51 protein-coding genes and 1 pseudogene (1 of these 52 running past the window's edge) are annotated in these 57,671 nt (G+C 27.1%); 18 read left to right on the plus strand and 34 right to left on the minus strand.

Annotated elements, in window-relative coordinates:
- Positions 1 to 76 precede the first annotated feature (76 nt).
- The 7 genes and pseudogenes from NSA50_RS12450 to NSA50_RS12480 form a co-directional block, all read right to left on the minus strand.
- Positions 77 to 421, minus strand: a complete 345-nt coding sequence (locus tag NSA50_RS12450) for an SGNH/GDSL hydrolase family protein (protein ID WP_257445467.1) — start codon at positions 419 to 421, stop codon at positions 77 to 79.
- Between the two features lie 365 nt (positions 422 to 786).
- Positions 787 to 2,217: an LPXTG cell wall anchor domain-containing protein gene (locus NSA50_RS12455; RefSeq protein ID WP_257445469.1), complete on the minus strand. Its 1,431-nt coding sequence runs from the start codon at positions 2,215 to 2,217 to the stop codon at positions 787 to 789.
- Positions 2,208 to 4,070, minus strand: coding sequence for a discoidin domain-containing protein (locus tag NSA50_RS12460; RefSeq protein WP_306813940.1), 1,863 nt, complete (start codon positions 4,068 to 4,070; stop codon positions 2,208 to 2,210). Before NSA50_RS12460 ends, NSA50_RS12455 begins: the two co-directional genes overlap by 10 nt.
- A gap of 9 nt (positions 4,071 to 4,079) precedes the next feature.
- A pseudogene (locus tag NSA50_RS12465) lies at positions 4,080 to 6,776 on the minus strand (alpha-N-acetylglucosaminidase TIM-barrel domain-containing protein); the annotation flags it as partial.
- Positions 6,777 to 7,324: 548 nt separating this feature from the next.
- Positions 7,325 to 8,011 (minus strand): metallophosphoesterase, encoded by a 687-nt coding sequence (locus NSA50_RS12470; protein WP_195263804.1) that lies wholly within the window; start codon positions 8,009 to 8,011, stop codon positions 7,325 to 7,327.
- A 132-nt stretch (positions 8,012 to 8,143) separates the two neighbouring features.
- The gene (locus NSA50_RS12475) at positions 8,144 to 8,398 is read right to left on the minus strand and encodes an EscU/YscU/HrcU family type III secretion system export apparatus switch protein (protein WP_195263803.1); all 255 of its coding nucleotides are present in this window, start codon (positions 8,396 to 8,398) and stop codon (positions 8,144 to 8,146) included.
- 66 nt (positions 8,399 to 8,464) lie between these two features.
- Positions 8,465 to 10,510, minus strand: coding sequence for a hypothetical protein (locus tag NSA50_RS12480; RefSeq protein WP_257445479.1), 2,046 nt, complete (start codon positions 10,508 to 10,510; stop codon positions 8,465 to 8,467).
- A gap of 188 nt (positions 10,511 to 10,698) precedes the next feature.
- On the opposite strand from NSA50_RS12480, the gene NSA50_RS12485 reads away from it, so the two are divergent.
- From NSA50_RS12485 to NSA50_RS12505, 5 genes are all read left to right on the plus strand, one after another.
- On the plus strand, positions 10,699 to 11,721 hold the full coding sequence (locus tag NSA50_RS12485; protein ID WP_257445481.1) for an Ig-like domain-containing protein: 1,023 nt from the start codon (positions 10,699 to 10,701) through the stop codon (positions 11,719 to 11,721).
- Positions 11,722 to 11,746: 25 nt separating this feature from the next.
- Positions 11,747 to 12,826 (plus strand): tetratricopeptide repeat protein, encoded by a 1,080-nt coding sequence (locus tag NSA50_RS12490; protein ID WP_257445482.1) that lies wholly within the window; start codon positions 11,747 to 11,749, stop codon positions 12,824 to 12,826.
- Between the two features lie 66 nt (positions 12,827 to 12,892).
- A complete protein-coding gene (locus NSA50_RS12495) occupies positions 12,893 to 13,237 on the plus strand; it encodes a hypothetical protein (RefSeq protein WP_195266824.1) in 345 nt (114 codons plus the stop codon).
- A 111-nt stretch (positions 13,238 to 13,348) separates the two neighbouring features.
- Positions 13,349 to 14,032 (plus strand): response regulator transcription factor, encoded by a 684-nt coding sequence (locus NSA50_RS12500; RefSeq protein WP_257445484.1) that lies wholly within the window; start codon positions 13,349 to 13,351, stop codon positions 14,030 to 14,032.
- A 2-nt stretch (positions 14,033 to 14,034) separates the two neighbouring features.
- Positions 14,035 to 15,477, plus strand: coding sequence for a sensor histidine kinase (locus NSA50_RS12505; protein ID WP_257445486.1), 1,443 nt, complete (start codon positions 14,035 to 14,037; stop codon positions 15,475 to 15,477).
- A 172-nt stretch (positions 15,478 to 15,649) separates the two neighbouring features.
- Here the strand turns inward: NSA50_RS12505 and tyrS are convergent, their stop codons facing one another.
- The 5 genes from tyrS to NSA50_RS12530 form a co-directional block, all read right to left on the minus strand.
- Complete coding sequence (gene tyrS / locus NSA50_RS12510; RefSeq protein WP_195263797.1) at positions 15,650 to 16,870, minus strand: tyrosine--tRNA ligase; 1,221 nt, start codon at positions 16,868 to 16,870, stop codon at positions 15,650 to 15,652.
- An 855-nt stretch (positions 16,871 to 17,725) separates the two neighbouring features.
- Positions 17,726 to 18,139 carry a hypothetical protein gene (locus tag NSA50_RS12515; protein WP_195263796.1) on the minus strand — a complete coding sequence of 138 codons (414 nt, stop codon included), beginning with the start codon at positions 18,137 to 18,139 and terminating at the stop codon, positions 17,726 to 17,728.
- Between the two features lie 126 nt (positions 18,140 to 18,265).
- On the minus strand, positions 18,266 to 19,345 hold the full coding sequence (locus NSA50_RS12520; protein ID WP_257445488.1) for a sensor domain-containing diguanylate cyclase: 1,080 nt from the start codon (positions 19,343 to 19,345) through the stop codon (positions 18,266 to 18,268).
- A 127-nt stretch (positions 19,346 to 19,472) separates the two neighbouring features.
- On the minus strand, positions 19,473 to 20,591 hold the full coding sequence (locus tag NSA50_RS12525; protein WP_257445489.1) for a Ger(x)C family spore germination protein: 1,119 nt from the start codon (positions 20,589 to 20,591) through the stop codon (positions 19,473 to 19,475).
- Positions 20,588 to 22,003, minus strand: coding sequence for a spore germination protein (locus NSA50_RS12530; RefSeq protein ID WP_257445491.1), 1,416 nt, complete (start codon positions 22,001 to 22,003; stop codon positions 20,588 to 20,590). Before NSA50_RS12530 ends, NSA50_RS12525 begins: the two co-directional genes overlap by 4 nt.
- A 234-nt stretch (positions 22,004 to 22,237) precedes the next feature.
- Between NSA50_RS12530 and NSA50_RS12535 the strand changes: the two genes are divergently transcribed.
- The 3 genes from NSA50_RS12535 to NSA50_RS12545 all read left to right on the plus strand — a co-directional run bounded on the left by NSA50_RS12535 (position 22,238) and on the right by NSA50_RS12545 (position 23,945).
- Positions 22,238 to 23,332, plus strand: a complete 1,095-nt coding sequence (locus tag NSA50_RS12535; protein ID WP_257445493.1) for an endospore germination permease — start codon at positions 22,238 to 22,240, stop codon at positions 23,330 to 23,332.
- 171 nt (positions 23,333 to 23,503) lie between these two features.
- Positions 23,504 to 23,659: a zinc-ribbon domain-containing protein gene (locus NSA50_RS12540; protein WP_195263791.1), complete on the plus strand. Its 156-nt coding sequence runs from the start codon at positions 23,504 to 23,506 to the stop codon at positions 23,657 to 23,659.
- A 139-nt stretch (positions 23,660 to 23,798) separates the two neighbouring features.
- Entirely contained in the window at positions 23,799 to 23,945 is a 147-nt protein-coding gene (locus tag NSA50_RS12545) for a hypothetical protein (protein ID WP_195263790.1), read from the plus strand.
- A gap of 19 nt (positions 23,946 to 23,964) precedes the next feature.
- Here NSA50_RS12545 and NSA50_RS12550 read toward each other — a convergent pair whose 3' ends face one another.
- From NSA50_RS12550 to NSA50_RS12575, 6 genes are all read right to left on the minus strand, one after another.
- Positions 23,965 to 24,795 carry an ABC transporter substrate-binding protein gene (locus NSA50_RS12550; RefSeq protein ID WP_257445497.1) on the minus strand — a complete coding sequence of 277 codons (831 nt, stop codon included), beginning with the start codon at positions 24,793 to 24,795 and terminating at the stop codon, positions 23,965 to 23,967.
- A gap of 555 nt (positions 24,796 to 25,350) precedes the next feature.
- The gene (locus tag NSA50_RS12555) at positions 25,351 to 26,280 is read right to left on the minus strand and encodes a prenyltransferase (protein WP_195263788.1); all 930 of its coding nucleotides are present in this window, start codon (positions 26,278 to 26,280) and stop codon (positions 25,351 to 25,353) included.
- Positions 26,281 to 27,120, minus strand: a complete 840-nt coding sequence (locus NSA50_RS12560; protein WP_243249584.1) for a carbohydrate ABC transporter permease — start codon at positions 27,118 to 27,120, stop codon at positions 26,281 to 26,283.
- Positions 27,101 to 27,982 (minus strand): carbohydrate ABC transporter permease, encoded by an 882-nt coding sequence (locus NSA50_RS12565; RefSeq protein ID WP_257445501.1) that lies wholly within the window; start codon positions 27,980 to 27,982, stop codon positions 27,101 to 27,103. The genes NSA50_RS12560 and NSA50_RS12565 overlap by 20 nt, the downstream gene beginning before the upstream one ends.
- Complete coding sequence (locus NSA50_RS12570) at positions 27,975 to 29,249, minus strand: ABC transporter substrate-binding protein (RefSeq protein WP_195263786.1); 1,275 nt, start codon at positions 29,247 to 29,249, stop codon at positions 27,975 to 27,977. Before NSA50_RS12570 ends, NSA50_RS12565 begins: the two co-directional genes overlap by 8 nt.
- 1 nt (position 29,250) lies before the next feature.
- Positions 29,251 to 30,501, minus strand: a complete 1,251-nt coding sequence (locus tag NSA50_RS12575; protein ID WP_374940972.1) for an ABC transporter ATP-binding protein — start codon at positions 30,499 to 30,501, stop codon at positions 29,251 to 29,253.
- 399 nt (positions 30,502 to 30,900) lie between these two features.
- On the opposite strand from NSA50_RS12575, the gene trpS reads away from it, so the two are divergent.
- A complete protein-coding gene (gene trpS / locus NSA50_RS12580) occupies positions 30,901 to 31,911 on the plus strand; it encodes a tryptophan--tRNA ligase (protein ID WP_257445510.1) in 1,011 nt (336 codons plus the stop codon).
- Positions 31,912 to 31,964: 53 nt separating this feature from the next.
- On the opposite strand, the gene galU is transcribed toward trpS, so the two are convergent.
- The 5 genes from galU to NSA50_RS12605 form a co-directional block, all read right to left on the minus strand.
- The gene (gene galU / locus NSA50_RS12585; protein ID WP_195429158.1) at positions 31,965 to 32,834 is read right to left on the minus strand and encodes a UTP--glucose-1-phosphate uridylyltransferase GalU; all 870 of its coding nucleotides are present in this window, start codon (positions 32,832 to 32,834) and stop codon (positions 31,965 to 31,967) included.
- Positions 32,835 to 33,053: 219 nt separating this feature from the next.
- Complete coding sequence (locus NSA50_RS12590) at positions 33,054 to 33,944, minus strand: UDP-3-O-(3-hydroxymyristoyl)glucosamine N-acyltransferase (protein WP_257445512.1); 891 nt, start codon at positions 33,942 to 33,944, stop codon at positions 33,054 to 33,056.
- Positions 33,945 to 33,965: 21 nt separating this feature from the next.
- Positions 33,966 to 35,075, minus strand: coding sequence for a glycosyltransferase (locus tag NSA50_RS12595; RefSeq protein WP_257445514.1), 1,110 nt, complete (start codon positions 35,073 to 35,075; stop codon positions 33,966 to 33,968).
- Between the two features lie 30 nt (positions 35,076 to 35,105).
- A complete protein-coding gene (locus tag NSA50_RS12600; RefSeq protein WP_257445516.1) occupies positions 35,106 to 36,128 on the minus strand; it encodes a glycosyltransferase family 2 protein in 1,023 nt (340 codons plus the stop codon).
- A gap of 61 nt (positions 36,129 to 36,189) precedes the next feature.
- Complete coding sequence (locus tag NSA50_RS12605; RefSeq protein WP_257445518.1) at positions 36,190 to 37,344, minus strand: glycosyltransferase; 1,155 nt, start codon at positions 37,342 to 37,344, stop codon at positions 36,190 to 36,192.
- A 297-nt stretch (positions 37,345 to 37,641) separates the two neighbouring features.
- On the opposite strand from NSA50_RS12605, the gene brnQ reads away from it, so the two are divergent.
- Positions 37,642 to 38,913 (plus strand): branched-chain amino acid transport system II carrier protein, encoded by a 1,272-nt coding sequence (gene brnQ, locus NSA50_RS12610; protein ID WP_257445520.1) that lies wholly within the window; start codon positions 37,642 to 37,644, stop codon positions 38,911 to 38,913.
- 232 nt (positions 38,914 to 39,145) lie between these two features.
- Here the strand turns inward: brnQ and NSA50_RS12615 are convergent, their stop codons facing one another.
- From NSA50_RS12615 to NSA50_RS12630, 4 genes are read right to left on the minus strand one after another with little or no spacing between them, the layout of a single operon-like run.
- Positions 39,146 to 40,171 carry a hypothetical protein gene (locus NSA50_RS12615; RefSeq protein ID WP_257445529.1) on the minus strand — a complete coding sequence of 342 codons (1,026 nt, stop codon included), beginning with the start codon at positions 40,169 to 40,171 and terminating at the stop codon, positions 39,146 to 39,148.
- Positions 40,152 to 41,048: an ABC transporter ATP-binding protein gene (locus tag NSA50_RS12620; RefSeq protein ID WP_195429145.1), complete on the minus strand. Its 897-nt coding sequence runs from the start codon at positions 41,046 to 41,048 to the stop codon at positions 40,152 to 40,154. The genes NSA50_RS12615 and NSA50_RS12620 overlap by 20 nt, the downstream gene beginning before the upstream one ends.
- Position 41,049: 1 nt before the next feature.
- Positions 41,050 to 41,433: a GntR family transcriptional regulator gene (locus tag NSA50_RS12625; RefSeq protein ID WP_257445531.1), complete on the minus strand. Its 384-nt coding sequence runs from the start codon at positions 41,431 to 41,433 to the stop codon at positions 41,050 to 41,052.
- Positions 41,434 to 41,454: 21 nt separating this feature from the next.
- Positions 41,455 to 42,063: a hypothetical protein gene (locus NSA50_RS12630; protein ID WP_257445533.1), complete on the minus strand. Its 609-nt coding sequence runs from the start codon at positions 42,061 to 42,063 to the stop codon at positions 41,455 to 41,457.
- Between the two features lie 456 nt (positions 42,064 to 42,519).
- Here NSA50_RS12630 and NSA50_RS12635 point away from each other — a divergent pair, with 456 nt between their 5' ends.
- Positions 42,520 to 43,932, plus strand: a complete 1,413-nt coding sequence (locus NSA50_RS12635; protein ID WP_257445535.1) for an O-antigen ligase family protein — start codon at positions 42,520 to 42,522, stop codon at positions 43,930 to 43,932.
- 119 nt (positions 43,933 to 44,051) lie between these two features.
- Here NSA50_RS12635 and NSA50_RS12640 read toward each other — a convergent pair whose 3' ends face one another.
- From NSA50_RS12640 to NSA50_RS12655, 4 genes are all read right to left on the minus strand, one after another.
- Positions 44,052 to 45,134 (minus strand): Gfo/Idh/MocA family protein, encoded by a 1,083-nt coding sequence (locus tag NSA50_RS12640; RefSeq protein ID WP_257445537.1) that lies wholly within the window; start codon positions 45,132 to 45,134, stop codon positions 44,052 to 44,054.
- A 14-nt stretch (positions 45,135 to 45,148) separates the two neighbouring features.
- Complete coding sequence (locus tag NSA50_RS12645) at positions 45,149 to 45,754, minus strand: sugar transferase (RefSeq protein ID WP_257445539.1); 606 nt, start codon at positions 45,752 to 45,754, stop codon at positions 45,149 to 45,151.
- A 17-nt stretch (positions 45,755 to 45,771) separates the two neighbouring features.
- Entirely contained in the window at positions 45,772 to 47,640 is a 1,869-nt protein-coding gene (locus tag NSA50_RS12650) for a polysaccharide biosynthesis protein (protein WP_257445548.1), read from the minus strand.
- A 110-nt stretch (positions 47,641 to 47,750) separates the two neighbouring features.
- A complete protein-coding gene (locus NSA50_RS12655; RefSeq protein ID WP_257445550.1) occupies positions 47,751 to 49,175 on the minus strand; it encodes a lipopolysaccharide biosynthesis protein in 1,425 nt (474 codons plus the stop codon).
- Between the two features lie 176 nt (positions 49,176 to 49,351).
- Between NSA50_RS12655 and NSA50_RS12660 the strand changes: the two genes are divergently transcribed.
- Positions 49,352 to 50,194, plus strand: a complete 843-nt coding sequence (locus NSA50_RS12660) for a polysaccharide deacetylase family protein (protein WP_257445552.1) — start codon at positions 49,352 to 49,354, stop codon at positions 50,192 to 50,194.
- Positions 50,142 to 51,125, plus strand: a complete 984-nt coding sequence (locus NSA50_RS12665) for a hypothetical protein (RefSeq protein ID WP_257445553.1) — start codon at positions 50,142 to 50,144, stop codon at positions 51,123 to 51,125. The genes NSA50_RS12660 and NSA50_RS12665 overlap by 53 nt, the downstream gene beginning before the upstream one ends.
- Before the next feature lie 173 nt (positions 51,126 to 51,298).
- Here the strand turns inward: NSA50_RS12665 and NSA50_RS12670 are convergent, their stop codons facing one another.
- Positions 51,299 to 53,176, minus strand: a complete 1,878-nt coding sequence (locus NSA50_RS12670) for a cell wall-binding repeat-containing protein (protein ID WP_257445555.1) — start codon at positions 53,174 to 53,176, stop codon at positions 51,299 to 51,301.
- 355 nt (positions 53,177 to 53,531) lie between these two features.
- Here NSA50_RS12670 and NSA50_RS12675 point away from each other — a divergent pair, with 355 nt between their 5' ends.
- The 5 genes from NSA50_RS12675 (at position 53,532) to NSA50_RS12695 (ending at position 55,995) form a co-directional block, all read left to right on the plus strand.
- Entirely contained in the window at positions 53,532 to 53,816 is a 285-nt protein-coding gene (locus NSA50_RS12675) for a cell wall-binding repeat-containing protein (protein ID WP_257445557.1), read from the plus strand.
- Between the two features lie 33 nt (positions 53,817 to 53,849).
- Entirely contained in the window at positions 53,850 to 54,038 is a 189-nt protein-coding gene (locus tag NSA50_RS12680) for a cell wall-binding repeat-containing protein (protein WP_257445559.1), read from the plus strand.
- 26 nt (positions 54,039 to 54,064) lie between these two features.
- Complete coding sequence (locus tag NSA50_RS12685; RefSeq protein WP_257445561.1) at positions 54,065 to 54,520, plus strand: PIG-L family deacetylase; 456 nt, start codon at positions 54,065 to 54,067, stop codon at positions 54,518 to 54,520.
- A gap of 173 nt (positions 54,521 to 54,693) precedes the next feature.
- Positions 54,694 to 54,903, plus strand: coding sequence for a hypothetical protein (locus NSA50_RS12690; protein WP_257445563.1), 210 nt, complete (start codon positions 54,694 to 54,696; stop codon positions 54,901 to 54,903).
- A gap of 87 nt (positions 54,904 to 54,990) precedes the next feature.
- Positions 54,991 to 55,995, plus strand: a complete 1,005-nt coding sequence (locus NSA50_RS12695; protein WP_257445565.1) for an LCP family protein — start codon at positions 54,991 to 54,993, stop codon at positions 55,993 to 55,995.
- A gap of 248 nt (positions 55,996 to 56,243) precedes the next feature.
- Here the strand turns inward: NSA50_RS12695 and NSA50_RS12700 are convergent, their stop codons facing one another.
- Positions 56,244 to 57,578, minus strand: a complete 1,335-nt coding sequence (locus NSA50_RS12700) for an acyl-CoA synthetase family protein (RefSeq protein WP_257445567.1) — start codon at positions 57,576 to 57,578, stop codon at positions 56,244 to 56,246.
- A gap of 10 nt (positions 57,579 to 57,588) precedes the next feature.
- Positions 57,589 to 57,671, minus strand: the final stretch of a protein-coding gene (locus tag NSA50_RS12705; RefSeq protein WP_142418705.1) for a heparinase II/III domain-containing protein. It continues 2,101 nt past the right edge of the window; only the last 83 of its 2,184 coding nucleotides appear in the window; the start codon falls outside the window, past its right edge; it ends in the stop codon at positions 57,589 to 57,591.

Raw genomic sequence — 57,671 nt, forward strand, 5'->3', positions numbered from 1 at the left:
CATTTCTTTATTCCTTCTTTCTTATTTTTTATATAAAAAGAGCCTACACATGTAAGCTCTTTTGAGTTAATTTATTTTAAATATTAATTAGTACATCATAAATTAAAGGTAAATAGAATTTTATATATCCTTCTTCTTTTGGGTGTGTTGTATCTCCATTTGGCATTGAATCTGTAGCATTTGTATATTTATGATGTCCTTCAAAGAAAGTATTTAAATTCCCTTTATTAAAAATATCAGCAACTGGTATTGAATACTTATTACAAATATCTTGGCATAAACTATGAAATGCTACTTGCCTATCGTATTTTCTACTAGCCATTTTATGAACCGATACAAATATTATTTTAGCATCAGGGAAATTTGATTTTAGAGTGTGCAATATCCACTGCATAGCTCCTGCTATTGTTGTTTTATCCAAGTTATCTATTGCATAATAAAATAGTTTTTTAGCTCTTATTTTACTAAATTAGCTGTTCCACCTACTGTTTCCTTATTAAAGTGTTTTACTAAGATTATAATACTATTTCAATAATACCTATTATAACTTCTTTAGCAGCAAGTCCTGTTAATATTGATACTCTAGCTTGCCATGTTCAAAACCTAATGGTTCAAATATTGGTGCTACGAATCCACCAAGAATGGCAAAGAAACTTGTACTTATTTCATTATTCTATCCATAAGGAATGTAACTATTGACATATATTTGTTTAAAAATATTTTTAAATAAAAAAATCTACACCTTAGTTTTCACTAAGATGTAGATTCTTTTGTTTTACACCAATATTACTTTTTCTTTTTTAAGAATAGTCCACCTACTGCTGCAACTGCACTTCCTAAAACCAAAGTTACTATAGGTGAAGCACCTCCTGTTTGTGGTAAATTATTATTGTTACTACTATTATTGTTTCCACTGTTATTGCTTCCACCATTATTATTACTTCCGTTATTGTTGCTTCCACTGTTATTGCTTCCGTTGTTGTTGCTTCCACCGTTATTATTTCCGCCATTGTTATCTTGATTAATCTTAACAAGCTTATTCATAGCATTATTAATTCTAGCTGTAGCTGCATCAACCTCACTTTGAGTAACATCATTTTTACTTATAAGTTTTTTAGCTTCTTTAATAGCTTCTTCTAGGACAGAATAACTGTTCTTTGTATAATCCTTCTTATTTAAGGCTTCAGCTTTATCTATAGTATCTTGAAGCTCAGATTTTGAAACTGATTCAAATCCTTTAATACTATCATTTGCCTTTCTAATAGTATCTTTTAAAGAATTAATTACTTCTGCAATTTGTTCTACTGTTGCATCTTCATTTTCAATAACAACATTAGCATTTTTTATTACACTAGATAACTCTTCCTTTAAATCCTTTAAGCTATCATATGCTTCAAGTTTCTTAACTAAAGCATTTGCATCATTAACTAAACTCTTTAGCTCTGTTTTATCTGGAATAATTGACTCTAATAACTTAGCTTGTACGTTTAATAAAGATTCAATAGCATTATTTACTGATGATTGACTAGCATTTTCATCATTAAAAATAGCCTTAGCATTATTTATTTCATTTATGAATACTTCAATTGCTGAAGCATAATACTTTCCATCTGCATCTTTTGCTATTTCTTCAGCATCTGATATTGCATTAGCTAATGATTCTTTATTAACTACTATAACCTTCGCCTCAAAATCTTTTACAGATTTTATTAATGATTCCGTAATAGATTTTACTTCTTCCACAGTTTTAGCTATTTCATAATCTGATTTTGACTTTGTAATACTTGCTTTTAAAGCATCAATATCTGATTGTAAATACTGACCATCACCTTCACCAGCAACTGCATTATTTACTCGATCTTCTGCTATAGATAACTCTACCTTATATTTATTATGAGCATCTAATTCTGCATAGCCTTCCTCAATTAATATTTTAAGCTTAGCTTCAGCTTCATTTAATTGTCCTTGAGTTACAGACTTAGTTTCATGAACTCCATTTGCTTCTGCTATTCCTGCTTCTAACTTAGCTATTCTATCATCTATTATAGCTTTACTTTCTACTTTTTCCTCTGCATTTAAACTATCTTTTAAAGCATTTAATACTATATTTGCATCACTAATTGTTGTTAATAGCGGTCTTCTATTAATGGTAACAACTTGTGAGTAGAAACTATTTAACGCAGTTTTAAGCTTAACTATCTCTTGGTCTACTTCCATAGAATTAATTCCATTTTTTGTGAAGCAGCCTTTGCATTATTTATTGATAATAATAATGCATCTTTAGCTTCTTGTGGATATTGTCCTGAAAGCTCTCCAACAATAGTACTATTATAAGTTTTTTCTAATTCACCTATATAAGTTAATAGCTTACCTGTTGCATCTGCCTTATAAGCTTTAAATTCATTTATAGTAAATGACTCATTAATAAATTTAACTTTCACTGCATTTGTAGTAATTGGATTCTTTAATGCAGTTAGTAATTTTTCTGAAGCATTAGTGTTAGCACTCTTATCAAGGAAGCTTATCCACTCATTTTCATCTTCCATACTTCTATACTCAACTGTGTATTTTAATCCACCATATGCTTTACCTATTGTTTCAATTGTGTTAATATCCACTATCTTACCAAAGTCTATAATATATTCTTTAACATCTCCTGATCTTATTGTAATTCCATTTGTTTCATTTCCATCTACTAATGCTGCTCCTGTATCTGGATTTACAGTTGCATTTAAAGCTACATTTTCTGGCTTTGAGTAAGCCTTAACTTCTGCAATTGCTGGCCATGCTAAGTAAGAAGTTCCTTGTCCATTATTACCAGTTATTTTAACATCTATAGCTTTTATATTTTTTCCTACAGGTATTGTATATTTATGATCTATAACAGTATCATTTTCTCTCATATCTAATACTGTATGAACTACATCATTTGAGTCAATTACATCAACATGGAATTGGAATGGTAAACCTTCCTTTTCAAAAATTAACTCAATATTTTCAACGAAGTAAGAGTTAATTAAATCAATTTGAGCATTTGCTGGCATTACTCCACCGTTTGATATCCATAATGTATCTTCTTTTCCATCTGTTATATTTGAAAGAGGCTTTCCGCTTTCTGCATCACTTCCTGTTACAGGCTTATCTAAAGCTACATTGATGGCTTCAACTACAACTTCTTTTTCTCTTAAAGCCTTTATTTCAGCTAAGGCTGCCCATGCACCTGGAAAATCACCAGCACCACTTTTACCTGTTAATATATATTTAATACCTTTTATTTCTCTTTCTACAGGTATTTGATATCTTCTTTCTAATGCATTTGATTCTGATTTTTTATCCAGAATAGTTGTTTCAGTTCCATCTGCTTCAATTGCTCTCACTTCAAATTGGAATGGTAATTTTGCCTTTTCAAAAACAACCTCTACTAAATCAACCATTTCATTCTTTTCTAAATCTACAGTTATCTCAGCACCTATTCCTTCACTTGTTGCAGACCAGAATGTATTATCGTCTCCATCTGTAATATTTGACGCAGGTCTATCTGTTCCTACATTTTTTACATCTACAGGCTTATTAAGTGCAACATTATCGTATTCTACTTTTTCGCCTGCATTTTCATATACCATTAATTCTCTCATTTCTGGTACTAGAGTTGAATCAGTACTATTAAAAGTAAATCTAACTGCATCAGCAGTTCCTTTATAATCTATTGATATAGTTCCTGTAATAGTACCGTCTATAGTTTCTGCAACAGTACTCCAAGTAGCTCCATTTCTAACTTCTACTTTATAAGTTATTGGGAACCCACCTGCTGCTTGATTTGGAGCAAAGGCTATACCATTAAGATTCTTTTCCTCTTCTAAATCTATAGTCATTGTAACAGGCCATTTAGCTTCTGATGGCATCCAGGCACTTCCTGTAGTTCCATCAGTTAAATTAGATGCTGGGAATCCTGAAGCTGTTTCAACGCCTTCGATTACTACGTTTTTACCTAGTGCAATATTAACTTTTTCTACTGCACTTGATCCACCTTCTAAAAATGCTTCCATATTAGTTACAGAGAATTTATCCATAGCTTCTTTTGCAAGAGCTCCTAAATCTTCTCCTGAACCTGTTGTTGCATATCTATTATTTTCAGTAGTTTTTTCATTAGCCCACTTATATTCAACTTTATGCCAATTTATATTTTGAGTAGGTTTTCCTTCTAATTCATTTGTTACGTTATTAACCCACATTTCCCATCTCTTATAATATAAATCATTAGTTAAACCAGCCCATTGTCTATTTGAGTAATCCTTTAAAGAACCATTTTTATAATCTCCCCATGTAGTTATTAAAGCTCTTGCATTGAATTCAAATAAATCCATAGTCCAATCATCTGCACCTTCAAGCATAGTTCTAGCTTGCTCTATCCATGTTCCTACTAAGAATTCTGGACTAGTAGATAAAACATTTTCTTGAAGCTTTATTAACTCTAAGAAATGAGTAGAAATCTTTTTGAAGTTATTTATATCTCCGTTATCATAAGCAGCAACCATTTCTTTATGATATTCCTATGCATAATTTGCTAAAACTTGCTTTGTTACATCTAAGAAATCATATATAAATGCTTCACTACCTTTTAAATCATCATATGCATTTATAAATAGCTCTAAAGCTTTTTCTAATTCTGCCTTATCATAAGGTATTTTACTATGTCCCCATGTTGAAGCACTATTGATTTGTTTAGCTGGTCTTGCGTTTATTACTGATTCTGCTGCTCCTTGATAGTAATCATTTGTCTTTTTATATGCAGTTTCTAATAATATTTTCCATGCTTCTTGAATATCAGCATTTTCCTTACCATATCGTCTTTCAATATAATCCATGGTCCATTGTCTAAAATCTATAGAATCTCTTGTCCAAATCATATCTCCAATTAACTCATAAGCTATTGGACTATTATTTATTGCTTCTGGAGTAATACCTATCCCCTTCATGTTTTCTGAATTTGCATAGGCACTTGGGATATTATTAGCTAATATCTCTGGCTGTCCATCTAATCCCATTCTTCCCCCAAAGTTATGAAGCATATTCCATACCCAAGGTAAGTCTTGATTATCAAATCTTTTCCAATCTGGATTTAAGTCTGAATTAAGATCTAATATTAATGAGTGCTCTTTATTAAGACCTGAAAGCTTTGCATTATCTGGATTTCCTTGCCAGTGCTGAATTACCCATATTGCATCTTCGTCCTGCTCTAACATTTTATTTTGAACTGTTGAATAAATTCTGCCATTATCTAATCCTCCAGTATTTCCACCTTCATGGAATGGATCAACAGCATAATAATCACTTACTTCACCAAAAACTTCTTTTTGTGCTTCATAAAATGCATCTGCAACTTTTGCAAAGTAATCCTCTTCACCTTCAGCCACATAGGTTCTAAGCATGTCAGGTCTATCAAAACCACACCATTCACCTTGTTTAATAACTTGAGCATCTGGATTTTTCTCAGTAAAGTCTAAAGGAACTCCACCTGAATATCCTTGAAGTACTGGTGTTATACCTAAAGTTTGCATTCTATCATGCATTTTTCTTCCAAGCTCTGTCCTATCTTCAAACCAACTATTTGGTAATGCTCCTCCAAAGCTTGTCATGTTTTGCATATAGAACCATGCAAAATAACCTGGACCTGATATATATTCTTTTATTTCTTCATCTGAATATCCAAATTTATTTAAAGTTCTTCTTAATACTTCCTCTTGTCCAACAATATCTAAAATTAGATTATATCCATTCATTGCTGACCAATCTAAAAATGCTTCATACTCATTCCAATCCCAAAATGCCATTGTATATGAATAAGTACAGAAGTTTAAAGAATATCTTTGTTCATAAGGTGTATCTATGACAACCTTTTCTCCAACACTAGGTAAAACTTCTGGCATATTTAAATTTGACCCCATTATAGGATTGTACATAACCTTTGCATAATTTTTTAAATAGTAATTAAATCCTGATGCAAGTGAAACACCATCATTCCCTCTTACTACTACTTTTCCATCAGCTCCATCTTCAACCTCAAAAACATCTGTTCCTGATGAAGTTTGGCTTATTAATTCAAATTGGAATTTATCTTTGTATTCATCTCCAATAACTCTTCCAACCATATCATACATTTCTTGTATTGTCTTTTGAGATGCATAATTTACATCGTTTTCAAATTTACTATACTCTTCTGCCCATTTTGTTTCACTAAAGTTCTCTACACTTATAGCTTTTTCTTCTACTCTTTCATCTGAAATCTTTTCACCATATAATTCGATTTCAGCTATATTTGAATCATTATTATCTGAACTAAATGTAACATCTATTCTTATTTTAGATGCCTTTACATTATTTAAATTATATAAATCACCTTCAACTGTTGCATTTTCTTCATTATCTTTATATGCAACTTTTGTATAGTTTTCCCCATCAGTTGTTAAATAAATATTATAATTATAATACCCATTAGTTTTATTAATTAACTTAATTGCTGATAAGTCATACGTTCCATCTAACTCTAGTTCTACCCATCTGAAATGATTTGATGATTCCCAATAAGTACTTGGATCACCATCAATAGCAAGTTCTACATCATGTCCCGAAGTATTGCTTTTTGCTGATATCTTTATATTATCAGCGCTTATTTTATTACCTACAGAAGCTTGTACTTCAAATGGTATAGAGGTAAGCATACTTGAAGTAATTGTTATAGCTAGGGCTTTAGCTATATGCTGTTTAACGTTTTTCATTAATAATTTCCTCCTTGAAATGTATGTATTTTTACTAATTTAAACGAATACATAAATTCTAAAAATAAAAAAAGCCAAAAAGAGACAATTCCCTTTTCAGCTAATGCCTATTTTCATAGTTACACGCCAATATAATTTGTATTCATTTACATAGAAATTTTAACCTACTTTACTTAACTATGTCAATAACAGTTGTTATACTTTTTTTAAACTTTTTATGAACAAAAATATACTAAAAAAATATACTTTTAACCAAATTTACTATAAATAATAAATAGAGAAGTCTTAGGAATCTATTTAATATAAAATTTATTCAATTTCAAGTAATCTTTATTGCCAAAAAAAGTTAATATCTTATTTTTATAAAGGGCCTCGCGAAACGCGAGCCCCTTTTAAACCATTTATTCTACTTAAAGACGCTTTTAAACTTAAATAGAAATTTTGTATATTATTTATATATGCGCAAAGTATGCAAAAAAAGAGAAGCTCTAATTAAAACTTCTCTTTTATTGGCTAATATCAAAATTTATTTTGATACAGCCCCATCTTTAAAGTATTCTTTTTGGATCAAAGTTTAAAAAATCACATGATGTCATTAAGTATTCAATTCCTTCATGCTCTCCATTTAGCACATTTGCTAATGAAGGTCCATGTAGATGTCCATATATTACTTTCTTAACCCCATATTCTTTAAATAAATCAATAAATGCTGAATTTTCTCTTTTCTCATTCATTGGAGGATAGTGTATCATAACTATTATATTTTCATATCCTGCTTCTTTAGCTTTATCTAAGGAAAGTCTTAATCTTATAATCTCTCTATCAAATATTTTTTTATCCTTTTCTGTAAATCTATCACTGCCTTCTAAAATCCATCCTCTTGATCCGCAAATAGCATAGTCCTCGTAAGTATAAAAATTATTTTGAAGAAATTTCGTATTTTCATACATTCTATTAAGCTTTGATATTCCGCCCCACCAATAATCATGGTTTCCCTTAGAAATTATTTTTTTCCCTGGTAATGCATCTATCCAATCTAAATCAACTTTACTTTCATCTGATCTCATTGACCAGGATATATCTCCAGCTATAAGCACTGTATCTTCATCTGTGATTTTTTTTATCCAATTTTCTTTTATCTTTTCATCATGCTTAAGCCACTTTGCTCCAAATATGTCCATTGGTTTGTCTGTTGTAAAAGCAAGATGAAGATCTGAAATAGCATATAAAGCCATTTAATCTACTCACCTTTCTGACATAAATTTCTTAACATTATATATTAGTTTACCTATATAATATTATTTATTAAACTAATATGAAAGCCCATATTTCAAAAGCATATTCAGTATTTATTTACTTTCATACATCTAAAAACTATCTAAGTCTGTTACATATGCAATAATATGAGCTACTGCTTCATAAAGATCAGATGGTATATAATCACCTATATCAACATTACAAAGCAAGTCTGTTAATTCCTTATTATACACTATAGGAACATCATTTTCCTCTGCTTTTTCAAGTATTTTATCTGCAATGTGTCCCATACCACTTGCAGTAACAGTTGGAGCCATTAAATTTTCTTCATATTTTAAAGCTGCTGCTTTTTTTCTATACTTCATTTCTCCTCCTAAAGATAATAACTCTAATTTCTATTAAGTGATATTCCTAAATTTATAAATGCTTATTTATACTCTTCTATCAAGTGATACTCCTGAATTAGAATTAAAAAATTCTCTACATGATGTTAATGAAACTTCATTTTCCTTCTTAGATACTTTTACATTAACTAAAAAACCCATACTTTCTATATTATTAACTAACTTGCTCTTTGTCATATCAATTATTTTAACAAATTTTTCTTCACACTTTAATTCTATATTTATTTTTTTATCTAATACTTCCATATATCCATCTACTGTACCTAAATTCTTAGTTTCCACTGTTACTACCATCTTAACGTTTGTACTATCTATCTTTTTACCTTCTTTTCTATTGTCCTTTACTATTATCTTACAAGGATATTCTCTTTCCTTTATACTAACTGGAATATCTGCATAATAATATTCTGAGCTTATCTTATTAAATACTTTTATATCACTAATATTATTTTTTATAATATCTAAAATCTTCTCTGATATTAAAGATTCGCTTTTTAAATTAGATATTAAATCTTTAATTATTTCTTTACTTCCTTCTGTTCCTTTATTTAGGGAAACTTCTATTAATTCTTTTGTTGGAATACTTTTAGTTAGATTTTTATTTATTATATTATTATCATTTAATTTATCAATATTATTACTATTAGTACCAATAATATTATCTTTAGTTAGTATATCTTTAGCTAAATCATTTATCTTTTGACCTTGATGTGTATCATTGTCTATAATTTCTTGATTTTTTAAATTAATAACATCTTTTAATTTTGAAAATTCCTCTTCTGTTAATGTTATACCTCTTCCCATAACATTTGAAAGTACCTTTTCTAATTGTCCTTTACTAAAATCTAAGGATTCTTTTACACCTAAAGTTTCATTATTAGTTTTATTCAAATAATTACTAAAATCATCTACTATATTTTGAGCACCAATATCATTAAATTCAAATATAGTTTCTTTAATCTTATTTATTAATTCTTCTGGCTTAATAGTATTTATTAAATTGAAAACTCTATCAAATTCACTACTTGTAAATTCCATTCTTCTATTAGCTAATATATCTTTTAAAGATGTGTTAAGTAAATCTTCATTTTGACCTGAAATAGATTTAAGAAGAGATAACATACTAACTTTTGCATTTCCCATATCACTCTTTTGATAAACATCATTAGCTAATTTATTATTAATACTTGTCTCTTGCTCATTAATATGTTGAGGTACTTTTGTAATTTTTTGTTCTTCTACACTTTGTCCCTCTACATTTTGTCCCTCTACATCTATAGATTTAGGACTTATGGTACTAATATCTAAATTTTCAATACTTTGCTTTAAATTACTTTCTAGCATATGTTCCTTTGTAAATTTATTAAGTTCAGGTATTGAATTAGAAATTTTATCAAGTACTTTTAATATACTTTCTTTTCCTTTAAATAAATTATTATATCCTTTTATATTTTCTTTATTAAATTCCATATCATTTTCGATAAACAATAAAATATCATCATGAGATAAAGTTTTAAACTCTCCTAAAAACTCCTTTAATACATTATTAATTTTTATTCCTTCTTCACTATTTTGAGATATTCCCTTCCCCATTAAATACTTAGATATAAATTCATCTATTTCCTTTGGATTTACCTGTATTTTATCTAGAAATTGAATTAGTCCCTTAATTTCTCTTATATTTTCCTTAGTAAGAGGAATATCAAATTTTAACATTGATTTTAATAAAGCAACGTCATCTTTACTTAAGCCTGAACTAGAAATTATATCATTAAACTCACCTTGTGCTAATTCATCACCTTTGATATTCTTAGCAATAACTTTTAACTTTAATTTTCCGTCAACAAAGCCTTCAACTTGAAATCTTTGTAATCCATTTTCTAATCCTTCTATATCTCCGTCTATTTGTGCAGAAAATTCCCAACCATCTATTAGCTTTATAGTAACTTCATTTTTATCATCTTTTTTAATTATTTTTCCTGAAAACTTCTCACCAGAATCAAAAGTTAGCTTACTAGATATTCTTTTATTATTTGTATTATATGAATTACCTACATTAAAAACTCCTGGCATAACTCCACCTCATATACATCTATATTATTTATAATGTCGAATACTTTATCTAACATCTTAACATATATAAATTTATAAACTCTATGATTAAATAATTTTCACTTGGAAATATTTTAGAAATAACTATATAATCTTTAGAAATTTTTACCTTATATGATATAAATATAGAATTTACATGGAGGTTAAAAATGAATAAAAAACTTTTTTCTAAAATAATGATTATATCTGTTATTACTATATCATCGGTACTTGTATCTTGCCAAAATACTTCTAAAAAAATAACTATATCGGAAGATACTAAAAATGAAATTTCCTCGGAAGAAAATGAAATAAATGAAGCAATAAAAATTGGTGAGGAATATCTTGCTCAAAATAAATTTAATGAGGCTAAGGAATCTTTTAATAAAGCTATATCCTTAGACAAAAATAATAAGGATGTTTATTTAAAAATTAAGGATATATATATGTCCTTTAATAGATTTGATGATGCCTATTTTATTATAAAAACAGCTTTAACAAATACTATAGATATTGAGAATATGAAATCAATTTTAAAAGATATTTCATCTAAATTTGAATCTATAAACATAAATTTATCCATATATCAAGATACTAGCTACACCTTACCAAATGAAGTAAAGGCCGTAATTTCAGGTGAATCTATATCAATTCCTGTAACTTGGGATAATCAAGTAGTTGACTCCTCAACTGCAGGGACATTTGTTTATGAAGGCTTTAATGAAGATTATGGTAGAAAAGTGAATATGGAAATTACAGTTATGGAGAATGTTTATGATAAGCAAATTGGATGGGTAAAAGATTTTTATATGGACAATGGAAAATTATATATTAATTTAGATTTAATTGAATTTTATTTAGGAAGAGAAGAGGCCCTTAGAGAAGCTATTAAAGATGGAAAAGCCGGAATTGATGAAAATGGAGAATACTTTTTACCAGCTCCAGTTTGGATAAGAAATAACTCTGAAGATATTACTACCTACCAAATAAATGATGATTGTTTATATTCTTTATGTGCAGCTACTCTAAACCTTGAAAATTATGAAAGTAGCGGAACACCAGTAAATTCTTCTTATGATAATTTTTCAAAAACATTTAATGATACTAAAAATAATAATGCAAGAATACTACTGGTTTGGGTTGATATAAAGAATGGCTCGGTTTATAAGATTTCTGAACAATACTTACCATAAAAATATTTTAAAATGAGACTTTACAGTGAATAAAAAATTTATAAAACTAACTATTATTCCACTTTTTTTAATACTAAGCACTTCTCTTTTTGCTTGTACTGACACAACTAAAAAAGTAACAGTTTCTAATGATACTCAAAATGAAATTTTAGTTGAAGAAAATGAAGTTGATGAAGCTATTACCAATGCTAAAAAGCTTCTAACTGATAATAAATATGATGAGGCAAAAGCCTATTTTAATAAAGCAATTTCTTTAGATAAATCTAATAAGGATTTATATTTACAAATAAAAGATATTTATATGAATTCTAATAAATATGATGATGCTTACTTTATAATAAAATCTGCTTTAGCTAATAATGTTGATAATGAAAATATGAAATCAATAGCTAAAGAAATATCATCTAAATTTGAAGTAATTAAGCTTACAGATTCTATTTATCAAGAATCAGAATATAACCTTCCTGGAAGTGTTACTACTGTTATAAATGGAGAGTCGCTTTCAATTCCTTTAACTTGGAATGTAGCAACTGTTGATACTTCAAGCGCTGGTACTTTCACTTATTATGGCACAAATGAAGAGTATGGCAGGCAGGTAGAATTTACTTTAACAGTTTTAGAAAATGTTTATGATAAACAAATTGGATTTATAAATAATATATATACTGTTGATGGAAAAACCTATATAGATGTTGACTTAATTGAATTTTACTTTGGAAATGAAATTGCCTTAAGAGAAGCATTAAAAGATAACGAAAAAATTGCTTATAAAGAAAATGGAGAACCTTATGTTCCAGATGGTTATTATATAAGAAATAATAATAGTAAATTAACCACCTATGAGATATCAAGTAATTGCAGCTTCCAATTATTAAATCACGATTTTCTAGCATTAGGATATAATGTGCCTCCACCAGAAAATTCTTCTATAAATGAAAAAGCTTCATTTAATGATTTTATAAATTATATCAATTTAAGAAATCCAATGGATATAGGAGATCTTGATGTAAGTGATGGTAAACCTGTAACTCATAAGGAAACCCTTTGTTGGATAGAACTAAAGAATGGAGCTGCTTACTCAATCTATAGACAATATACACCTTAGTTATATAAGACGTAGTTGATAAAAGATAGTTAAGAAATAAATAGGAGATTAAAGGGGAGTAATGTAATGAGAATTTGTCCTAATTGTGGAAAAAGGTTTAAATACATGATTATATCAAATATTTTTTGTAGTCCATGGTATAAACTAAGATGTGATAAATGTAATACTAGGATTGAATTGACCAAGGAAACTAATACTATAAATTCAATAATAGTAACTCTTCCTATAATACTTTATGGGATTTTTAGTGACAAAATAATAAATTTTATTACTGACTTTACTAAAAATGAAAGTGTGAGTATATGGGGATTAATTGTAATGTATGTGTTATGGTGTACTATTATTTATAATGGACATTATCCATGGACTAAATATAAAGTATTTGAAGAAAAAAAAGCAGGTTTATTATAACGAATAATTAATTGATTCGTAATATTAAACTAATAGTTTTATACCCTATTTATTATTTAAAATATATTTAATATAATTAAATTATAATATCCATATTAAGGAGAATATGTAATGAATACTCAAGTTCTTATTATTGAAGATGATAAATCAATAAATGATATATTGTTCCATACTTTGAAAGCTGAAGGCTATTTACCTTATAGTGTCTTTTCTTTAAAAGAAGCTAATGATTTTTTAAATAGCACTTTACCCGATTTAATTTTGTTAGACTTAAACTTACCCGATGGAAGTGGTTTTGACTTTTGTAAAGATATAAACTCTAAATATACTATTCCTATTATAATTCTTACAGCTAAAAATGATGTATTTGATAAAGTTCTCGGCCTTGAACTTGGAGCTGATGATTATATCACTAAACCATTCCATATAAAAGAAGTAACAAGCAGAATAAAGGCTGTATTTAGACGTATTGAAAAGTCTGCTTCTAAAGATAATAAAAATTTCATTAAGATAAATTCAAATATAAAGATTAATTTTAATAACAGAACTGTTTTAAAAAATGATGAAGTTATTCAATTAAAACCAAAAGAATATGAACTTCTTGAATTCTTTGTTCAAAATAGAAATAAAGTTTTTTCTAGAGAACAACTTATAGATAATATTTGGGAGTTTTCTTATGATGGCGATATAAGAACTATAGATATTCATATAAGAAGAATTAGAAGCAAACTTGATACAAACGGACAACCCTCTGTGATTGAAACAGTTTTTGGTGTTGGATATATGATGAGGTAAGTATGAAAATTAAATTCAAATTCACTTTAATTATTACTCTTACAATTGTACTACTAGGAATTTCATTAAATATATCTGTTAGAAAAATATTAAAAGATAATATGGAAAGCACAGTTACCTCTTCATTAAAAGAAATAATGAAAAGTACTCGCGAATCTGTTAAATATACATTGTCAGTTAGAAATTATCTATACAAAGATAAAGCTTTATCTCAAGAAAGTAAATATTTAATAGAATATATTTCAATTAACTATGATAGCAACCTTCAAATATGCGATATAGATGGTAACGTGCTTGCTTCTAATTTAGAAAAAGCTAACCCTGAATTCGCTGAAAATATTCCTGATATTAAATCTGGTAAAACTATTGTTGATATAAAATATAACAATAACAATCTTATTGGAATGCTTTCCTATCCAATAATAATTAATGAATCTTACATTGGAATAATCAATTTAACTAAGGACTATACTTATCTTTATTCAGACTATATGAAAGCTACAAGCATATTAACTTTAATTGAAATATCACTTATCATTTTTATATTTGCTATTTCTTATAGATTAACAAATAAAATAGTTAGTCCAATAGAAAAATTAACTTCAGCTTCAAAGGAATTAAGTATAGGAAATTATGAAATAAATATAGATATCAATGCAAAAAAAAATGATGAAATATCTATATTGTCTAGAGAATTTATTAATATGAAATCTAAAATTCAAGAGCAAATTTTAGATATTGAAAAAGAAAAAGAAAAGGTTGAAAAATTAGCCTTAAGCAGAAAAATATTTTTTGATACTGTTACTCATGAACTTAAAACACCTTTAACTTCAATTATTGGATATTCAGAAATGATTTTAGAAAATGTTGTAGATGATGAAGAATTTAAGTATCGTGCCATTGATAGAATTCACTCAGAAAGCGAAAGATTAAATACATTAGTACTTGAAATTATAAAAATTTCAAAAGGATTATCCTCAATAAAAGATACTTATGAATATATAGATATTTCAGAAATTATTAATCAAACAATTTCTGATTTAAACATTAAAGCAGAAAAATATAACTTAAAAATAAATTCAAACATATTAAACGAAATAGTACGCTTTAAACCAAATAAAATAAAAGAAGTTTTAATTAATGTATTAGATAATGCAATAAAATATTCTAGCAAAGATTCTATAATTACTGTAAACTCTTACACTTCTGATGATAAATATAATATAGAAATTACTAACATTGTTGAAAATCCTATACCTGAAGATGTTTATAACCATATTTTTGAGCCTTTTACGAAGTCAAATTTTTCTAATGATGAGTATAGTACAGGCTTAGGATTATACTTATGTAACGAAATTATTAAAGATCATAATGGTTCAATTAGTATAGTTAATGGTAATGAAATAAAAGTAAAGATATCCTTACCATTAGAAAATAGCAATTAGTTAATGGTAATGAAATAAAAATAAAAATAACCTTACCATTAGAAAATAATAGTGATCTCTCATAAATAATATATGAATATTCCTTATTATGTAGTTATCTAAATTTGATTAAAAATAGTATTTTTAAATCAAAAGCTTAAGGGAGTCGCGTAACGCGACTCCCTTAAGTTTTTTATTCTACAACTATCTTATTATAGTTTTTCTTCCCTCTTTTAAGTAATGCTGAACCATCTTCTAAATCTGATTCTTCTAAAGTTCTAGTAACTTCAGTTACTTTTTCTCCATTTAAAGATAATCCACCTTGTTGAATTAATCTTCTTCCTTCTGCTTTAGATGGAACTATTTTATTTTCAGCCATTATATCTAAAATAGTTGATCCTAATTTTTCCTTACTTATAGTTACTGTAGGAACATTGCTCATATCAACTCCACCAGAGAATAAAGCTTCTGCTGCACTTTTAGCTTTAGTTGCTTCTTCTTCTCCATGAACTAGCTTTGTAACTTCAAAAGCAAGACGCTTTTTAGCTTCATTTATAGCTGCTCCTTCTACAGAACATATTTCTCTAACTTCATCCATTGGAACAAATGTTAATAATGATAAGCATTTTTCTACATCTGCATCATCTACATTTCTCCAGTATTGATAAAAGTCAAATGGTGAAGTCTTTTCTGGATCAAGCCATAAAGCTCCTCCTACTGTTTTTCCCATCTTTTGTCCTTGGCTATTAGTTAATAAAGAACAAGTCATTGCCATAGCCTGACCTTGAGCCTTTCTTCTAACTAATTCAACACCAGCAATCATGTTTGACCATTGGTCATCTCCACCTAATTGCATTTTGCAACCATACTTTTGATTTAATACGTAGAAGTCGTATCCTTGCATTAACATATAATTAAATTCTAAGAAAGAAAGTCCCTTTTCTAATCTTTGTTTAAAACATTCAGCTGTAAGCATTCTATTTACAGAAAAATGAACTCCAACTTCTCTTAAGAAATCTACATAATTTAAGTTTAATAGCCAATCTGCATTATTAACTAATATTGCTTTATCATCAGAAAAATCTATAAATCTCTCCATTTGCTTCTTTATTGAATCAACATTATGTTGAATTTGTTCTTTTGTAAGCATAGTTCTCATATCAGTTTTTCCTGATGGGTCTCCTACCATTGCTGTTCCACCACCAAGAAGTGCTATTGGTCTATGTCCTGCCTTTTGCATATGTGCCATAAACATTAACGCAATGAAATGTCCAACATGTAAACTATCCGCTGTTGGATCAAAGCCTATATAAAAAGTTATTTTCTCCTTTTCTAGCAACTCTCTAGTTTCATCCTCATGAGTAAATTGCTTTATGTATCCACGATCTAATAACTCGTCTAAAACATTAGCCATTCTACGTAACCTCCTATTTATTTTACTTATTATAGTATATCTTTTTATTAAAATATTATCAACAATAAAACAACTAATGATACCATTGTTATGTTTTGAGAATATAATGCTACGATAAGTAGATATGTTCCACAAGCTAACTAGCTGCGCAGGCATTGAATACTTAGTGAAGTTGAGCGCAGTTACAGCTGAGCTTAAAATTATCAAATGAAGAATTAGCCTCATTAATGATATGTATTAAATTTAGAATTGTATTCGAAATTATACGAAAATCGGAAAGTTAATACATATCATTATGTTTAATTTTCATAAATTTAAAAGGAGCAATTCAATATATTTGAACCGCCCCTCACTACTAATTTCATGCCAATTATTATTAATTCTGTTCATCTAAATTATAGCTAGAATTCTCTTATTCACTATTCAAAATTCAAGCTAAAATACAAATCTAAATTTTAAATAATATCTATACATACAACCTCTTAATTCGCATAATTCAGATTCCCAGACTACTTTTCAATCATTTATTACTTATTCACTCTAAAATTCTAAATAATTCAGTATCCCTGAACTATTACCCCAACCTTTCCCTTCTTTCACACTATAATTTTTTAAACTAATCTTCTCTCAGTTATGGACTAACCCCTTAATTTTTATTTATTCCCATTCAACACTTGGGCTCTCCTGAGCTATCCCCATAACATTTTCACTCTTTTATAATTCACCGAAGGTGAATTATTTCTTTAATTCTTTCACTTTTTCATTTTTCATTTTTCATTTTTCATTTTCAATAACTCAGCTAGCCTGAGTTATATCCTTAATTGTCCTTTCTCCATTGTCAATTATTAATTGATTTTATGCCACATATTCCCTTATGAAATCTGGTAGCTCATCAGTACATTCACAATTTAAATTAATATACAAATTTAAATTAAATTTTTGAGAGAATTCCTTTAACTTTCCAAACAGTTTAGTAGATTCAGACATATTTTTAGTAACTATACTCGATAAAGCATCTATATATATATTTTCTACATCATAATTTTGAGATATAACGCCACAAAGTAACCCATAAAAGCTATCACAATCTATTACGCCAAGCTCATTAGTATTTATAAACCTTATCTTACCTTTAAGTTGCATCATACGTCTGCAATCATCATCAATATAAACTGAATCTCCTTTTGCTTCACTTAAGTGTTCATTTGCAAGTTCTATTAATCTTTTAGTTTTACCTGCTCCTCTCTTTGCGCAAAAAACTTGAATCATTGGAATCCACTCCTTTTATAGAATTTTTTATTCTCTTAATTTATATATATTCTACTCTTCTGAAAATATTTACAATATAATATAAAAAAATAATAAAAGATAGAGAAACTTCTTAATCTCTATCTTTTATCTAAAAAAGTGTGAACTCATAACTTTATTTTTTCCTGCATGCTTTGCTTTGTAAAGACATACATCTGCACAATTAATAACAGCTTCAAGGGTATTTCCATCATTAGGATAAAAGCCTACTCCAAAACTTGCAGTAATGCTTCTTTCATTCTTTTCATTTGAAACCAAATTACTTGATACAGAATCTCTTATCTTATCTATTCTTATATATATCTCTTCGTTATCACTATTGCAATCTATATATAGTATTATTTCTTCCCCACCATATCTTGCAATTATATCTTTTGGCTCTAGCATACTCCTAATTAAATTTGCAGTTTCTATTAAAACTTTATCACCAAATTGATGTCCTAAGGTATCATTTACCTTTTTAAAGTTATCTAAATCAATCATTACTATAGCATATTTATATATGTTTCCATTAGATAACCTTTCTTCTATAATTTCGTAAAAAGTCTTTCTATTATATATACCTATTAATGAATCATACTTAGCTGCCTTTTCTATCTTTTTATATAAAATAGAATTTTCTAAAGCTATTGCAATTTGGCTTGCTATTGAACTTAAAAATATTTCATGAAATTCTGTTAAAAAATTATAGTGGGTATGGTCGACTACAATATATCCTATATATTTTTCAGCAACTTTTATTGGTACTCCCAGCCTTGAATGAATATATATATTATTTAATTCATCTTTTACAATTGGTTCTTTTGAGTTTAAAATAAATGTTTTATTTTTACTTACGTATTTTATACACTCTTCTGTAAGAACTATACTATCATTTGTACCATTAGTAGCCTTAATGACAAATTTAGAGTCTTCTAACAAATATATTGTAGATTGAGTTACCCCTATAATACCTATTATCATATCATTTATCATAGGTATTATATTTTTACTACTTAAATTTGAATTTATATAATTACTAATTAATATTACATTTGAAAGCATATCAAGGTTTTTTTCATGCTGAACATTAACAGCACTTAATTCTTGTATTTTTTCTTCTGTGATTTTCTGATATCTTTCGTACTCTAACTTAAGTTGCTGATAACTTGCTTTATAATCGTCCATACTCCCTCCCCATCTCATCTTACATAGTATGAATCGAATTCAGATAATCTATAACTTAATATTACTTTATTTTCCTTTTAATATCAATAGCTTTTTGCCCTCTAAATCATTTTCATTGTAGTATTTATTACAGGCTATCTTTGACTAATCCAGTTCCTTCAATTATTAGATTAACATTTACTTCTAAATTTGTATCTGCAATTGGATTGTATACAGCTGCTTTAGGATAGTATATATCAAAAAGTCTTTCAATCTCAAAAACATCTATTTCTTTTTCCTTATACTTATTAAATATATCTTTCAAATAACTTTCTATTTCTTCTTCTTTAACATCTTTAATATACTTCAAAAGTTCATTATCAACTATAAGCCTACCTTGTATTTCTGCAACTGAAGCTTTCATTTCTAGATTTTTAACTAAAGTAATGTTTTCTCCATCATACTTAAGTTTACTTTCTGTACTATTATCCAAAATATCTAATGTAATAAATCCTTGTTCTGATTGTGGATTAGAAATTTCAAGCGTTCCTCTTCTAATATTATTCATAAATAAATTATAGCTCATAGCATCTTTTGAATCTATTTTTTCAACTAATTTATTATCTTTGATTATTGCTCCACCGCCAATTTCTATTTTTTTATCCAATGCATCTTCTCTTATTTCTATAGCACCAACAATATATGTATCACTAGCTGTAATAGAATTACTTAAATAATCATTTATATTTGCTCTCATTGCTCTAGGATTTCTCTTATTTTTATGAACTAACTCTTCTAAATATAATCCTAAATATTCTTCATCACTTGATGTAATTTTAAGCAAATCATCAACTTCACCAAAATATACAAACATATAAGGTTTAATCTGAAACTCTTGATTATTATTTATTAAATCAACATATCTTTTTATTCCATCTCTTGCAGCCTTTTCAGTAAATATATATGCTCTATTTTGTGAATAATTTAATTCATAACTTGAAGCTAAATTCACATCTCTTAGTGCTTCTAATGCTGTTTTTCCTACACCTTTATATATTATTCTCTTCCCCTTATCTGAACTTTCATTAGTACTTCTATAAGGCTTAACACAATCAACATAAACTACGGCTCTTCCAAAGTCATCTGTATCAAAAATCACACTAGTTGCAAAACTAACTTTATTTATATCTCTATAATTAAAGCAACCAACTAGAAATAAAGGAATAAAAAATACTGCTAAAATCTTACTTAATCTTTTAAATCTCATTTTTCATCCCCCTTTTTTATAAAATCCTTTGAAATCTTACCTAAGCTTCCTCTAAGCACAACATCTTTAAACCTATATTCGTTAATACTTCCAATTGGAAATAAAAATTGATATCCAATTGAATCTAATTCAGCTAACTGTATTAATAGTAATAAGGATCCACATAAAAACCCTGGTATACCAAATGCAGCAGAAAATCCAACTAAGACTATTGCCCAAAATGAAACTGCTCCATAAAGCTTTGGAATTAAAAAGTATGCTAATGTGCTTAAAGCTACAACTATTATTGTTATTCTTGATGCTATCCCTGCTCCAACTGCTGCATCTCCTAAAATTAAAGCTGAAACTATGCTCATTGCACCACCTATTGGTTGTGGAAGTCTAAGTCCTGCTTCTTTTATAAATTGAAAGGCAAGCATCATTAGTATTACTTCTATAAAGGTAGGGAATGGAACTCCTGCCCTGGATACTGCAAGTCTAAACATAAATAATGATGGTATCATTGCAAAATGATACGTTATTATTGCTACATATAATCCTGGTACTAATGTTGCTATAAAAAATGCAAACCATCTTAATATACGATTAAAATTTGTATAATACTTATTTAAATAATAATCATCTGGCATTTGGAAATTTTCTAAAAAGAAATATGGTACAGTAATAACAAATGGCGTACCATCAACTATTACAGCTACCCTTCCTTCTAGTAACTTAGCACTAACTTCATCTGGTTTTTCGGTATATCCTACAGTATCAAAAAAGCTTTTTTGATTTTTTAGGGCATCTTCAACATAATTAGTATCTAGAATAAATCTCAAATCTAAATTATTTACCTTCTCTTTAACATTTTCAACTAAATCCTTTGGAGCAACACCATCTAAATAACATACAGCAACTGCTGTTTGAGATTTTTCTCCTACAACTATAGCTTCAAACTTTAAATCTGGATTTTTAATTCTTCTTCTAATTAATGCAACATTATTTACTATTAATTCATTAAATCCTTCTCTTGGTCCCTTTAATACAGATTCTGTTTCAGGAGTCCCAACCCCTCTTACAGGAAATCCTTTTGCTTCTACATATAATACTTGTTCTAAGCCTTCAAATATTACTGCTGGGTCACCAGATAATATATGCATTATTGCATCATCTAAATCTTTAGCTATACCTGCTGCATTAATATCTAATGAATTTTCTATTAATTGCTCTAGAGTTTCAATTTTTCCACTCTCCGGTTCTATTTCACCAGTGCCACGTAATGGAGAAACCACATATTCACTTATCATTTCTGCATTACATAAGTCATCAATGAAAACTACTGTTGCCTTTCCTAAAACTGTTTGGACTGGCCTATACTTAACATCAAAAGAGTTTTTTAATTTCTCTTTCACATATTCTAAATTATTCATATACATCACCTGATTGTATTATTTGTTGAAAAACTGTTTAATATTCATTTTTTTGCTAATACTAAAAAGGAATAAGAAACAATTGGATAATTGATAATGCATAATGGATAATTGAGGTTTAAACTCTTCCAGAGTTTATTTTTATATTTTTCTAATTTAGCTAAGCTAAATTATTTCATTAATTGTCCATTATCAATTATCCATTATCCATTAACATAAGAAGGGTGGTTAATAATGAATAAAATTTCTAGTAAACATTTTATATTATTTGTAATTGGGGTGGCTCTTATATCTGTTAAAACATATCCATCTATATTCATAGATATAGGGGGAAGAGATACTTGGCTAGCTTCTCTTATAGCGTCAATTATATTTGTTATCTTTTTAATGTACATAATTAATATTGGTGTTTCCACTAAGACTTTTGATATAAATGATATTTTTGCTCGTTCTATGCCAAAAGCTATTAGTATTATTTTAATGCTTATATTTGTACTTACTTTATTTATAAATGCTATTGAATCAGCTGCTGTTGAAGCTAATGTATTACACTCTACATTATTTCTTGAAACTCCAGTTTGGTATGCATTAATATTTTTTATACTTCCATCACTTTTTATTTTTAATAAAAGGTTACGTACTATATTAATATTTGTTTTAGTAAGTGTTTTTGTAGTTATAATTAATGGAATAGTCTTTTTTGCATTAACCCAAAGTTATAAGGATATAAATAATTTATTACCTGTACTTGGAAACGGTATATCTTCAGGCTTTACTGTTTCTCTTTTCCTAATTTTAGGTGGATTTTCCTCATTTATGATTGCAATACCATTTTTAAAGTATATAAATGAATTAGAACATATAAGAAAACATACTCTTTATGCCGGAGTTATAACTTCTGCCTTTATCGTTGTCTCAATAGTTGGAGTAATTACAGCTTTTGGTCCACTAAGATCAGCCAATATTTTTTATCCAGAATTTATATTAGGGCAAAGAATTGAAGTTGCAGGATTTTTAGAATTTGGTGAATTATTTTTCATAATTCAAACAGTATTAGGTTTCTTTATTAAGTATGTGTTGGCTACTTATAGCATATTGCTAATTCTAGGCAAGTATATTAAAAATAAACGTCTTTTCATAGGTATATATACTTTTTTAATATTTGTTTTATCAAGCTTTTTAGGAATGAATAACTACATACTTTATGACGTATTAAAGTATTTACAAATAATTAATTTATTTAGTTTTGTTTTAATACCACTTATAGTATTTTCTACTTATTACTTAAAATTTAAATCCAAAGAGAAATTATCTAAAAATTCTAAATAAACCAAAAACTTTTTAATATTACTTATTGAATTTATCTTAGTTTATGGTATAATTATTTTGAAAATTTAAATGATTAGGAAAATCTCGATACATTCTTTCCTTAAAGTTCAACTTACTTAAGAAAAGAAACCTATCAAGTTTATACCTATGAATTTTAAGGAGGATTTTAAAATGGAAGATAAGAAAATAATTTGTAAAGATTGTGGAAAGGAATTTGTTTTCACTGTTGGAGAACAAGAATTCTACAAAGAAAAGGGATTTGACAATGAACCAGTAAGATGCCCTGAATGTAGAAAGGCTAGAAAAGCTCAAAACAACAGAAGATAGTTTCTGTTTTAAAGACTAACCATTTAATGGTTAGTCTTTGTTTATTTATAAGATTTTTTTTGCATAATAAGTATTTTTTTATTAATTTTGTACAAACTAATAATCTATACATAATTTATATAATAGGAGGACATATATAATGAAATCATTAAAAATATTTTTTACTGTATTAATTTTGCTGGTGCTAGTTTCTTTAATATTTAAATTTTCATTTTGGGCTATAGATGCTATACTACTTTCAGCAATATTTTTATTACTAATAGATATTTTTTATGTTAAAGCTTAAGATTGGTTATAAATTAATTTTATATTATATTTTTTATTAAATTACTTGCATTATATATTTTTTTAATTTCTCCCTCTCTATACATCCATTCTTGGCATAAATCAAAATCTTCTTTTTTATAATTGTCGCTTATTTCAAATATAAAATCTTTAAATCCTTCTGCTAATTCTTTTGAATATCCGCAAAATTCCATGAAATAATTAGCCTTATCTTCTTTTGAAGAATTATTAAATATTCTAGCTGCTTCGTTTAATGCCTTATGAAAATTTTTAACTCCTTCTGAATTGTTATTATAAAATTCTTCATCAAAACACCACATAACTAAATTTTTATCACTGTTTCTTGAATCCCAAATTATTTTGCCACCATCATTGGTTATCTTTGATACAAAAGGTTCAATTGCTACTAAAGCATCTATTTCCCCCTTTTTAAGTGCCTCAATTCTCTCGTATGTATTATTAATCCAAACTATTTTAGGATTCTTTATAATATCTTTTAAATCATTTTCTAAAAATAATCTAAATAGTCCAGATCTATTTACTCCAACTCTTATTCCTTCCAAATCCCCATTAATGTCTTTGCTTCCAACTAAATTAATAGTTCTTGTTAAATTTGAAGTTATAACAGCTTTTTTTCCTTTTTCAAGCATATAAAAGAAAAATGTTGTGTCTCCCATCATAGCATCTGACCTTCCTTCTAGAAACTCAATATTTCCCTTAAAGAAGAAATCTTCATCTAAATATAAATTCATATCTATACCGTACTTTTTAAATATTCCTTGCCTGTCTGCTAATATTGCTGTTAAGCTTAATGGATTATTCTTTATTAAGTTTAAATTTATTTTTACCATGTTTACCCCTCCACATATTTTTTCTTGAACTAGATATATTTCAAAATATACGCTTGATATTATTAATTCAAATACTAATAACTACAATAACTTATATATAAGATAATTTTGTATTTAATAGATCAATTTATTTTTATAACTTTAACTATAAAAATGTAGTTACTTAATTATTCTATATAGTAACTACATTTATATAATCAATTTATCTTTATTTTAAGTAACCACATTTATATAAATATTTTATTATTTAACTATATTAACTTCATTTATGTAGTTACTTTCTCTTTAATTATAGTAACTACACTTTTTTTTTATTACTTTAACGTTTAATTATAGTAATACACTTTCGTAGTTACTTTATCATTTATATATAGTAACCACATTTATGTAATTACTTTATATTTATCTATAATAACTAAACTTGTAGTTACCTTATCTTTAAATACAGTAACTACACTTTTATAGTTACCTTATTATTTAAATTAGTAACTATACTTAAACTAGCCCTTTAATAATTTTAAAATTATATCTTTAAGTATTATTTTAAAATCTAACTTAATTTATGATGATGCATATTAAAAATTCTAGTGAAATTATAAAATGAAAACTATATATAAGAAGTAGTGGTCTTGGTCCCCACTCTCTTCCCATTTCTTTATAGACCTCTTGTATTTTATAATAATCCTTATACCATTTCACATATCCATAATAATAAAATATCAATATACCTGATATAAATATTAGTAAATTTATTTTCGATAGCGTTAATAATATTATCCATGATATAACCATTATTATTGCTTCTGGTATTATTATCTTGATGGAGTTTCTAAATCCAATAACATGAGGTAATGTTACCCTAACCCCTTTATCTTTTTCATAATCTGAAGTATTGTTAGTAGACATTAAAAATACAGTCATTATCATAGCTATAAGTGAATATAAGAATATTTCTATACTCATCTTTCCTTGCTGTATGTAAGCCGATACAAAACTACTTATTCCTCCAGCAAATATTCCTGATACTAATTCTCCAACTGGGTAAATTATATATGGCTTTGGTCCTAAAGAATAAGTTAATGCAGCAAGTGCACTTACTATTCCTATAATTAATATATTTATATTATTAGTTATAAAAACTACTAAAAGCCCACTTCCTCCACCTAAAGCCAGCATGAAAAGTAAAGCTATTACTGCATCTAAAAACTTCGCATCTCCTCTTACTAAGCCTTCACTACCTAAATGACCTGTAAATGTATCTTCATTTTCTTCATTCTTTAAAAATGCTCTTATTTCATTTGCTATATTTGCCACTATATTTAAGCTAAAGCCTGCAATAAACATTAAAACTAGTGGTAATATTTTTATATCTTTTGCTAAATAAGCTCCAAATAATCCACCACTAAGTGCTGGAAGTCCAGTTGCAAATCCCGTTCTTAGTTCCATTACTGTATAAATTCGTTTTAAAAAATTGTTCTTTTTCATTTATCTAATACTCCCTGAAGTTATTCCTTCGTAAATATGCTTTTGCAAAAATATGAAAAATAATATCATTGGTATCATGCTTATTACAATGGCTGCACAAATTACTTGCCATTCTGTTGATGCTGGTCCTATAAATTTAAACAAAGTTGTTGATACAGTGTTTAACCCTTCCCCTGGCATATATAAATATGGAACGTAAAAATCATTATATATTGTAATTATCTTAAGCATAATTGCTGTTGCTGTTGCTGGTTTTAATAAAGGAAATATAACTTTTTTGTATATTTTAAAATATCCTGCTCCTTCAAGCATTGCAGCCTTATCTAAATCTCTAGGAATCTTTTCTAAAGCTTGTATATAAATATATACCATTAAAACATCTGCTCCTAAATATATAATTATAGGTGCAAGTCTAGTATTATATATTCCTACAGCATCAATTATTTTAAAAGTTGCAACTTGAGACATCTCCATTGGTACTATTGATACAAACAAATACATAAATAATATTATCTTTTTGAACTTAAAATCAAATCTGCTTATAACAAAAGCCACCATAGATCCTAGGATTACACTTCCTATTGCGCCAAAAAATATTAAGATAAATGTATTAATAAAACCAATTAACATTTTTCCATCTACAAAAGCTCTTATGTAATTTTCAAAATAACTAAAGCTACTAGGCATAGTTATTCCACTAGTTCTTGTAAATTCATCATAGGTTTTAAAAGAACCAAAAACCACAGTAATTATAGGTAAAAAAATTACTATAGTCCAAAGTATTAAAGTAGTGTATTTTAGCACTTTTAATAATATAGATTTAATACTCATCTTCATCATTACTATACACCTTCTTTTGAATAAGAGTTGCAATTACAATTATTATTGTAATTATTACTGCCATACTAGTTGCAAGTCCTATTTTCTTTTGCTCAAATGCAGTTTTCATAGTTTGTAATAAAAATGTACTCGTTCCATTTGAGCCATTAGTCATTATCATAGGTATTTCAAAAACAGAAATTGCACCTATAATTAGTAATATAAAATTTATCTTAACTATTGTATGTATATTAGGTAATATCACATATCTAACCTTTTGCATTACAGAAGCTCCTTCTATTTCTGCTGCCTTTATGTATTCCTTTGGTATAGATTGAATTGCTCCAAAATACATAATAAAACTTCTACCTGTAAATCTCCAAAGTGATATGCTAGCTAATGTATAATTAACAAACCTAGGATCTCCAAGCCAATAATGTATAAACTCTCCAAACCCTAAAGCTCCTAATGAAGCATCAAAAGTTCCTCCTGGTTCAAAGAATATTCTAAATATCATCGATATAGCAACTCCACTTATAAGAGTTGGAAATACAAATGTAGCCTTAAAAAAACTTTTAAATTTAACTTTAAAAGATAACATTATAGCAAAAAACATTGCTATTATAATTTGAAGGATCCCTGATAAAAAGTAATATAAACTATTTTTAAATACTTGAAAGTAAGATGGATCTGTTAAAACCTTTATGTAATTGTCAAAACCAACGAACTCCTTAGTCTTTGATATACCATTCCATGAAGTGAAGCTATATATAAATAGCTCTATTATAGGTAAAAATCCAAATAAAAATAATAATAAAAGTGGAAAAAAAAGAAAGAGAAAAATAATTTTTCTTTCTTTTTTTCTTAAGTTTATATTATTCATTTGCTTTTACTGCTGCTTCCCATTTAGCTTCTAATGAATTGATATAATCACTATAACTTTCATTTTGATTTGGATACATTCCTATATTGATAACCTTTTGAAGTACATCTGTTAATCTACCAACACCTACTTCATTAGCTATTGCAGTGTATTTTGCATCAACTTCTGGTGTTTCAGTTGGTACAGTTAATATTATATTATTGTTTTCAAACATTACTTTTTGTTCGTCAGTTAAATCTTCTTTGCTTGGTGACATTCCACCTAAATCATCTGCATATCCACTTTTAGCTGAAATAAAGAAATCTAAAAATGCTTTAGCTGTTGCTTTATTTTCACTATTTTTATTTATTCCTATTACTGATGGTGCTCCAAATGCAATACTTGTTTGTCCATTAAACTTTACTGGTAGTGGAGCTATATTTATTTTGCTATTGTTTGTGCTTAGACCTTGAATCATCTTTGCATCTTGAGAACCCTTCATTATCATTGCAACTTTACCATCTGCAAGCATTTGTAGTGACTTAGCAAAATCACCTGTAACTGGATCCTCTTCTATAAGTCCATTTGAAGATAACTCATAAAATAAATCCATTATTTCACGTATTGGTTGACCTTCTTTAAAGGCTGTTCCTACATTTAACATTTCTGATCTATATTGCTCTCCGCCATAAGATGTTAAAGTTCCACCCCAAGTACCTAGTGTTTTATTATAATTTGTATAGAAAGGTATAGCATCTGTATTTTCTTTCACTTTCTTTGCTGCTTCTATCATTTCTTCTGTTGATGTTGGCATAGATTCTACTCCTGCCTTTTTAAGAACTTCTTCATTATATATAATTCCTAGTGAATTTACAGCTGCTGGTAATCCGTATGATATACCATCATAATCTGCTTCTGTAACATCTATGTACTTTTCTTCTAATTCCTCAACTTTTCCTAATGGTTCAAAATAATTTTCATATTCTTCTGGAGTACCATTCATAGTGAATGGAAGAAATAAAACATCACCATAATCTTTAGTATTCATTCTAGTCATTATGTAATTGTCATAATCTGCAGCTGATTCCCATATTATATCCTCAACACTTGGATATAACTTTTTAAAATCCTCTTCCATTTTTTCAAATAGCTTGTCTGCATCTGTTCTAGATGTAACCACCTTTATAGTTCCACCTATTTCATCATTTTTCTTTTCTTCAGCCTTAGCGCATCCAACCATAAGTATAGGTAACATTAATAAAGTACTAATTATTTTCCTTGCCTTCATCTTACTTACTCCTTATATTTTTTTGTGTTAATTTATTAAAAATATTAGCCTTAGTAAAGTTAAAACTAATATTAACCTTTTCATCTATCTTTAAATCATTCATATCATGAGATTTCCATGTAAATCTTATTCCTTCATATAAAAGATGATAAATAGTTTCACTTCCTAAATACTCGATTTTCTCTATGGTAGCATCTATAAAGTTTTTATTTGTATTCTCCTTATAATCCTTATTGCTACAATCTCTATCATAGTTATTTACATTATCTGCATTATCATCAATTTTATTAGATTCATTTGTATCCTTTATACAATCTTTATTTTCATTCTTATCTACATGATGTAAAATATCTTTATTGTTAATGTCTCTATTTATATTATCTATATTTTTAATATCTTCTGCTCTTAACCCAATTATATATTCACCTATATCTAAATCATTAAACTCTATTGGTTTAATAAATTTAATAGAATCATTTAGTAACATATAATCTTCCTTTATAGATAAATTAAATAAATTCATTTGAGGCCTTCCAATAAATGTGGCTACAAAAACATTACTAGGATTTTTATAAATTTCTAAAGGAGTTCCTATTTGCTGAATTTCTCCTTCATTTAATATAACTATTTTATCTGCCATTGTTAAAGCTTCTACTTGATCATGTGTAACATATATAGTAGTTGCATTTAATTCCTTATGTAAATTTGTTATTTCATTAGAAGTTGATGTTCTAAGCTTTGCATCTAAATTAGACAATGGTTCATCCATTAAAAATACCTTAGGATTCCTTACCATTGCTCTAGCAAGAGCTATTCTCTGTCTTTGTCCTCCAGATAAATTTTTAGGCTTTGATTTTAGACAATCTTCAAGATGTAATATCTTAGCTGCCCACATTACCTTTTCATTTATTTCACTCTTCCTTACTTTTCTTATCTTCATTCCAAAAGCAATATTTTCATATGCTGTTAAATGAGGATATAAAGCATAGTTTTGAAATACCATTGAAACATTTCTGTCTTTTGGTTCTATGTTATTAATTATTTTATTATCTATTTTTATATTTCCTTCAGTAATGTCCTCAAATCCACAAATTAAATCTAAAAGAGTTGATTTACCACTACCACTAGGCCCAACGATAACTACAAACTCACCTTTTTCTATTGTGAAATTTATATCTTTAATTGCATATTTACCACTATTTTTATATTTCTTTGATAAATCATTAAATTCTATATAGCTAATATAAATCACCTCCACAGTAGGCTTACATAAAACACATAAAAAACCTATATAATTCTAACTTTTAATTCTGATTTTGTCAAACTTATAACAATATCATTTTAATAGTAATATTATACAATTAAACTTCCTTATAAAGCTACAAATATAAACTTTTAGGGTATATTAATTTTAAATCTATAGTTACAAAATTGAATCAGAAAATTAAAGTTATATAAGACTTTTTATATCTCATTAAAGGACTACATATATAAACTTTTACTACTTAAAATCACTGCCATATCCTATACATAAAATTTATTAAGTCTTGTATAATGTCATTCTTTGTTGACATGAGAATTTTCCAAATCTATAATTAATACTATAGTTAAACGTTATATATAACATGCACAAATGAAAGGAGTGCTTTAATTGGAAAATAATACAGAACAAAAGAAGGTTATTTTTAGTGGAATCCAACCTTCTGGACAATTAACTTTAGGAAATTATTTAGGAGCGATAAAAAATTGGGTTGCCCTTCAAGATGAATTTGATTGTTATTTTTGTGTAGTTGATTTACATGCAATAACTGTTAGACAAGAACCTAAGGATTTAAGACAAAGAACTCTTGAAGTCCTTGCAATATACATAGCTGCAGGTATAGTTCCTGAAAAGAATACTTTATTTATTCAATCACATGTTCCTGCTCATAGCGAATGTGCATGGCTTTTAACATGTAACACTTATATGGGTGAACTTAGCAGAATGACTCAATATAAAGATAAATCACAAAGATACGGTGATTCAATAGGGGCAGGCCTATTTACTTATCCAGTTTTAATGGCTGCTGATATTCTTTTATATAATGCAGATTTAGTGCCTGTTGGGCAAGACCAAAAACAACACCTAGAAATAGCTAGAGATATTGCTAACAGATTTAACAATACTTATAGCCCAACATTTAAAATTCCAGATCCTTATATTCCAAAGGTTGGAGCTAAGATTATGAGTTTACAAGATCCAACTAAAAAGATGTCTAAATCAGATGACAATCCAAATGCTTACATCTTAATAATGGATCCACCTGAAGTAATAAGAAAGAAAGTTTCTAGAGCTGTAACTGATAGCCTTGGAGTTATAAATTATTCTGATGAACAACCAGGTGTTAAAAATTTACTTGATCTTCTAATAGCTATTAATGGTTCAAGTGCAGAAGAACTTGTAGCTTACTATAAAGATAAAGGCTATGCTGATTTAAAGAAAGATGTTGCTGATGCTATAGTTAGCGAATTGGAACCAATTCAAAATAAGGTTAAAGAAATCCTTAAAGATAAAAAAGCATTAGAAGATATCTACAAACTAGGTGCTGAAAAAGCAAACTATATTTCAATGAAAACACTTAGAAAAATGCAAAAGAAGATTGGGTTTATTCCTAGAGGATAATTAAAAAAGTTGGATGAGTTAATTTCATCCAACTTTTTATATACCCGTATTAATTATTTTTTCCAATCTCTATTTGTTAAATATTGAATAAACGGTTCTCTAAGCTCTTCTCTCTTTAAGGCAAACTCAACAGTAGCTTGTAAGAAACCAAGCTTATCTCCTACGTCATATCTTCTTCCTTCAAAATTGTAAGCATACATAGCTTCATTTTCAATTAAAGTTTGCAATGCATCTGTAAGTTGGATTTCTCCCCCTTTACCTGGCTTTGTATTTTGTAATATATCAAATATTTGAGGAGTTATTATATACCTTCCTAAAATAGCAACATTGCTTGGTGCCTCATCTATAGCTGGCTTTTCAACTAATTTTTTTACTTTATAAACTCTATCTTCAATATGAATTCCATCTACTATACCATACTTACTTACATCTTCATGAGTTACAGTTTGAACTCCTAAAATAGATGTCTTGTATTCTTTATAACAATCCATTAATTGCTTTAAACAAGGAACTTCTGAATCTACTACATCATCACCTAATAATACTGCAAATGGCTCATTGCCAACGAAGGCTCTTGCGCATAATATTGCATGTCCTAATCCCTTAGGTTCTTTTTGTCTTATGTAGTGAATATCAACCATATCTGATATCCCTCTTACAAGTTCTAAAAGATCCTCTTTATGATTTTTCTCTAGTTCCATTTCTAGTTCTATTGATTTATCAAAGTGGTCTTCAATACATTTTTTATTTCTTCCAGTTATTATTAAAATTTCTTCAATTCCTGAAGCTACAGCTTCTTCAATAATGTATTGTATAGTTGGTTTATCAACTATTGGAAGCATTTCCTTAGGTTGAGCCTTTGTAGCTGGTAAAAACCTAGTTCCAAGCCCAGCTGCTGGTATAATAGCTTTTCTTACTTTCATATTTATCCCTCTCATTCACATATCTTTACATAATATTTATAATTAATTTTAGCATATTAATAAAAATAGTTCAATTTATAGCTTATATAAATTGAACTATTTTACAATTTTAATTAAATTTGCCAATATATATCTTTTATATATTAAATATTATTTTTTAATATATCTTTTAGGATACTAACTTCTAATTTAACATTTTTAAGGTATAAAAATAATTGCCTATCTAATACTTTTTATAAAATCTATAAATTTATTATGATCAATTGCAAAGTTACCAGAAACCTTACTGTTTTCTTTTAAACTTCTTGTAACAACGGCCCCAAGGCTGACACTTGAATTATTGCCAATTACAAGTCCATTTGAAACAGTTGCTCCTATTCCAAACCAACAATCATCTCCTATTATAGTTCTACCACCTATTGTTGTCTTAGATGTAATGAAACATCTCTTACCTACTTTTACAGCATGAGCTATATGAACAAGATTGTCTATTCTACTATACTCTCCTATTACAGTATTATCCCAAGGATAAATCGCTTTATCTATACAAGCAGAATATTGAATTTCGGCGTTTTCTTCAATTATTACTCCACCAATATGAGCAACTCCCATTGTTTTATTATCATATCTCTTAAATTCGTAGCCTTCTCCACCAATTACAGTATTAGCTCTAATTATGCAGTTATCCTTAATTGTAGTATGCTCACGAATAATTACATATTCTTCAATCACTACATTATTACCAATTTTAACATTCTTATTACTAATAATTGCAGTTGGAGAAATAACACAATTTTCTCCTATTTCAGTTTCAAAATCTTCTCTTTTATAATCTTTATTTTCAATTAACTTATTATGTAAATTGAAAAAATCTATTCTTGGAACCTCTGAAATTATGACACCAATTTCTTCTGGAATCTTGCTTGCCATTTCCTTTGTAGTAATAACACATGAAATACTTTTGCTTAATTGACTTAAAAATTTCTCACTTTCAATAAATGATAATAATTTTTCATTTGCTTCAGAAATATTTAATCCCAAAGATGAAAATTCTCCATCTCTAAAAAGTTCAAAATTACTATCTAAAGCTAAAATTCCACTTAGTAACATATAGCATCCTCCCTTAATTCTCTACTTTAATACTTTTTCATATAATTCTAGTAGCTTCTTTTCCTCTCTATCCCATGAAAAATTATTAATAAAGCTTTCTTTATTCTCTTTACCTATAATCTCTATTCTACTTCTATCCTCTGAGAAATATTCAATTCCTTCTTTAATACTATTAATATCTAAAGGATCCACATACTTTCCTACATTTCCGAAGAACTTTTTCCAGAATTCAAAATCAGATAATACTAATGGTTTTTCACAAGCCATATATTCAAGTACCTTTATTGGAATACTTTCTTTATAATTTTCAGTAGGATATAATGTGCACATTCCTAAATCTGCTGCTTTGATATATGAATAAACATCTTTAACGGGAAGTGATCCAAAATATTTACAATATTTATATCCTTCCAAACTCATACATTCTTCTTTTAGCTCTTCACTTTCAAAAGGGCCTAATATCCAAAGTTCAACTTTTCCTAAGAAAAGTTCTGTTACTTGTATAAGTTCCCTAATTCCTCTAATCTTAGTAATAGACCCAACATAAATTATAACAAACTTATCATCATCTTCTCTTTTTATTGGTTTTGCATTTTCTATTACGTCTCTTATTGCAAAATTCTTTACTGAAATACTATTTTTATTATCAAACTTAGCTGCTAATTCATCACTTGCTGCTATAATTGCATCAAAATTTTTGCTTCTATTTTTCTCGTAAAAATTATATCCTCTAGAAACTATTTTTCTTACCCACATAGGGCCTAAATAACTTTTAGCTAGAATTTGCTTTGGAACATCTTCATGAACATCATAAATTACTTTCTTTCCCTTTTTCTTTAATGCCATCCCTAATTTTATTAGTTCTGGATCGTGAAAATGATATAAATCTGCGTCTAATTCAATAGCTTTGTCTAAAGCTATTCTACTCTTTTTAAATAGTCTATGTAATCTACCAGTATTACTATGATCTAACGCTTTTATATTAGTTCCATATAAAGTTTTATCGTGATCTGAATTTATTATTAAAGAAACATCATAACCTGCTTTACTTAAACTCTGACACTCCTTTAAAAGTATTCTACTATCATTTTCTTTATGTGCAGTAGAAATATGACAAATTTTATTTTTCATTACTTATCTCCTCAAAAATAAATTTAATGCTTATCTTGAAATTTTTTTATTTTTTTCCTCTATTGTTTTACTTTTAAAAATATAAAAATTAAATATACCTAGTATAAATCCAATCCCATAAGATAAATGTAATATTGGGAAAGTAATAAATAGATATGGGAAGTGTTTAAAGCTTTTCTTCTTAGACATTTTAACGCTAAATAAACAATCTAAAATTAAATATAAAAGAATAGTAGCAAAATAACCTATTCTAATTAATTTAGAAAAAATACTAGCAACTCCACCAAACAATAAAAATAACACAAACATAAGTGGTATTAAATGTCTAATTGAAGCTGGCTTTTTATGTTTTTGTATTACTCTAACCTTCCAAAACCCATATTGATAGTATTGTCTCCATAATTTTTTAAAATCACCTCTACTATAATAAGTTGATTTAATCTTTGGAGTCAATAAAATCTTCTTCCCAGTCTTTTGAACTCTAAAGTTTAATTCATCATCTTGATTTCTTACTAACTCTTCATCAAAAGCTCCAATACCAAGAACAAACTCTCTATCGTAAGCTCCAAAGCCTACGGTATCAACATAACTTTCTTTATCTGCATATCTAAACAATGCATTTCCTACTCCAAAAGGACAACTCATTGCTTCTGCAATAGCTTCACCTTTTATACTATCATTAATAGTTGTTATAACTCCTCCAGCACAACCAACTTCTTTATTTTCTAGTGCTAAAACATTTTCTTTAACAAAATCCTTATCTGCATATGCATGTGCTCCAAATATTATTACAATATCAGATTTACTTTCCTTTATTCCAAGGTTCATCCCTGAAGGAGCTGAAAGCTTTTTATTATCTAAAATCCTAACAGAAGGATTCTCCTCTATTATTTCATTAATAATAGCTCTTGTATTATCTGTTGACATTCCATCAGCTATTAATATCTCAATTAATTCTTTAGGATAACTTTGATTTAATAAAGAATCTACGCATTTCTTTATATAATTTTCCTCATTCCTACATGGGATAACAATTGATACCGTCTTTTTCACAATTACAACTCCTATCAAACTTATTAGCTCTATAAACTATATTAATATTGCATCCATAAGATTATTTAACAATTAAATTATAAACATTTTCTAATTCTTTAACTATTACTTTTCTACTAAATCTATTTTTAATATATTCAGAAATTTCATTTCCATTAAATTTAGAATTATTGTTTATAATCTTTTCCATAGCATCATAAAGTTCATTTAATTTTCCAACATTAATCATATAACCAAGATTTTCATTAAAGAAATCTTCTGGTCCACCACACTTAGTTGCTATAATAGGTACCCCGCATGCTAATGCTTCTATATATACAACACCAAAAGTTTCATACATACTTGCCAATACAAAACAATCAGAATTTCCCATTACAGCTGGCAAATCTTCTCTTAAAACTTCTCCTAATAAATGAACATCTTCATTTAAATTATACTTGTCAATTAATTGTTGTATATTTGTTCTTTCTGGACCGTCTCCACCAATATATAGTTCTATATCATTATACTTTTCTTTAAGTTTATTAAAACCTTCAATAACAAGATCTATTCTTTTATTTTTCTTTAAATATGCTACTGTTACAAATCTAAACTTTTTTCTTTTATGCTCTTTATCAACTTTAAATCCATCTGTATTAACAATATTAGGTACAACTACTATATCATTATTAGTATAATTTTTCATTGAAGATTTAAGTTTTTCACCTACGCTTATTAATTTATCTGCATTATTATAAGCTACAGTTAAAACTTGTTTATTATAATCATTTAAAGAATTATTTAATATTGTAGATGAATGTTCTGTTATAACATATGGAATAGAATATTTATCTTTAATAACTTTCGCTGCTAAACCTCCATATAAACCACAATGAACATGTATTACATCTGGTTTACCATACATTTTTACGTACTTTTCATATAAACTTAGTGTTTGCTTTACCCATAAGTTTACACCAAGAAAATTTCTCATCATCAATATATTCCAGCCATGTAATCTTACAGTATTTACACCTTCTTCATCATTAAATGTAATTTGAAAATGATTTTGTTTAAAATTTCTATAATTAATATTAGTCATTCTTCTTGTCTCACTATAAATTACACCTACTTTATGCCCTCCATCTTTTAAGGCAAGAGCTTGCTCTTTAAAAAATATACTTCTTAAAGGCTCTTCTTTAGTAGGATATCCAGAAGGTAATATCAAAATATGCATAAAAATCTCCTTAAAATTAATAAATATAATTTATTAATAATTATAACATATAGATAAGCTAAAACAATAAAGGAAATCTACAAATTTCTTAATAAATAGTTCTCTTATAAATAGATATCTATAAAATACCATGCACTTTTAATTGAATATTTTGTTGTATTATGATAATATAGAGCATAAGTATTTAACGTTTATTCAAAAAAATCGTTATTTACTTATTAATTTATTAACTTTTGTTATATTTTATGATATTATTAATTAAAGCATATATTAAATTTAAACGGAGGAAATTAAATAATGAAAAAAAGTACAAAAGATTCAATTGTTGTTGGTTTTGCTCTATTCTCGATGTTTTTCGGAGCAGGTAACTTAATTTTCCCTGCTTTCCTTGGAAATAAAATAGGAACTGAGTTCATTCTTGGAATTATTGGTTTTATATTCACAGGAGTAGGTTTACCTCTTTTAGCAATATTAGCGTGTTCTAAAGGAGATGGAACATTTAAGACTCTTTCAAGTAGGATAGGAGTTAAATTTTCAGTGATTTTTACAGCTATACTTTTTATAGCAATTGGTCCAATGCTTGCTATTCCTAGAACAGCAGCTACAACATTTGAGCTTACAATAAACCCATTTTTCCCTAGTATATCGCCATTTATAGCTATGGCAGTATATTTTATTATTAATTTATTTTTTGTTTTAAGTAGTACATCAATAATAGATGCAATCGGTAAATATTTAACACCAACATTATTGATACTTCTTGTATTCCTTATTATAAAAGGATTTATAAACCCTATAGGCTCTGTGGTAGAAACTAATGCTATAAATATATTTTCATCCTCATTATTAGAAGGATATCAAACTATGGATGCTATAGCAGCACTTTTATTTGCTGGGATTGTAACTACTTCTTTAAAAGACAAAGGATATAACTCAAAAGAAATGCCAAGTATGATTTTAAAATCAAGTACTGTTGCTGTTGTAGGCCTTGCTTTTATATATGGAGGTTTAACATACATAGGTGCGCAAACAGTTAACCTAGCACCAGCTGATATCGGAAAAACAGGACTTTTAATATTAATATCCAAAAGTATTTTAGGTAATATTGGTCCTGTAATAATTGGACTTGCTATGGGACTTGCTTGCTTAACAACTTCTATTGGTTTATTAACTGCAGGAGCTAATTTCTTCGAAAAAATATCAAACGGAAAATTGCCATTTAAGGTCAATGCAGTAGTTTTATCTATTATTAGTTTAGGTCTTGCCACTTTAGGTGTTGATAATATAGTAGTTTTATCTGTACCAATTCTTAATATTTTATATCCAGTTTCAATTACATTAATTGCAACTACTCTTTTATCTAAGGTATTAACAAATCTAAATGCTATAAGAGTTGGAGTTTATACTTCATTAGTATTTGGAATTTTATTTGCAATACCAGGAATAAACTTAAATTTTATTCCTCTAGCAAGTGTAGGATTTGGTTGGGTTATCCCAACAGTAATTTCAATTATAATAGGATATATTATATTTAATCCTAAGGAAAGTGAAGTTCCTCAACTTGATTAGTAAGTTAAAGTAAACTATGTAACTAAAGATTATATTATATAATTTAAAACATTTCTAAATAATAATTAAAATATAAAAATAGCTGTATTATTAATATTAATACAGCTATTTTTTATATTTAATCTACCATGTGTTTATTTTTCTTTTATTAAACTAACCTATACTACATTCTTAATATAAGCCTTATATTTTTTTATAATAAAAATTTTCATAAATTTGCTCTTTTATTACTTTAAAAATAATACTTGTCTTTTTTTATCTTTTGAAATTTCTTTAATGACAAGTTAACAAAAAATGATATCATTATTGTTATTACTAATATAATAAAGAACAAATGTGATTCACTCATTGTATAATTAAAATAAAATTTATTAATTAAATTACTCAATATAGGAGCTAATATAATCCCTGGAAAAGTTATTAACATAAACTTAGCAATTTTTCTAGGAAGATCAAAAATTATACCTTCATTCATATTTTCTACTAACATTTTATTAGTTAGTTTTTTAGCTCTAATTATTATCACTATTCCTGTAATTATAAAAAATATTGATATGCATGCAATTTGTAAATTACTTATTTCATTTATAGTAGAATATACACCTAAATATTCCATTATTCTATTATATATGTATCTAAGTCCCCTCTCACCATCGTACAAATAAATATATCGACTTACTTCAAAATTAATTAATACAGAAAACATATATATGATAATAAATATTAGTGATCCAAATAAATAGTATATATTAGAAAAAATAGAATCTAACAAAGCTAATCCGCCTATAGTAATTGTAGATATACTAACTATTCTAATTAAATCAATTATTATAACTTCTTTAAAATTCCCTATATAATTTATTATTTCAATATTTTGAAAAGCTTCTTGTCCAACTATAATTAAATAACTTAATAAATAAAAAAGAGCCGACATAACTACTATTATAAATTCTCTACTTCTTATATCAATTCTTGAAAAAGGACCAGATAATAAAGTTGACCACTTTTTTCGTTTAAAAATACCTACTGATATTACATATACTATTATTAAATATAATATTAATATCACAACACCATTAAAAGGCAAAATAAATAATTTGTGATACTTGCCATATAGCATATCCCTTATTTCCCAATCAAAATATTGACTTAGACTAATTTTATTAAATAAAGTTACTCCTATATAAGCTATCATTAATGGAAGTATTATTTTGTTATCTCCTTGATAAAATAAACTTTTATTCAAATATTTCTTCATAATCACACTTCCCTTCTAGCCTATGTATAAATACTTCTTCAAGACTTAAATTTATTTCCTCCATAAACAATGGTTTAAACTTATTCAATCTTTCTTTAAAACCATCATCATATCTTTCAGTTATAATAGTAAATACTCTTCCAACTTGAGAAATGCTAAATATACCATCTATATTTAAATCCTCTTCATATACTGGCATATCAAATGCAACTTGTATCTTTTTAATATTGCGTTTTATATTTTCTAAAGAATTATGATATTCTATTTTCCCATCATTAAGTATAAGTATTTCGTCACATATTCTTTCAAGTTCTCCTAAATTATGTGAACTTATTATAACTGACTTTTCCTTAGTATATACTTCATTCATTATTATTTTTAGAACTTTTTCCTTTAATATTGGATCCAATCCTGATGTAGGTTCATCTAATACTAACAATTCACAATTTAATGAAAAGGCAATCATTAAATTCACCCTCATTTTCATTCCTTTTGATAATTGTAAAAACCTTTTATTTAGAGGAATTTTAAAAATTTTATTAATCTTATAAAACTTATCTTCATCAAAATTAGGATATATACTTTTGTAGTAATTCAATATTTCTTTTAATGTTATTAAATAAAAACTACTATGCTCATCAGGAACAAAGGCTATTTTTCTCTTCACTTCTGGATTATCATAAATTTCTTCTCCATCAAAGAGCACATCACCAGATGTACCTTTATAAATACCAACCAGTCCTCTAATTAGAGAAGTCTTTCCTACTCCACTTGGCCCAATAATACCTAATATCTTTCCTCTCTCTAAAGAAAAACTTATATTATCTAATATCTTACTATCTCCATACTTTAAGGAATAGTTCTTTAATTCTATCATTCTATATTCCTCCTCTTATTTCCTTAAAACCTTCATCTAATAATAAAATTAAATCATTTTCCTCAAGTCCTAAATAATTTGCTTCTAATATTAATCTTTTAAAATCTAAAATTAATTTACTTACCTTTTCCTCTGACACTACTTTTCTGTAATTACCAGATACAAAAGTTCCCTTCCCTTTTATAGTTTCTACAACATTTTGTTTTTCAAGCTCTATATAAGCCTTACTTACTGTATTAGGATTTATAGTTAAAATAATAGCCAACTCTCTTACAGAAGGTAATTTATCGCCAGCTTTTATTACATTTTTCAATATTAGCTCCTTAATCCCAATTATAATTTGTTCATAAATAGGTGTACTACTTCTTGAGTCAATTATTACCATAAGCTCACCTCTTCTAAAAGATTATTTATACATTATGTCGTAGTAATCAACAACATATCCTTCCCCTTCATCAACTACTACTAAATATATTTCCACTGGAGTTTCTTCAATATCCTCAACTTTAGTTTCTTTCATATAATTAACTTTATCTACAGTTCCATCTTCTTTTACATAATTTTTATCTATATTAAAATTGTATGAAGCTAATGCATCTAACTTATACACTCTAATTTCACTTGGACTTTTATAATTCCTCATTTCTTTAAAAGAATCTTCATAATTCATTTTTAAATTTTTTAAATCATCTAAATTTACTTCTTCTAACTCATAGCTATGAACTACAGGTACTTGTTCATTTATATACTTGTTGTTTATATTACCTTCTCCTAAATATAATCTATATCTTTTAGATAAACTTTCTAAAAATTCATTTGGAGTTACTTGATAGTAAACATTTTTTGATTTTACTTCTTCATAACTATTAATATAACCAATAAACTTTACTATTGCTTCCTCTGGAGTATTGTATATTTCTTGCTTTTCATATACATTTGTTCTGTTTCCTAACGATGTAACTATAAGAAAAATAATTATAATACCACTAAAGGCTAAAAGTGTAGATTTCTTCATATAAAATCCCCCTATTTTTCAAACTTTATCCTATATTGTAAAGCTATTTTTCAATTATTATTTAAAATTGACTACAATTTATTTTTCATACGAAACTTTACACTATCTTTTGATTAATAAATCATATTGTAGTTACTTTTTTTATATATAAAGTAACTACTAAATTTGCTAAAATAAAAAAATACTAAGTGTATTACTTAACATAGTACACTTAGTATTATATGGAATATATTTTATTTTAACAATTAATATTTTCTTAATATGTGAATATTAATCTTAAAGTTTTCTTAATAGTATTTTTTTATATTCAGATACAGCTACTTCTAGGACTCTTGACAACTTTGTTTAATTGACATAAGAAAACCTGATACGTATAATATAAAATATTGAATATATTTAAATAAAGAGATAAAAATAAAACTATCAATAGATATCATTTAAAGGAGATTAATCTATATGAATACAATAAAACAACAAATCCTAAATAAAAACAATATAATTTATTCACTTATTACCTTAATGATGTTATCTACAATATCTATAATCTCTCCAATTACCACTGAGTTTAATGTAGTAATATTACTATGGGGAGCATTATATTTTGTAAATGATTTTTTCAAAGAGAAAACTTTTTATAAATCTAGGTATTCAAAAATACTAATAATTTATATGATAATATTTTTTATAGGTATATTAATTAATTACAAAAATAATTTAATTGGAAATATAAAAACATTTTCATATACTGGATTTTTTTTATTTGTTGTATATTCTTACAAAAAAGATTTTAATAAGAAATCTATTCACAAAGAGTTATATAACATAAATAGCATAATAATAATAATTAGTTCCATTGTATCTTTTGCATCACTACTGACATTTATATTTTTTATTCAATTTTCATATAATAATATTCCTCAGGGCTTTGTTTATCCTAACTCACCTGCTTTATGGGGATTTTATGGCAATCCAAACTCCGGAGGTATGGTTGCAGTTATTTCAATTATAGTTACAATCTTTAATATATATTTATATAAAAACTTAAAAGATAAAAGCTCTAGCCTAACAAGAAAAATATATTATTACTTTAACATAATAGTTCAATTTTTATATTTGATATTATGTAACTCTAGAGGTGCTGTAGTTTCTCTATTAGCTTTTATAATTTTTGCATCATTTTATTTATCATTTATTTTCTTTAAAGAAAATAAAAAAATGGTAAATATTAAATCAATAATAATTTCTTTATTATTAACATGTATTATTTCTTTTGTATATACTTATACTATTCCTACATTAAAAAAGGGATTAGCTTATATTCCTAAAACAATAGATAAATTAATAAATTCAGAAAATAATGATGTAGGCATAATCGAAACAGACAGTGATAATGAAGTTATAGAGCTAGATCGTAACATTGAAAGTGGACATGTTTCAACAGGAAGAGCCGAAATCTGGACTTATGGCTTAAATACATTAAAACTTAATCCTCTATTTGGTCATGGTCCAGATAACATAGGATTGGCTAAACAAAAAATATATCCTAATGATAAAAGCAGATATATGGTAACAAACAATATGCATAATGGATATTTACAAATACTTTTATCAAATGGAATACTTGGATTTTTAGCTTTTGCTTTATTCATTATTCTTATAGTAAAAGATACTCTAATTTCACTATTAAGTAATAAAATTACCTCCGATAAAAGTTTATATATTTTGTTGTTCTTTATTACAGGATTATTACTCTCAATTGCTGTTAACGGATTATTTGAAAATGTAATTTTACTTACTCAAAGTTATATAACGACTGTTTTATGGATTTATCTAAGCTATCTTTCTAGAAGATTAGATAAAGTAAAATAAATAGTATAAAAAAGTAGTATAAAAAACGTACTACTTTTTTTATTATAAATATAAAAATTTTAAACAACTTAATAATATAAAAAGCTCCATATCTTGAAATATGAAGCTTTATTTTTACTTTATTTCATATCTGAACTTGAAAAATTATTTAATGGGAAGTTTACAGGCATTCCTGTTTTTCTTGATTTATAAGCCGCTAAAATAATTGATAAAGGAACTATAGCATCTTCACCGCTTATATATGGCTTTCTATCTTCATTTATAGCATCTACAACATCTCTAAATAATGGAGTGTGTCCTTTTCCATATACGCTATCTATTTGAACTTGTAAGTCCTTCTTAGCAACATCTTCATCTTCGCCTTCAAATCTCCAAGTTTTAAGTTCATTCACAGCAAGGCCACCTATTACAACTGTTCCCTCTGTACCAAATACACTTAATGTTTCTTCTAAGTTCTTTGGATAAACGACTGCACTACCTTCTACAATTCCAATAGATCCATTTTTAAATCTAATAACTATGGCTCCAAAGTCTTCACCTTCTATAGGATTTCTAAAAGTATCACATTCTGCATATACTCTTTCAACCTCTGAGCCAATCATCCATTGTAATAAATCTATATTATGTATACATTGATTCATTAAAGTACCGCCATCTAAATCCCAAGTACCTCTCCATGGAGCTTGCTTATAATAATTGTCATCTCTTCTCCAAAGGACCCTAGCTGTACCATTCATTATTCTTCCTAGTTTTTTATCTTCTACAGCTTCTCTAAGCTTTTGTATTGGCTTATTAAATCTATTTTGATGAGCAACTGAAAGTTTAACATTATTTTTCTTTGCAACTTCAATCATTTCATTTGCATCACCTATTGACATTGCCATTGGTTTTTCAACTATTACGTGTTTACCTTTATTCATGCAATATATCGCAATTTCTGCATGATATCCACTTTCTGTTGCTATTGTAACAACATCAATATCTTCATTTTCAAGCATTACTTTATAGTCTTCATAAGCTCCAACTTTTAATGATGAATCATTCATCTTAGTTAAATATTCTTCCTTTTTAGCTTCTGCAAGATTAAGTTTTACATCACACGTTGCTACTAATTCTGCAACATCTTTATTTTCAACTAACCCTTCTACATGCTTATATGAAATTCTTCCACAACCTATAATTGCAAATTTTAGCTTTTTCATTTATTTAACCACCTTTATAAACATTTTATTATTGTTTTAAAAATTAAAGAAATATCAAAAATCAAATTACTTTTTTCAATATATTCTAAATTTAACTTAAGCTTATCTTTCATAATTACATTTATATAATATTCTTCTGGATTATCTACATTACCTAAAATATCATTTTCATCTTTATATCTTAAAGATGCTAAATCAGTTATACCAGGTCTAACCTCTAATACCCTTTTTTCTGACTCTGTATATAAATCAACATATTTAGGAACTTCTGGTCTTGGTCCAACTAAACTCATATCGCCCCTTAAAACATTAAACAATTGAGGAAGTTCATCTATTTTATATTTTCTTAAAAAGGCGCCTACTTTAGTAATTCTATTATCTTTTCCTACTGTTATTTGTTTTCCAATCTTTTCTGCATCACTTACCATTGTTCTAAACTTATAAATATAAAATGGCACTCCATTTTTCCCTATTCTCTTTTGCATAAATAGAATATTTCCTTTAGAATCTATTTTTATAGCTATTGCTACTATTAATAGTATTGGTGATAAGATTATTATCCCTAACAAAGAAGCTAAAAAATCAAATATTCTTTTTATAATCTCATTAATCTTTTTCATTTTTTCTCCCTTTACAATTAATCTGATGTTTCATTATTAGTTATTGCAACTTCATTCACTTCACTAGGCTCTTTATAAGTTGGTACTATTTGCTTTAACTTTTCTTTTACTTTTTCTTCATCGTTTTCTTCTAATATATCTTTTAAATCAAATAACTTCTTTCTTAAATTATCAATACTATCAAAGGTTGGTCTTCCTATATATATCTTTTTATGATTTGTATTTAAGAGTCCTTCTTCGCTCATTAATAATTCTTCATATAGCTTTTCTCCAGGTCTTAATCCAGTAACCTTTATCTTTATATCCCTATGTGGCTCTAATCCAGATAGCTTTATTAAATCTATTGCTAAATCATAAATTTTAACTGGTTCACCCATATCTAAAATAAAGACTTCTCCACCTTTAGCAAACCCACCTGCTTGAAGTACAAGTTGTGCAGCTTCAGGTATAAGCATGAAATATCTTGTTATATTCTTATGAGTTACAGTAACTGGACCACCATTTTTTATTTGCTTTTTAAACAAAGGTATTACAGAACCATTACTTCCTAATACATTTCCAAATCTAACTGCAACAAATTCAGTATTACTAATTGTATTATATGATTGTATTATCATTTCACATAATCTTTTTGTTGCTCCCATTATATTAGTAGGATTTACAGCTTTATCAGTAGAAATAAGAACAAACTTTTCAATCCCTTTTTCATGTGATATATCAACTAAATTTAATGTACCAAAAACATTGTTTTTAATTGCCTCTTTTGGGCTATCTTCCATAAGCGGAACATGCTTGTGAGCTGCTGCATGAAATACTACATTTATGTTGTACCTGTCAAATATTTCTCTTAACCTCTCCTTATCTCTTACAGATCCAATTAATACTTTTATGTTTAAGTTTGGATAATCATGTCTTAATTCATTTTGAATGTCATAAACAGTATTTTCGTATATATCAAAAAGAACTAAAAGTTTTGGTCCAAACTGAGCTATTTGCCTACATAATTCTGATCCTATTGACCCCCCAGCACCTGTGACTAAAACTACCTTATTGTTTAAATAATCAGAAATCCCCTTGTTATCTAAGACAACAGGGTCTCTTCCAAGTAAATCCTCAAGTTCAACATCTTTTATCTTATTAACCGTTGCTTCTCCTGATATAATTTCATAAATGCCTGGTATTATTTTTATTTTACAATTAGCTTTTTTACAAATATCTAAAATTTCTCTTTTATTTTCATTATCAATAGATGGAATAGCAATAATTATTGTATCTATTTCTCTTTCTTCTGCTAACCTTACTATATCCTTTCTTTTGCCTTCTACCTTTACACCACTTATTCTTTTGCCTTGCTTAAAATCTGCATCATCAATTAAAAGAATTGGATTTAGCTTAAGATTTCTTCTTGCAAGCATTTCATTAATAATCATTGTCCCCGCTGAACCAGCACCAATAATCATTACTCTTTGCTGATCCTTTGCATACTTATAAGGAACATATAATAATGTTCTTCTATAAACTCTATATAACACCCTATATCCAAGAACAAAAATACATGTAATCATAGTACCAATAACACAAACATTTAATGGTATAGTAGCACCTATACTTCTAGTATACAATATAACTAAAGCTCCTGCTAAAATTCCTCCACCAGCACCTAGTAAAAATTCATCCGTTCCTGTTAGATGCCAAAGTGAGCTGTACATTTGAAATAAGGTGAAACACACTAAATATATTATTGTAACTACAACAACATCTTTTTGATATATAGTAGATATTTCAGTAAATCTTTCATAAAAAGTAATATTTATTGATAATAAATACGCCATATTTACCATAAAAATATCTATTAGTACTAATATAAAAGTTCTAAGCTTATTCATATTTTTTTCTCCCAACATTTATTTAAATAATTTCCAAACATCTCTTAACTTCTACAATTATACTACTAATAGCAATATATTGTCCATATTGCTAAGCTTTCGTTAACTTATTATTTATTTTTCCCTTTAAGAATTGATTTTATTATAGTAAAAATGTCTTTAATAACTTTTTTGTACATAAACAATACAACGGATGTACTTAATATAGTAAATACCAATATTATAGTATTAAACTTATAGATACTTGATATAGTAGCTAAAATATAAACAGAAATAACACTTACAAAAAACTTAGCATATTTAACTTCTACCTTGTATAATTTATTACCAAAATAACTTCTAGTTACAAAAAATACAACGTAAGCTAATCCTGTTGAAATAGCTGCACCTTTTGATCCTAAATGAGGAACTAGAATTAAATTTCCTATTATATTTGCAATTGCAGATGCTACTGCTATGTAAATATGATATTTAGTCTTCTTCTTAAAATTAATTCCTAAAACAGTTGTTTCAGATATTGTGTACATAATTGGCATTAAAACTAAGAATGGGAATATAAATTGAGCTCCTTCATACTTTTTGCCTAGTATTATTATTAATAAATCCTTTGTAGCTATTAAACCTATGGCTATAATAAGCATAAAGAATGATACAATTTCATTAATATTACTAAAAAACTTTCTATCCTCAGGATTATTATGATATTTATCATAAGCAACTGGGACCCAAAAAGTAGTAAAAGCTCCCTGTACAGTATTTAATATAGAAATTATGTACATTGCTCCACCATATAGTCCAAGTTGAGTATAATCGCTAAAAAGTTGAATTGATATCCTATCGATAGATTGAAACACCCAAGTTATAGCCATTGAAAAAATAAATGGTGTTCCGTATTTAATTAATTCTTTAGTAGATGTTCTTACTTCAACCCCTTTTCCCAAACTAACCCAATCTTTTCTTTCTATTAAAACTGCCATTATTACCATAACTAAATTTCCTAAAACAGTCGCTAAAACTAAAGTCATGTAGTTATTTCTAAACACATAAAATAATGATACAATAAAAATAATAAATGCTACTTTATTAATAACACCAAACATTGAATATGACTTAGCCTTTTGCTTCATTCTAACATTAATCATTGCAAAATTACTTATTATGCTAACAAAGCTATGAAATGCAAATAAAAATACTAAGAAAAAAGAAGTTTCTTCAACCATATAATTTGAAACTTGTTTGTAAAATATTAAAAGTATTGCACCTAAACAAAAGTTTAATATTATTGGAACCTTTACAGCTCTTCTTAATAAAGCTCCTCTTTCTTTTTCTTCATTAAAATATCTTATATATGCTTGATCTAAGCCCATAGTTAAAATAAGAACTATCAAGCTAGTATAAGTTATGAATATATCAGCTCTTCCTTTTTCATAAGGCTCAATCATCCTTGAAACAATTGGTGTCGAAACAAGGCCTAAAATCATAACTAAGCCATTTCCTATTGCAAATTCTATAAATTTTTTAAATAATCCACTCATTTATTCACCTATCAAATTATAATTTTTTCATTTTTATATAATTATAGCATATGATGTCTAATTAACAATAAAGAAACCTTATACTTTTCTTAAGATTTCTTTACATATATCGACTAAAATATGTATTTGTTATATAATTAACTATAATATATATTCCATTTTTAGGAGGATTTAATATGAAAGTAATTGTATCCCATGATGTTGATAATTTAACTAGAAAGGAGCATAAGAAAGATTTAATAGTTATTAAAATGATTATTCGTGCATTTCTGGAATTGTTTCTCTTTAGAATAAATCTATCGACATTTCTTTCTAGACTAAATTGCATAATTAAAAATAATTTCACAAACATAGACAAGCTAGTTCAATTTGATGTAACATACAATACAAAGGCTACTTACTTTTTTGCTACTTCAAACGATAATACACTTGCTTATAAAGCTGAAGCTGCTAAAGAACATATCCGATATATATTAAAAAATAATTTAAATGTTGGACTACATGGAATAGCTTATAATGATTTTAATAAAATGAAAAATGAGTATGATAAATTTAATTTACTTCACAACACTAAAAATATTGGAATAAGAATGCATTACTTAAGAAGAGATAGCAATACTTTTTCTTTTATGAAAGATATAGGTTATAGTTTTGATACAACAGAATATTCTAAGGAGTTAAAACAACCTTACATAACAGAAGAAGGGTTAATTGAAATTCCTTTTCATATAATGGATAGCTATTTATTTCAAGAAAATGGTCTTCAAAAATATAATTTAAAATATGCAATAGATTTTACAAAAAAGATAATAGATTCAAACTACGATAAAGATATTATTTTTAATATAAACTTACACCAAGAATATTTCTCAAATGGATGGAAAGATTGGAAAGATTGGTATATATGGCTTGTTACTTATTGCAATAGTAAAAAAATAGACTTTATTAGTTATCAGGAGGTAGTAAATGAACTTACAGATAAATCAGATAGATACAAAGAACATAGAGTTACTAGATAAATGGAATAAATTTGTTGATGAATCTCCAGAAGGAACATTTTATCATAAAAGCTATTGGCTACTTAACAATATAGGATCAAGCTTTAAAAGTGCTCAGCAATATAAACTATATTATTTATCCGATGCAAATAAAAATTGGGTAGCAGCATTTTATATTCCTACATCTAAGAAGCTTGGAATGAACTTTGTTGTTATGCCTCATATGACACCTTTTAGCGGCGTTATGATATCTCCTACAATTCACAAATTAACTATTTCTAAAAGAATCTCAAATATAAAAGAGATAAATGAGATATTTATAAACGAATTAAAAAAAGAAAAACTACTTTACTATAGTTTTTCACCAGAACATACAGACATACAACCATTTATATGGAATAAATATGTTACTTCAGTAAGATATACCTATAGAGTAAATTTAGTAGATGAAAAAACTCTTTGGAGCAATCTTCAAGAAAAAACCTCAGTAAATAAGGGTAATAAAAGCAACGTAACAGTTAGATGGGGTTTTAACGAGTATTTAGATACTTACTTTGAACTAAACGATAAAAGCTTTAGTAGTCAAAATATAAATAACTTTGATAATGATCTCACTAAAAAATTATTAATTGAATTAAATAAAAATAATAATTGTATTATAGGTATTATATTCGATGAAAATAACAAAGCAATTGGTGGATGCGTTTTAGCTTATGATAATAAAAGAGCTTATTATATAATGGGTGGAATCTCTAGAGAAAATAACTTCGGAATGTCTTATTTACTTTGGCAAGCTATTTTATATACTAAAAATACATTAAAGCTTCCTGTATTTGATTTTGAAGGATCTATGATACCATCAATTGAAAAATACTTTAGAAAATTTGGTGGAGAATTAACTCCTTATTACTCATTAAATAGCTTGTTACTTACTATTAAAAATCATATATAATAAATAACCTGCCTAAAATAATAAATTTTTAAAATACAAATTTGTTATTTTAGAAATTATATACTTTTTAATTAAATAAATAACGCCCAATAAGAATAAAAATTCTTATTGGGTATTATTTATTTTGGAATTCTCAAAAATAATCAGCTAATTAAATTTTTGAGAATTCCACTTTATTTTATAATATTTATACCTAAATTATATAGTACACTATCACTTATAATAGCTCTACTTCCTAAAACATATATGTTTTGTAAATTAGGTCTTACTGATGTCATAAGCTCCTTTACATCTGGTTCTGCAGAATTAAGATTTGATAATACAACAAATCCAGAATTCTTTCCAGCAAGCGCAGATACAGATAACGCATCAGGGAAGTCTAATCCAGATGCTATATACATATTACTAAGATCTAAACTAGATTTGAACTTATTAAAGATATTCTTATTTGTTTCGTATCTATTCTTACCACCAAGCCTTTCAACATTTGAAAGCTTACTAGCAACATTATCAGATACGGCACCACTTGAACCTATAACATAAGATTTACTTATATTTAATCCATTTAAATGATTTAACACCTCACTAGGAAGTTGATTCTTTTCTGTTAGTAATATAGGCATATTTCTTATTGCTGCAATTGATGATATTGATAATCCATCAGCAAAGTCTAATCCACTTACTACCGCAACCTCACCAGAACTATTTCCTAATTCTTTTGATATTTGAACTGAAGTTTCATATCTATTCTTTCCACCAAGTCTTTTGCTACTTATACCTTGTGATGAAAGTTCACTTTCAAATGATGAAGGTATAACGCCAGTTCCACCTACTAAAAATACATTCTTTACACCTTTAGATTTTAATAAATTTAAAAGATTAGGTTGATTCATTAAAGAAGTATTTTCAGCTAATACTATAGGTGCATTATACTTAGTAGCTAAAGGGGTTGCACACAAAGCATCTGGATAATCTAAACCTGGAGCTATAACAGCATATTCTGAACTACTCCATCCATTCCTAAATAATTCATAAGATGTTTCATATCTGTTATTTCCATATATTCTATTAGCTACCAATGGATTGCTATTATATAAATAATCTAATGCTCCATCTAACATAGCATTTATAAGTTTTTCTTGATAGTCCCAATTTTTTAAATTACCAGCCTCGTTTACATTTGTTAAAAACCCACATTCTACTAAACTTGCTGGCATATTAGTTTCTCTAACTACATGGAAATCCTCCCATTTGGCTCCCCTGTTTACAGCACCAGTATAACTAATTAATTTACTTTGAATTTTTTCTGCTAAAGGCTTGTCTATATCTTTCTTATAAAATGTTTCTATTCCTGATGCACTTGTAGCTCCTGCAGAATTTATATGTATTGAAATAAAAATATCTGGATTTACATTATTAGCTCCCCTACTTCTATCTTCTAAAGATACATATACATCTGAGGTTCTACTCATTATTACCTTTATTCCATTTGCCTCAAGTTTTTCTTTAAGCCTAAGTCCATAATTTAAAACTATATCCTTTTCTACTATTCCATTACCTTGAGCACCAGGATCATATCCCCCATGACCAGGATCAATATAAACAACATATTGTGAATTTGCTCTTGATTCTAAATTATTTATAGATTTTACATTTGCACTTTCCATCGAAACATATACTTCTTTTATATAATACGTTTCACCCTTCTTTCCAATGATAAAGGTTGTACCTTCTTCTACCCCAGTTAACTTATTATTTTCTACGTTGACAATTTCTTCATTTTCAGAGTTCCATATTACTTCTTGATACTTCTCAGAATCAGTAAGATCGATTTCTTCACCAACGTAAACATACAAACCATCTTCAAATTTTACATTTGCTTCCCCATATTTAGAAACTATTTCCTTCAATTCTTGTTCAACCATTTTAGAACTATTTTCGTATGCATGTGCTTTTATGTCAAATAAAGGTAAAGCAAGATTGAAAATTAATGCAAATACTACTATCAATCCTATAAATTTAAAATTTTTCTGTTTTCCCAAGATCCCCATCCTTTCTTTTCTTCATTTTTTTATTTATATTAAACTTTACATAATATAATTATATATTATATCAAAAAATTCTTCAAGAAAGCTATGTTATGATTCAAGGTAAATTTAGTAAAATTTATACAAATTTGATAAATTTATTTTTAATATGGTATAATTTGTATTATTTACTAGATTGGAGTATTAAAATGAAAAGAAATTTTTTAAAAACATTAGTTATCTCATTATCTCTTTTATCTATTTCAACTTTTCTGTACAAGCTCTCTCCATAGATTATATAGCCGGGAGCACTAGATACGAATCAGCAGCGTTAATTTCTGATAAATTAAATTATTCTACATCTATATTAGTTAATGGATTGGCTTTAGTTTATGGTTTATCAGCAAGTAGGCTAAGTGGTAGCTTAAATGCTCCTATATTACTTACTGAAGTAAATAAGATACCTGATTCCACTTTAATAAGAATAGAAAATGTAAATACGGTATACTTAGTAGGTGGTGAAGGCGTTATCTCTAAAGATATAGAAGATAAACTAAAGAAATCTGGAAAAACTGTTATTAGATTAGGTGGAAAAGATAGGTTTTTAACTTCTTATTATGTTGCTAATGAAATTGAAAAAATTAAAAACATAGATGAAATCTAGTATGTAAACGGCCTAATAGGTGAAGCTGATGCTATGAGTATTGCTCCTGTTGCAGCCAAAACAGGTAATCCAGTAATTTTAACCGATGGAAAGACTACTGATTATAAAAGAAATATTAAATCATATGCAATTGGTGGAACTAGCGTACTAAATGAATCATTTGATAATTTTTCTGAAAGATTAAACGGAAAAATAGATTTGAAACTAATAAAAATGTTATAAATAAATTTTTTAGTGATAAAACTCATATGAACTTAAGTAAATCAGAAGAACTTATAGATGCATTAACATCCTCTGCGTTAAAACAACCAGTGGTATTAATAGATAAGAACTCTGATAAATCAGTTATAGCCGGAGCAAAGGTATTAACTTCCCTTGGCGATATAAATCAATCTGCTGTAAACCAGGCTAAAAGCTACTTATACTCTGAAAAAGTTGTCTTTTACTCTCAACATCAAGATGATGAAACAATTTTTGCCGGAAGCGCCATAGTAGATGCTATTCAAGCAGTTGGTCAAGAAAATGTATATGTTGTTCTTATAAGCGATAGTGATGAAAGTGGAGTATTTACTGATCCAAGATATAATAATCTTAGCCTTGAAAAAAAGACTTCCTTAAGAAACAACGAATTTAGAGCTGCTACTGCTCAATTAGGAGTACTAGAAAAAAACTTAGTATTCTTGAATCAATCCGAAAAAACTTAGATGAAAATCTAATTAAAAATACTGTTTTAGATTTTGACAGTAAATTTAGTAATGTTACTCACAGCTATAAATACGATTTACATGAACAACACTTAAAAACTGGTAATATATTATATGATTTATATAAATCAAATAAAATAAAAGATTGCAGATTCTTTGGAAGAAAAGAATTAATGCCTACAACTAATAATAAACTATTAATTCAAAGTATTTCAGATAATGAAATAGAAAAAAATAAAATTTTAAAGGCTTGCTTTGAATATAAGCTCGATAATAGAGATATGATTAGAGAAGGGATTGGATATAAATCTGTTTCATCCTTATTTGATCCTCTTACTTCTGATCCTTTTAATACATCATATTTGCATGAGCCAGGTCTTTAAATCATAATTATTTATTACATTTTGATACTTATATTGGAAGAAATTCTTACGTTATGATAAAATATTTTATTGAAAGGGAGTGTAGTCATGTCAGAACTTCAAAATAATAAATCTAAAAAAAGAAGAAAAAGAAAAAAGAAAAAATCTTTAGGTTTTAAAATTTTTATAGGATTTCTATGTGTTCTACTTGCAATCACAGTTGTTGGTGGGGGATATGTAATCGGCTTACTAAATAAAATGGATAACGTTGAATTAAACAAAGAAAACTTAGGTATCATAGAGGAAGAATTTAAAGAATATGATAATGTAAATAAAATTAAAAACATAGCTCTTTTTGGTATTGATGCAACAGAAGGTGAAACTGGTCGTTCAGATTCAATCATGATAGCTACATTAGATACTGTGCATAATAAATTAAAAATTACATCTGTTATGAGAGATTCTTATGTATATATCGATGGACATGGACAAGATAAAATAAATCACGCTTATGCATTTGGTGGTCCTGAATTAGCAATAAGAACACTAAATGAAAATTTTGGTTTAAACATAGAAGATTTTGTATCAGTTAACTTTTCATCATTGCCAAAAATCATAAATATTTTAGGTGGAATTGAACTTGAAATAACCGAAGAAGAACTTCAATATATTAATGATTATATTAATGATATTAATACAATAGATGGAACTTATTCTCCAAATATAACTTATGCTGGATTTCAGCATGTAGATGGTACTCAAGCTCTTGCATATTCAAGAATAAGATATACTAGCGGTGGTGATTATGAAAGAACACAAAGACATAGAACTGTTCTTGATGCTTTGTTTAATAAACTAACAAACACATCAGTTGCTTCATATAACTCACTATTAAATGAAGTATTACCTTATGTTCAAACAAACTTAAGTGCTGCTGATATTCTTTCACTTGGCACAAAAGTACTTGGAATAGGTAATAATTTAGAACAAGATAGATTCCCTAGAGATGGGTATGGTGAAGGAACTATGATTGATGGGGTTTATTATTTAACTTTTGATAAAGAAGCTACTGTTAAGCAGATGAGAGATTATATATTTAATGATATTAAGTAGATTAATATCATTAAATATTATAATATTTTCTATTTTATATATCATTTATAATTCTAATTATGATAATTATCTAACTTAAGCATGCTTAAAATAAATTCACATAGTAAATCCCAGTAGAATGCTGTTGTTTCTACTGGGATTTAAATAAATTTTCATCTATTATACTAAAAATACATAATTATCTTAAATGGTATTTTTCTATCTTATTTTTTTCACTTTAGATTTCCTTATATTATAAGCTTAATTATTTAGTTATTTATCTTAGATATAACAAATCTACTTTTTGAATTTTTAGGCTTATCAATTTTATTAACAATCTTAATATGAAAATTCATTTCATCAGCTACAATTTTTTCAAGTTCTCTTTTAAAAGCTTTACCATCTTCGCTACAATAATTTTCATCAGGAACTATAAGTATATCCACATTACTATAATCATTTTGTACTATTTGAACATCTTTAAAATTATCTATTTTATCTATTGCAAACTCTAAATTTGTCGGTGAATAATATTTGCCAGAACTAGTTACTAAAAAATCTCCTGCTCTTCCATCTATATCACTTATAAAAATATGTCCATTATTTTTTTCAAGTAATATACAACTATCTTTAGTATTATATCTTATAAGTGGAAACGCGTAGTTATTTATAGCTGTTCCTACTATATATCCTCTTTCATTATTTTCAACTGAATTTCCTGTTTCATCTAGCACTTCAGTTATTCCATATATTGGAACTTCTATATGCTTATTATTATCATAATAAAATAATGTAGTTCTTTCATTATGTCCATAATAATCTACTAATTTACATTTAAATGCTTTATTAATTAGCTTTCTTTGAAATACATACATTTTTTCAGATGAGCAAAATATATTTGAAACACTTTTTACCTTGCTATATAAATTATTCGTATCAACATATTTTGCAATTAAATATATTAATGAAGGATACGCTTGTATTATTTTAATTCTTTTTTCATATATCAAATTAATTATATTAGCTATTTTTTTATCATCAATATTAATTGGATTAACAATATAATACTTATTAAATGCATCGTATTTATATAGATCAAAATCATTATCAGTGTTCCCTCTTAATATTAAGCACGCTTCTTTTCCTACACCTTTATAACCAAATTTATTCCATATCCAATTATATACGGCCTTTTCTCTTTCATTTGTTATCTTAGTATTATAAAATCTCATTGGAGTAGAAGTCGTTCCCCCAGTATATGTCTCAAAAACTTTATTCTTGTTAATATTTTTATCTAGAAATTTATCAATATTAGACTTTACATCCTCTTTAGTTATAATAGGTAGCTTCTTTATATCATCTAAGGATTTTATACTGTTTATATCTATATTATTTTTATCATATAATTCCTTATAAAATTCTATATTTTCATATGCATGATTAATAATCTTTATAAATTCCTGCGTCTGAAAATCTAGTATTCTTCTTTCATCCCACTTTTCATATTCATTTAATATTCTAGAATACTCTCTATATTCTTTTGAATAAAACATATCTCTTGGTAAAAAAGAACATATTGTCTTTATAAAACTTTTAGCATTCATATCTTCTCTCCTATTCACCAATATAATTTTTATTTTTCATAAGTTTACCATAACCATTTGAGTATAAAGAATTATTATTAAATTGTTGAATAA

It is taken from the genome of Clostridium mucosae (genome assembly GCF_024622765.1).
Lineage (GTDB): Bacteria > Bacillota > Clostridia > Clostridiales > Clostridiaceae > Clostridium.

Bases quoted from the DNA above. Each gene is read 5' to 3' on its own strand.
- NSA50_RS12455 (WP_257445469.1), bottom strand. From the start codon at position 2,217: ATGGAAGTAGACCAAGAGATAGTTAAGCTTAAAACTGCGTTAAATAGT.
- NSA50_RS12460 (WP_306813940.1), bottom strand. From the start codon at position 4,070: ATGGATAAATTCTCTGTAACTAATATGGAAGCATTTTTAGAAGGTGGA.
- NSA50_RS12470 (WP_195263804.1), bottom strand. From the start codon at position 8,011: ATGGCTTTATATGCTATTTCAGATCTTCATCTTGCTTTTACAACAGAC.
- NSA50_RS12475 (WP_195263803.1), bottom strand. From the start codon at position 8,398: ATGAAGTATAGAAAAAAAGCAGCAGCTTTAAAATATGAAGAAAATTTA.
- NSA50_RS12480 (WP_257445479.1), bottom strand. From the start codon at position 10,510: ATGCCAGGAGTTTTTAATGTAGGTAATTCATATAATACAAATAATAAA.
- NSA50_RS12485 (WP_257445481.1), top strand. From the start codon at position 10,699: ATGAATAAAAAACTTTTTTCTAAAATAATGATTATATCTGTTATTACT.
- NSA50_RS12495 (WP_195266824.1), top strand. From the start codon at position 12,893: ATGAGAATTTGTCCTAATTGTGGAAAAAGGTTTAAATACATGATTATA.
- NSA50_RS12500 (WP_257445484.1), top strand. From the start codon at position 13,349: ATGAATACTCAAGTTCTTATTATTGAAGATGATAAATCAATAAATGAT.
- NSA50_RS12505 (WP_257445486.1), top strand. From the start codon at position 14,035: ATGAAAATTAAATTCAAATTCACTTTAATTATTACTCTTACAATTGTA.
- tyrS (WP_195263797.1), bottom strand. From the start codon at position 16,870: ATGGCTAATGTTTTAGACGAGTTATTAGATCGTGGATACATAAAGCAA.
- NSA50_RS12515 (WP_195263796.1), bottom strand. From the start codon at position 18,139: ATGATTCAAGTTTTTTGCGCAAAGAGAGGAGCAGGTAAAACTAAAAGA.
- NSA50_RS12520 (WP_257445488.1), bottom strand. From the start codon at position 19,345: ATGGACGATTATAAAGCAAGTTATCAGCAACTTAAGTTAGAGTACGAA.
- NSA50_RS12525 (WP_257445489.1), bottom strand. From the start codon at position 20,591: ATGAGATTTAAAAGATTAAGTAAGATTTTAGCAGTATTTTTTATTCCT.
- NSA50_RS12530 (WP_257445491.1), bottom strand. From the start codon at position 22,003: ATGAATAATTTAGAATATGTGAAAGAGAAATTAAAAAACTCTTTTGAT.
- NSA50_RS12535 (WP_257445493.1), top strand. From the start codon at position 22,238: ATGAATAAAATTTCTAGTAAACATTTTATATTATTTGTAATTGGGGTG.
- NSA50_RS12540 (WP_195263791.1), top strand. From the start codon at position 23,504: ATGGAAGATAAGAAAATAATTTGTAAAGATTGTGGAAAGGAATTTGTT.
- NSA50_RS12545 (WP_195263790.1), top strand. From the start codon at position 23,799: ATGAAATCATTAAAAATATTTTTTACTGTATTAATTTTGCTGGTGCTA.
- NSA50_RS12550 (WP_257445497.1), bottom strand. From the start codon at position 24,795: ATGGTAAAAATAAATTTAAACTTAATAAAGAATAATCCATTAAGCTTA.
- NSA50_RS12555 (WP_195263788.1), bottom strand. From the start codon at position 26,280: ATGAAAAAGAACAATTTTTTAAAACGAATTTATACAGTAATGGAACTA.
- NSA50_RS12560 (WP_243249584.1), bottom strand. From the start codon at position 27,120: ATGATGAAGATGAGTATTAAATCTATATTATTAAAAGTGCTAAAATAC.
- NSA50_RS12565 (WP_257445501.1), bottom strand. From the start codon at position 27,982: ATGAATAATATAAACTTAAGAAAAAAAGAAAGAAAAATTATTTTTCTC.
- NSA50_RS12570 (WP_195263786.1), bottom strand. From the start codon at position 29,249: ATGAAGGCAAGGAAAATAATTAGTACTTTATTAATGTTACCTATACTT.
- galU (WP_195429158.1), bottom strand. From the start codon at position 32,834: ATGAAAGTAAGAAAAGCTATTATACCAGCAGCTGGGCTTGGAACTAGG.
- NSA50_RS12590 (WP_257445512.1), bottom strand. From the start codon at position 33,944: ATGTTACTAAGTGGAATTTTAGCTTTAGATAGTAATTTTGAACTTTTT.
- NSA50_RS12595 (WP_257445514.1), bottom strand. From the start codon at position 35,075: ATGAAAAATAAAATTTGTCATATTTCTACTGCACATAAAGAAAATGAT.
- NSA50_RS12605 (WP_257445518.1), bottom strand. From the start codon at position 37,344: ATGCATATTTTGATATTACCTTCTGGATATCCTACTAAAGAAGAGCCT.
- brnQ (WP_257445520.1), top strand. From the start codon at position 37,642: ATGAAAAAAAGTACAAAAGATTCAATTGTTGTTGGTTTTGCTCTATTC.
- NSA50_RS12615 (WP_257445529.1), bottom strand. From the start codon at position 40,171: ATGAAGAAATATTTGAATAAAAGTTTATTTTATCAAGGAGATAACAAA.
- NSA50_RS12620 (WP_195429145.1), bottom strand. From the start codon at position 41,048: ATGATAGAATTAAAGAACTATTCCTTAAAGTATGGAGATAGTAAGATA.
- NSA50_RS12625 (WP_257445531.1), bottom strand. From the start codon at position 41,433: ATGGTAATAATTGACTCAAGAAGTAGTACACCTATTTATGAACAAATT.
- NSA50_RS12630 (WP_257445533.1), bottom strand. From the start codon at position 42,063: ATGAAGAAATCTACACTTTTAGCCTTTAGTGGTATTATAATTATTTTT.
- NSA50_RS12635 (WP_257445535.1), top strand. From the start codon at position 42,520: ATGAATACAATAAAACAACAAATCCTAAATAAAAACAATATAATTTAT.
- NSA50_RS12640 (WP_257445537.1), bottom strand. From the start codon at position 45,134: ATGAAAAAGCTAAAATTTGCAATTATAGGTTGTGGAAGAATTTCATAT.
- NSA50_RS12645 (WP_257445539.1), bottom strand. From the start codon at position 45,754: ATGAAAAAGATTAATGAGATTATAAAAAGAATATTTGATTTTTTAGCT.
- NSA50_RS12650 (WP_257445548.1), bottom strand. From the start codon at position 47,640: ATGAATAAGCTTAGAACTTTTATATTAGTACTAATAGATATTTTTATG.
- NSA50_RS12655 (WP_257445550.1), bottom strand. From the start codon at position 49,175: ATGAGTGGATTATTTAAAAAATTTATAGAATTTGCAATAGGAAATGGC.
- NSA50_RS12660 (WP_257445552.1), top strand. From the start codon at position 49,352: ATGAAAGTAATTGTATCCCATGATGTTGATAATTTAACTAGAAAGGAG.
- NSA50_RS12665 (WP_257445553.1), top strand. From the start codon at position 50,142: ATGAACTTACAGATAAATCAGATAGATACAAAGAACATAGAGTTACTA.
- NSA50_RS12670 (WP_257445555.1), bottom strand. From the start codon at position 53,176: ATGGGGATCTTGGGAAAACAGAAAAATTTTAAATTTATAGGATTGATA.
- NSA50_RS12680 (WP_257445559.1), top strand. From the start codon at position 53,850: ATGAGTATTGCTCCTGTTGCAGCCAAAACAGGTAATCCAGTAATTTTA.
- NSA50_RS12685 (WP_257445561.1), top strand. From the start codon at position 54,065: ATGAACTTAAGTAAATCAGAAGAACTTATAGATGCATTAACATCCTCT.
- NSA50_RS12690 (WP_257445563.1), top strand. From the start codon at position 54,694: ATGCCTACAACTAATAATAAACTATTAATTCAAAGTATTTCAGATAAT.
- NSA50_RS12695 (WP_257445565.1), top strand. From the start codon at position 54,991: ATGTCAGAACTTCAAAATAATAAATCTAAAAAAAGAAGAAAAAGAAAA.
- NSA50_RS12700 (WP_257445567.1), bottom strand. From the start codon at position 57,578: ATGAATGCTAAAAGTTTTATAAAGACAATATGTTCTTTTTTACCAAGA.